Below are 57,671 nucleotides of genomic sequence, written 5' to 3' on the forward strand. Positions count from 1 at the left end.
TTGTAGAGCGAGCAGTGATCGGCCAGCATCTCGCCGAGCGCGATCCGCTGGCCCGTGGTGGGCCGCATGAGGAACTTGTACGCACGGATCATCCACCCCCCCCCAACGGTCAGTCCGGTCAACATAGCTGACGCCACTGACAACGCAGAACACTCCGGCGCTCCGCGCCTCCGCGCCTCCGCGCCAAGGATCGCATTCCCGCCCGGCCTGAAGGCCGAGATTCCCTGCGAAGATCAGGGATGGTCTCCGACAAGACGAAGCGGGACGCGAGTTCCGCCTGGACGCGCTCGTACCGGACGCTCAGCGGTACCCAGAAGGTCGAGCGGGTGGACCGCCCGGTGCGCTGAAGGGTCTGGTTTCGGCCAGCGCGGGCTATGTTGACGGTGCATGACGTCGCTACGGCGGGTGGCGTGTTCCCTGGATCCAATGGGGACACACCGCCCGTCGGCGTAACGCGCGACGTTACGTCCGTGTCTCAAACACTGGAACGGACAGAATTACTTCTTCCCGTTTCCCCGATTTGCCCCATGAGTGATTGGGCCTGATCAGCGCTCCTCAAGGTGTGACATGCGCACGTAACCTCCCGGCGGCGGGTGAGGAAATCCCTCATCCACGCTTCAGCGAGGAGTACTCGTGCGCACTCTTGCCCGTATATCGCCGCGTATACGTCACCGTGCGATCGGCATCGCCGTCCTGGCCGGAACCCTGGCCCTGGCACCGCTCTCCGCTCCCTCCGGCGCGGCCGCCGCCAAGGTGTCCACCGCCTCCGCCTCGGCGGAGAAGTGCGCGAGCACCGACGCCACCGCGCGCCAGGCCCGTCCTTCGGGCACCAAGCACGCCTCCGACCCCAACGAACTCACCGCGGCCCAGGCCAAGGCCATGGACACGCAGCTCAAGGCGAGACTCGCGGACCGCCGGGCCAGCGGCGCCACGCTCGCCGCCGGAGCGACCATCCCGGTCTACTTCCACGTCATCCACTCCGGCGCCACCGGCAAGCTCACCGCCGGCGACATCAGCAGCCAGATGAGCGTGCTGAACGCGGCGTACGGCGGCCAGGGCACGGGCAACACCAACTCCGGCTTCCAGTTCTCGCTGGCCGGCACCGACTACACGGACAACGCCACCTGGTACAACCTCTCCTCGGGCTCTACCGCCGAGAAGGACATGAAGACCGCGCTGCGCAAGGGCGGCAAGAACGCGCTCAACGTCTACACCGCCAACCTCGGCGGCGGGCTGCTCGGCTGGGCGACCTTCCCCAGCTCGTACAAATCCAGCCCGAACATGGACGGCGTGGTCATCCTCGACACCTCGCTGCCGGGCGGCTCGACCACCAACTACAACCAGGGCGACACCGCCACCCACGAGGTCGGCCACTGGATGGGGCTCTACCACACGTTCCAGGGCGGCTGTAACGGCAACGGCGACTACGTCTCCGACACGCCGGCCGAGCAGAGCCCCGCGTTCGCGTGCCCGACCGGGCGCGACACCTGCACCAACAAGACCGGGGTCGACCCGATCCACAACTTCATGGACTACACCTACGACTCGTGCATGTACCAGTTCACCGCGGGCCAGGTGCAGCGGATGAGCGACAGCTGGACCGCCTACCGCGCCTGATCCCGGCGTACGGACGAGAGGCCCCGCACACCGTCGTGGTGTGCGGGGCTCCGGCCGTCTACAGAGTGGCGAGGAAGCCGAGGGCGACCTTCCACGTCAGATCGGCCGACGCCGCGTCGTAGTCCGGCAGGTCCGGGTCCGTGAAGAGGTGGCCCGCACCGGGGTACCGGTAGATCTCCACATCGGCGCCGGTCCGCTGCATCTGCAGATACCAGGAGTTCAGCCAGTCGCCCGTCTCGAACGGGTCGGGGTCGGCGACATGGAGCTGTACGGGCAGCTCGTCGACCTCCGCGTTCTCCGCGATGTCCGACGTGCCGTGGAGGAGCAGCAGCCCGCGCGCCTTCTCGTCACCGAGTGCCAGGGTCTGAGCGGTGGCGGCGCCGAGGGAGAAGCCGGCGTAGACGAGACCGCGCTCGGAATAGGGGGCTGCGGCCAGCACGGCGCGCTTGAGCAACTCGTCCTTGCCCAGCTCGTCCTTGAAGGCCATGCCTTCCTCGACGGTCTCGAACGTGTGCCCGTCGAAGAGATCGGGCACGTGCACCTCGTGTCCTGCGCCGCGCAGCCGGGCGGCAGCCGCGTGCACCGCGGGGCGCAGACCGTACGTCGAGTGGAAAAGCATGATGTTCATGGGAGTCATGGTGCCAGCTGCGGTCGATGGCATGGCGAACGACGGGACGGAGAACATACTGCGTCCGCCGGTCACGGCCGGTGGCGGAGGCGGCACCCCGGACCGGACGCGGCTGAGGGACACGGGCCCGGAGCACCGGCCGGAAGCACAGGCCGCGGGGGCGCCCGGGTCAGCGCAGGCTGCGTACGTCCAGCTGCCGCAGCACCCGGTCGACCACCTCCGGATCCGTCCCCGACTCACTGCGCGCGGACAGCACCGCGTGCCGGGCGGCGGACATCATCTCGCGCTGCACCCGGTTGACCGCCCGCAACCGCTCGGCGCGCTTCGCGTACGCCTCCCGCCGGTCCTCGTCGACCATGTCGGGGCTGATCCGCGCCCCCACGTCGTGCGCCATCCTGTGCAGCCGCTCCACAACCTCCTCCGTGAACTCCTCGACCTCCTGGATCTCCTGGAGCCGGTGCCTCGCAGCCTTCGCGGCACGGAACGCGAGGTCCCGTTCCAGCGCGGCCTCCGCGTCCGCGTCGGCGCGGACGCGGAGCTTGCGTACCAGCCACGGCAGGGTGAGCCCCTGGACGACCAGGGTCGCCATGATCACGACGAAGGCGATGAAGACGATCTCGTCGCGGCCGGGGAACGGTTTCCCGTCGTCCGTCTCCAGCGGGATCGCGAGGGCCAGCGCGACGGAGGCCACCCCGCGCATCCCGGCCCACCACATCACGACGGTCTCGCGCCAGCTGGTGGGGATCTCCTCGCTGTAGTCCCGGCGAGTGTGCAGCCGCTTGGCCAGCCAGGTGGCGGGCAGCAGCCACAGCAGCCGTACGCCGACGACGACCACGACCACCACCAGGCCCCAGCCGACCATCTCCCAGGCGCGCCCGTGCGACGTGCCGAAGACGTTGTGCAGTTCGAGACCGATCAGACCGAAGGCGACGCCGGTGACGAGAGTGTCGACGATCTCCCAGAAGCTGCGGCCGGCGAGCCGGCCCAGCACGTCGTCCGCGTCGGCGGTGTGCTCGGCGAGGAACAGCGCGGTGGTGAGCACGGCGAGCACGCCCGACCCCATGAGCTCCTCCGCGAGCACATAGCTCACGAACGGCACCAGCAGCGTCAGCCCGACCTGGAGCGTCGCATCGCCGAGCAGACCCATGAGTTTGATGGTCAGCCAGCCCACCGCGAGACCGACCGCCACGGCGACCACGGCGGAGAGGATCAGCAGCCCGAAGGCCTCCGGCAGCGAGAAGGTGCCACTCACCGCGGCGGCGATCGCCACGTGGTAGAGCACGATCGCGGTCACGTCGTTGAACAGTCCCTCGCCCTCCAGGATGGAGACGAGCCTGCGCGGCAGCCCGAGCGATCCCGCGACGGCGGTCGCTGCGACCGGGTCGGGCGGGGCGACGAGCGCGCCGAGGGCCACGGCGGCGGCGAGGGGCAGGCCGGGGACGATCGCGTTGGCGACGGCGGCGACGGCTGCCGTCGTCACAAAGACCAGTGCCACGGCCAGCAGGAAGATCGGTCGTTTATTGGCGGCGAACTGCCGCCAGGAGGTGCGCTGCACGGAGGCGTAGAGCAGCGGCGGCAGCAGCGCGGGAAGAATGATCTCCGGCGGGATGTTCACATTCGGTACGAAGCTGAGGAACGCCATGCCGACTCCGGCGAGCGTCATCAGCACCGGTGCGGGCAACCCGAGACGTTCCCCCAGTGGCACCGTGACCACGGCTCCGAGCAACAGCAGGAGAAGCAGTGCCAGTTGGTCCACGTTGTGCCTTCCGGAGCGTGTCGAGCGGAACCCGGTGGTCGGTCGATCAGTGGCTCCAGCGTGCCACGCAATGCCCGCAAAGCGGACAACACCCCCTCCCTCTCGCCTTCTTGACCATCCGGCGCACCACCGACCCTGAAGTTCTCGATCACGGGCCGCATCGACGTACGGGACGGGCACGGGCGCCCGCTGCACCGGCGGGACTCCGGTCCCGGCCGGATCTGAGAGGCCGCGCGGCGGCACGGCGGTGATCACTCCGCACGACGCGTAGCCCGGGGCGGGTCCGCGCGACGTGCCGTCGAACGAGACCTGGACGCGCCGAGGTCTGCCGGGCGGGCGGAGACGTGCGCGAGGGTGTCGTTCAGGTCCGCACGACCGGAGCGGCGCCCGGTGTGGTCTACAGGCTGCGGCGCATCGCCCGGTGGGGGATCCCCGCATCCGGGAACTCGGGGCCGTACGCCACGTACCCGAGCCGCTCGTAGAAGCCGAGCGCATGGGTCTGGGCATGCAGGTCCACAGCGGCCAGACCGAGACCCCGGGCCTCTTCCTCGATGGCCCGGACCAGCGCCGCGCCGACCCCGAGACCGCGCGCCCGGCTGGTCACCGCGAGCCGTCCGAGCGAGCCGACGGTGAGGTCGCCACCGATCTTGGCGGCCACGCCCACACCGTGCAGCAACCGTCCCGTGCCGAGCGGCGCACCGTCCGCCGCGACGGCGATCACATGCAGCGCGTCCGCGTCGTAGGAGTCGTACTCGATCTCCTCGGGTACGTTCTGCTCGCCGACGAAGACCTCCTTGCGGACCTGGAAGCAGGCCGCGAGGTCGCTCTCGTCGACGGCTGTGCGCGTGGTGTACGGGGCCGGGGTTCCGGTGGTCACTGACTCTCCGCCGCAATCCTGTCGAGGGCCTGCTGCAGATCATCCGGGTAGCTGCTGGCGAACTCCACCCAGCTGCCGTCCGACGGGTGCTCGAAGCCGAGCCGGACCGCGTGCAGCCACTGCCGTGTCAGCCCGAGGCGCTTGGCCACCGTCGGGTCGGCGCCGTACGTCAGGTCACCGACGCAGGGGTGGCGGTGGGCGGACATGTGCACCCGGATCTGGTGCGTACGGCCCGTCTCCAGCTTGATGTCGAGGAGGCTCGCGGACCGGTACGCCTCGATCAGGTCGTAGTGCGTCACGGAGGGCTTGCCCTCGGCCGTCACCGCCCACTTGTAGTCGTGCGTCGGATGGCGCCCGATGGGGGCGTCGATGGTGCCGCTCATCGGGTCCGGGTGGCCCTGAACCAGCGCGTGGTACTTCTTCTCGACGACCCGGTCGCGGAACTGGCCCTTCAGCAGCGTGTAGGCCCGCTCGGACTTGGCGACGACCATCAGGCCCGAGGTGCCGACGTCAAGGCGATGGACAATGCCCTGGCGCTCGGCGGCGCCCGAGGTCGAGATCCGGTAACCGGCCGCGGCGAGACCGCCGATGACCGTCGTGCCGGTCCAGCCGGGACTCGGGTGGGCTGCGACCCCGACCGGCTTCACGATCACGACGATGTCGTCGTCGTCGTGCACGATCTCCATGCCCTCGACGGGCTCGGCGACGATCTGCACCGGAGCGGGTGCCTGCGGCATCTCCACTTCCAGCCAGGCACCGCCCTGGACCCGCTCGGACTTCCCGACCACAGCGCCGTCCACCTGCACCTTCCCGGCAGCGGCCAGCTCGGCGGCCTTGGTGCGGGAGAAGCCGAGCATGCGGGAAATGGCGGCGTCGACACGCTCGCCTTCCAGACCGTCGGGAACGGGCAGGGTGCGGACCTCGGGATACGTACTCACCAGTCGAGTATGCCTTGCCGCCGCTAGTCCTTGTGCACAGTGCCGTCGGGGTCCAGGCCCTTGAAGGAAAGGATCACGATCAGGATGCCACCGCAGACGATGGCGGAGTCCGCGAGATTGAAGACGGCGAAGTGCGCGGGGGCGATGAAGTCCACCACCGCGCCCTTGAAGAGGCCGGGTGAGCGGAAGATCCGGTCGGTGAGGTTGCCGAGCGCACCGCCGAGCAGCAGACCGAGCGCGATCGCCCACGGCAGGCTGTAGAGCTTGCGGGCGAGGCGGGCGATGACCACGATCACCGTCGCCGCGATGACGGTGAAGATCACCGTGAACGCCTCGCCGATACCGAAGGCGGCGCCCGCGTTCCGGATCGCGTCGAAGCGCAGCCACTCGCCGAAGATCTCGATCGGCTGCTGGTGCTCCAGCTTCGCGACCACGATCATCTTGCTGATCAGGTCGAGCAGGTAGGCGAAGACGGCCACGACGAAGAGCACCATGATCTTCCGCTGGCCCTTGCCGGGGGTCTCGGCCCGGTCCGTGTCCGCGCCCGCGCCCGCGGGCTCACCCCGCACCTCGCTCTCGGGGCCCCCGGTCCCCCCAGCGTCGGGGATGTCCGGCGTACCGATGATGCGCTCCGCCTCTGCCACGTGAGTCCCTCAACCTAGGTTCCTGACCGAAGACGAGAGTACGACACACCTCCTTGAATCAGCCGCGACGCTCCTGCTTCTGTTTGTCCTCGACACAGAGCGTCGCCCGGGGGAACGCCTGCATCCGTGCCTTGCCGATCGGATTGCCGCAGATCTCGCACAGTCCGTAGGTCCCCGTGTCGAGCCGGGCCAGCGCCCGCTCGGTCTGCTCCAGCATCTCCGTGGCGTTGGCAGCGAGCGCCATCTCGTGCTCACGGGTGATGTTCTTCGTGCCGGTGTCCGCCTCGTCGTCACCGGCCCCGTCACCGGAGTCGCGCATCAGCCCGGCGAGCGCCGCACCCGACGCCTCCAGCTCGCTGCGGAGCCGCATGACCTCGCTGGTCAGCTCGGCCCGCGCCTCGGCAACCTCCTCCGGCGTCCAGGGGTCCTCGCCCGGCCGTACGGCCAGATCCCCGGGCGCCGTCGCGGCGGCGACCCGGGCGGGCGGCACCGGCGCCGCGTCCTTCCCGGACGCGCGGGTCCGAGCTGCGCTCTTCTTGGCTACCACCGTGTGGGCTCCCGTCTGCTCGGCGGCCTCGGCCGCCCCCGTGGCCGCCGCAGCGGCCTTCTTCGAAGCCTTCTTGACCGCGTTCTTCCTCGCCGCGGCCTTCGTGCCAGGTGCCGCGCGGCCGCCGGTGTCACCGTCGGCCGTCCGCTCTCCGTCCGCCTCGTGCGCGGCCGTCTTCCGCGCCGCGGACTTCTTCGCCGCGGTCTTCCTCACCGCAGCCTTTCTCGCCGCGGTCTTCTTCGCCGCGGCCTTCACCGGAACCGGCGCCAGGACGGTCTCCGTGCCCGTGTCTCCGTTCGTCTCCTCGGCCGCCGCACCCGTGGATCTCGCTGACGCCGACTTCTGTACGGCGGTCTTCTTCGCCACCATGGCCGCGGCCCCTTCACATATTGTGATCTTGCACGCGAATCGTGCTGGGACGATAAATCGACCCCAGCCCCGCGGCAACGGGGCACGCCGCCGAATCGCCTCTCCCCGTGTCGGATCAGCGCGCGCCTGAAACCGTTGTTCCCAGCTCCCCGCCCGGTAATCCGCCCTCCGCTCCCCCGCCGGGACTCCGCCCGCCCGGTCTCGCCATTCGGGTCACGCCCGCCCCCCATGTGCCGGTCGGTCTAAACCGGTCGGCCGTCGCCCGTAAGGGCCCGTACACTGGGGCCAGCGAGAGGCGTGGATGGGACGAGTAGCGTCGTACGCAGCCAGGAGCGACCCGGGGACGGTGGAAGCCCGGGGGCGAGCGCGTCGTGAAGATCACCCGGAGCCGTCGGAAGAACGCCGCGAGGCAAGTAGAACCGGCATCGCGACCCAATGAGGGGGCCACGGGCGCACACCCGGGGCCAAGGAGGGTGGTACCGCGGGAGCCGCACGGTTCTCGTCCCTCCGACGGAAGTGGAAAACGTCCGCCGGAGGAATCTCGCCCATGACATCGCCGCAGTACCGCCAGGTACCCGCCCAGGTCGACCTTCCCGCGCTGGAGCACGCCGTGCTCGACTTCTGGCGCGAGAGCAAGGTCTTCGCCAAGAGCCTCGAACAATCCGAGGGCCGCCCCGAGTGGGTCTTCTACGAGGGCCCGCCGACCGCCAACGGCATGCCCGGCGCCCACCACATCGAGGCCCGCGTCTTCAAGGACGTCTTCCCCCGCTTCCGCACCATGCAGGGCTACCACGTGGGCCGCAAGGCCGGCTGGGACTGCCACGGACTGCCGGTCGAGCTCGCGGTCGAGAAGGAACTGGGCTTCAACGGCAAGAAGGACATCGAGGCGTACGGCATCGCCGAGTTCAATGCCAAGTGCCGCGAGTCCGTCACCCGCCACACCGACGCGTTCACCGCGCTCACGACCCGGATGGGCTACTGGGTCGACCTGGACGACGCGTACCGCACGATGGACCCGTCGTACGTCGACTCCGTCTGGTGGTCCCTCAAGGAGATCTTCAACAAGGACCTGCTGGTCCAGGACCACCGCGTCGCACCGTGGTGTCCGCGCTGCGGCACCGGCCTCTCGGACCACGAGCTGGCCCAGGGGTACGAGACGGTCGTCGACCCCTCGGTCTTCGTACGCTTCCCGCTCACCTCCGGCCCGCTGGCCGGCGAGGCCGCGCTGCTGGTCTGGACGACCACCCCGTGGACCCTGGTCTCCAACACCGCTGTCGCCGCGCACCCCGACGTCACGTACGTCGTCGCGAGCAACGGCGAGGAGAAGCTCGTCGTCGCCCAGCCCCTCCTGGAGAAGGCACTCGGCGAGGGCTGGGAGGTCACCGGCCAGTCCTTCACCGGCCGCGAGATGGAGCGCTGGACGTACGAGCGCCCCTTCGCCCTCGTCGACTTCCCGAGCGACAGCGCCCCGGCGCACTACGTCGTCAACGCCGAGTACGTGACGACCGAGGACGGTACGGGTCTGGTCCACCAGTCCCCCGCCTTCGGTGAGGACGACCTCAAGGTCTGCCGCGCCTACGGCCTGCCGGTCGTGAACCCGGTCCGCCCCGACGGCACCTTCGAGCAGAACCTGCCGCTGGTCGGCGGCCTCTTCTTCAAGAAGGCCGACGAGGCGCTGACCGAGGACCTGGCCGCCCGCGGCAAGCTCTTCCGCCACGTCCCCTACGAGCACAGCTACCCGCACTGCTGGCGCTGCCACACCGCGCTGCTCTACTACGCGCAGCCGTCCTGGTACATCCGTACGACCGCCATCAAGGACCGGCTCCTCGAAGAGAACGAGAAGACCAACTGGTACCCCGACTCGGTCAAGAACGGCCGCTTCGGCGACTGGCTGAACAACAACGTCGACTGGGCGCTGTCCCGCAACCGCTACTGGGGCACCCCGCTGCCGATCTGGCGCTGCGAGGACAACCACCTCACCTGCGTCGGCTCCCGTGCCGAGCTCACCGAGCTCACCGGAACCGACCAGTCGGACCTGGACCCGCACCGTCCGTTCATCGACGCGATCACGTTCACCTGCTCGCACGAGAACTGCCAGCTGGAGGCGTACCGCGTCCCGGAGGTCATCGACGCCTGGTACGACTCGGGCTCGATGCCGTTCGCGCAGTGGGGCTACCCGTACAAGAACAAGGAGCTGTTCGAGAGCCGCTACCCGGCGCAGTTCATCTCCGAGGCGATCGACCAGACCCGCGGCTGGTTCTACACGCTGATGGCCGTCGGCACGCTGGTCTTCGACAAGTCCTCGTACGAGAACGTCGTCTGCCTGGGCCACATCCTCGCCGAGGACGGCCGGAAGATGTCCAAGCACCTGGGCAACATCCTCCAGCCGATCCCGCTCATGGACCAGCACGGCGCGGACGCGGTGCGCTGGTTCATGGCGGCGGGCGGCTCCCCGTGGGCGGCGCGGCGCGTGGGCCACGGCACGATCCAGGAGGTCGTGCGCAAGACCCTCCTCACGTACTGGAACACGGTCGCCTTCCAGGCGCTGTACGCGCGCACGTCGAACTGGGCGCCGTCCGCGGCCGACCCGGCCCCGGCGGACCGCACAGTCCTTGACCGCTGGCTGCTCAGCGAGCTGAACGCGCTGGTGGACCAGGTCACGCAGGCACTGGAGGGGTACGACACCCAGCGCGCCGGCAAACTCCTGTCCGCGTTCGTGGACGACCTGTCCAACTGGTACGTGCGCCGCTCCCGCCGCCGTTTCTGGCAGGGCGACAAGGCGGCGCTGCGCACGCTGCACGAAGTCATCGAGACGGTCACGCGTCTGATGGCCCCGCTGACCCCGTTCATCACCGAGCGGGTCTGGCAGGACCTCGTCGTCCCGGTGACCACGGACTCCCCGGAGTCGGTGCATCTGTCCTCCTGGCCGAAGGCGGACCTGGCCGCGATCGACCCGGCGCTCTCCACGCAGATGGCGTTGGTGCGCCGCCTGGTCGAGCTCGGCCGCGCCACGCGCGCCGAATCGGGCGTCAAGACCCGCCAGCCGCTGTCCCGCGCCCTGGTCGCGGCGTCGGGCTTCGAGTCGCTCTCCGCCGAGCTGCACGCCCAGATCACCGAGGAGCTGAACGTCTCCTCGCTCGCCTCACTCTCCGCGGAAGGCGGCTCGCTGGTCGACACGACGGCGAAGGCGAACTTCCGGGCACTGGGCAAGCGGTTCGGCAAGGGCGTCCAGGCGGTGGCGAAGGCGGTCGCGAACGCCGACGCGGCGGCACTCTCCCTGGCCCTGCGCGAGGGCACGGCGTCGGTCGAGGTCGACGGCGAGACAGTCACCCTCACCCCCGACGAGGTGATCATCACCGAGACGCCGCGCGAGGGCTGGTCGGTGGCGTCCGACTCGGGCGCGACGGTCGCTCTCGACCTGGAGATCACCCCGGAACTGCGGCGTGCGGGCCTGGCCCGTGACGCAATCCGGTTGATCCAGGAGGCCCGCAAGAACAGCGGCCTGGACGTGGCGGACCGCATCGCCGTCCGCTGGACGTCCACGTCGCCCGCGACGATCGAGGCGCTGACCGAGCACGCGCCGCTCATCGCGGACGAGGTGCTGGCGCTGGACTACGCGCAGGGCGAGGCGGACGGGGCGTACGGCACTCCGTTCAAGGACGAGGCGCTGGCGCTGACGTTCCGCCTCCGCAAGACGGAGCAGTAACCCGCACCACGAGAGGCCCGGCCGGACACGTTCCGGCCGGGCCTCTCGCTGTTCCCTCGGCCGTTCCGTCCCGAAGCCGGGAGCCCGCCCCGCCCCCCATACCCAGCCTCGACGGCGTTTGAGGCGCGGGGTCCGGGTCGTAGCGCCCCAGTTCGGGAAGGGACGAGCAGCGGAACAGGCCCGCCGCACGCTCCCCCCCACCCCCGCCCACGGCAAAGGGCCGGGCCCCGGGGAAAACCCCGGGGCCCGGCCCTCAGCCTGCCGACGGCTACGCGCTCAGCGCGCGCAACCCGCTCAGTTGTCGTCCTCGTCGATCAGGAACCCGCGCATCGGCGAGGGCGCCTGCTGCATCGGCTGCGGCGCCTGCGGCCGCACCGGTGCCATCGGCTGAGTCATCGCCGGCGACATCTGCTGCTGACCGCCGTAGGAGGGCCCACCGCCCATGGACGGGTTGCCGCCCATCTGCGGACTGCCGTGACCACCGTGGTTGCTGCCCATGTTGTGACCCATGGCACCCGCACCGGCCGGAGCCAACGAGGGCGACGGCGGCAGCGAAGCGGCCGCCGGAGTCCGCGGCGGGGCCAGCGAGTCGTCGGCCTGGGTTTCCAGCTGACGCAGCTGGCTCTCCAGGTACGACTTCAGCCGGGTCCGGTACTCGCGCTCGAAGCCACGCAGGTCCTCGACCTTGCGCTCCAGCGTCGCGCGGGCCGACTCCAGCGAGCCCATCGCCACGCGGTGCTTCTCCTGCGCGTCCCGCTCGAGCGCGTCCGCCTTGGCACGCGCGTCGCGCTCCAGGCCCTCGGCACGGCTCCGCGCCTCGCCGACGATCTTGTTGGCCTCGGAACGGGCCTCCGCGATCGCCTGGTCGGCGGTCTGCTGCGCGAGCGAGAGGACACGGGCGGCACTGTCGCCACCGGGGCCCTGACCGGGCTGCTGCATCTGCGGCTGCTGCATCTGCTGCATCTGCTGCATCTGCTGCGGCGCGTGACCCATGGGACCGCCCATCGGGCCACCCATGGGACCGCCCTGCATCGGGCCGGGGCCGTGCTGGCCCTGCGGGCCGGGGCCGTGCTGCTGGGGGCCGTGACCACTGGGACCGGCGGGCAGCTGCGGAGCACCACCGGGCAGCTGGGGCGGACCCATCTGCGGGGGCTGCTGCTGGACCGGCGGACCAGATATGGCGGCGGGCACCGGTGCACCGGGACGGTCCTGCGGCTCCGGCTTGCGCATACCCTGCTGCTGCTGGTTCTGCGCAGCGGCACGCGTGGCGGCGGCCAGCTTGGCGCGCAGGTCCTCGTTCTCACGGAGCAGGCGGGTCAGCTCGGACTCGACCTCGTCGAGGAAGGCATCGACCTCGTCCTCGTCATAGCCTTCTCGGAGGCGGACGGTCGTGAACTGCTTGTTCCGCACGTCCTCGGGGGTCAGCGGCATCTCTTCTTCACCTCTACGTAGTCGTCGGCAGTCGGCAAGACCGTATCGCTCACAGCCTGGTCACGATCGAGATCAGGATGTAAACGATGATCATCAGAACGAAGAAGGACAGGTCGAGTGCCACGCCCCCGAGACGCAGCGGCGGAATGAACCGCCGCAGAAGCTTGAGCGGTGGATCGGTGACAGTGTAGGTGGCCTCGAGAAGCACCACCATCGGCTTGCCTGGCTGCCATGAACGTGCGAACTGGAAGACGTAGTCCATGACCAGCCGGAAGATCAGCACGATGAGGAAACACATCAGCGCGATATAGACAACCTGCAGTGCGACGCCCATTTCGCGCTTCCCTCTCCCCTGGCTCTCGTAGCTCCGGCCGTGCGGCCGGGTCGTTCCCGGTGTCGTGTTCTCAGCTCTGGTTGAAGAATCCGCCCTCAGCGATGCGGGCCTTGTCCTCCGCCGTGACATCGACGTTAGCAGGCGACAACAGGAACACCTTCTGCGTCACCCGTTCAATGCTCCCATGGAGCCCGAAGACGAGTCCTGCGGCAAAGTCGACAAGTCGCTTCGCGTCCGTATCATCCATCTCCGTGAGATTCATGATCACCGGAGTGCCCTCACGGAAGTGTTCCCCGATGGTACGGGCCTCGTTGTAGGTCCGGGGGTGCAACGTGGTGATGCGGTAGGGCTCCCGCTCGGACACAACCTTGGGCATGATCACCGGTGCGTTCTTCTCCATGTTCGGGCGTTCAGGTGTGATGGATGCCACGGGTGCAATCCGGGCGGGTCGCACGCTCTCCGCCGGGATCTGAACCGGCTCCCGCTGTGCGGGCGGCTGCACCACTCGTACCGGTTCATCCCGCTCACGGTCCCGCTCCGCCTGATGCGCGGGTTGGTGCCTCCGCCGGTCGCGCTCCGGCTCCGGCTCGGGTTCGAATTCGTCGTCGGGGTCGAACCCCGGACCGTCGTACCCATCGTCCTCCACGAGGCCGAGGTAGACCGCCATCTTGCGCATCGCGCCGGCCATGCTCTGAGTCCTCCGCTCTGTGGTGGATCGGCATCTGTCACCAAGTGCCCGCGATCCACTCAGGCCTGCCCGCCATCGGCGGGAATGACCATATTTTCTGCTGTGGTCCGACTTGCTTGGCGACGTTACCGGAGCCCGGGTCGGACTCCGAGTACCGCAGTACCGACGCGTACATGTGTCGCTCCGGCCGCAATCGCTTCCTCGAGGTCCGCGCTCATTCCTGCAGAGACCATGTTCGCAGCCGGATGGCTCCCGCGCAGGCGGGATGCGAATTCCATCAGCCGGTCGAATGCCGCCCGTTGCCGTCCCGCGTACGGCCCGGAGAGCGGGGCCACGGTCATCAGGCCGTCGAGCCGGAGTCCCGGCGCCGCTTCCACCGCAGCGGCCAACTCCTCGATCCCGTCCGGCGCGACGCCGCCCCGGGCCCCGCGCTCGCCGCTCTCAGCGTCGAGTGCGACCTGGATGAGGCAGCCGAGTTCGCGCCCCTCGCGCACCGCGGCGGCCGAGAGGGCCGTGACCAACTTTGCCCGGTCCACGGACTGCACAACACCGGCATAACTCGCAACAGAACGAACCTTATTCGTCTGCAGTTGTCCGACAAAGTGCCATGTGAGCGACAGATCCGCACAAGCGGCCGCCTTGGGTGCGGCGTCCTGGTCACGATTCTCCGCGACATGACGCACGCCGAGTTCATACAGGATCCGCACATCGCTCGCGGGGTAGGTCTTCGTGACCACGATGAGGGTCACTTCTTCCCTTTTGCGACCGGCGGCGATACAGGCGGAAGCAATGCGTTCCTCCACCTGCGCCAGATTCTCGGCGAGTTGAGTCCTACGATCCGTCATGCCCTATCAGTCCAACCAGACATATCCGGCGAGCCGCCCGGTGGTGCGGTCGCGGCGGTACGAGAAGTGGTCGCCCGATTCGAGGGTGCAGACCGGCGAGGTGTGCCGGTCTCGCACCCCCAGGGCCACGAGTTGGGCGTGGACTCCCGCGGTGACGTCCACGGCCGGTGTCCCCCAGCTCGTCTCGGACCACGATGCGGGAACGGCTTCGGCGACATCGGACCGCATCTCCGCCGGAACTTCGTAACACCGTCCGCAGACGGCCGGTCCGGTGTGCGCGGTGATCCGGGAGGTGTCCGCGCCGAGCCCGACCATGGCCTCGACGACGGCGGGGACGACTCCGGCGACCAGGCCGGGGCGGCCCGCGTGTGCCGCCGCCGCGATTCCGGCGACCGGGTCCGCGAGAAGTACGGGGGTGCAGTCTGCCGTGAGAACGGCGAGTGGGAGTCCGCGTCGCGCGGTCACCACCGCGTCCACCGCGGGGACCTGCGCGCTCTCTCCCCAGGGTCCGTCGACGATGGCCACGTCCCGCCCGTGCACCTGGTTCATCCAGACGACCTGTGCCGGATCGAGACCGAGACCCCGGGCGGCCGCCTCCCGGTTGGCGAGAACGGCTGCGGGTTCGTCGCCGACCGCGCCGCCGAGGTTGAGTTCCCCGTACGGAGCGGCGCTCACCCCGCCCCACCTGTCGGTGAAGGCGAAGTGAGCGCGATACCCCGATGACTCCGGGGTCACTGCGTGGTGCTGAGTTATCACTTCAAGAAGTCCGGGACATCCAGCTCTTCGGCCTGGGAGTCCTGGTAGGGGCGGGCCGGCGGGACGTGCGGCGTCGAGACCGGCGACATCGGGGTCTCCTTCGCCACCGGTACGGATTCGGCCGGGGCCTGGAGCTCCTCGCGCGGCGTGACGGAACCGAGCCCACCCGTCTGGCGCACCGGCTCGGCGGCCCGCACCGGCGGCGCCGGCTCCTCTCGCTTCCCGGCACCCGCACCCAGGACGTTCTCGCGACGGGCGGGCGGCTGCCCGCCGTCGAAGCCCGCTGCGATCACGGTGACCCGGACCTCGTCTCCCAGGGCGTCGTCGATGACCGCACCGAAGATGATGTTCGCCTCGGGGTGTGCCGCCTCGCTCACCAGCTGGGCCGCCTCGTTGATCTCGAAGAGGCCGAGGTCGCTGCCGCCGGAGATGGAGAGCAGGACACCGCGGGCGCCGTCGATGGACGCTTCCAGAAGCGGCGAGGAGATCGCCATCTCCGCGGCGGCCACCGCGCGGTCGTCGCCGCGGGCCGAGCCGATGCCCATGAGCGCGGATCCGGCCTCGGACATGACCGACTTGACGTCGGCGAAGTCGAGGTTGATCAGACCCGGGGTGGTGATGAGGTCGGTGATGCCCTGGACACCCGAGAGCAGTACCTGGTCTGCCGACTTGAACGCGTCGAGCACGCTGACCTGGCGGTCCGAGATGGACAGCAGTCGGTCGTTGGGAATGACGATGAGGGTGTCGACCTCTTCGCGGAGCTCGGCGATGCCGTCCTCCGCCTGGTTCGCGCGACGCCGGCCCTCGAAGGTGAACGGGCGGGTGACCACGCCGATCGTCAGGGCGCCGAGCGAGCGCGCGATGTTGGCGACGACGGGTGCGCCGCCGGTGCCGGTGCCGCCGCCTTCTCCGGCGGTGACGAAGACCATGTCGGCCCCCTTGAGGACCTCCTCGATCTCCTCACGGTGGTCCTCTGCCGCCTTGCGACCGACGGCCGGGTTCGCCCCGGCGCCGAGGCCACGGGTGAGTTCACGGCCGACGTCGAGCTTGACGTCGGCGTCGCTCATCAACAGTGCTTGCGCATCAGTGTTGATCGCGATGAACTCGACGCCCTTGAGACCGACCTCGATCATTCGGTTGATGGCATTGACACCACCGCCGCCGACACCGATGACCTTGATGACTGCGAGGTAGTTCTGCGGTGCTGCCACGTCGAAGGCCTCTCGCCTCGATTTACGTGTCGTCGCTTCGCGGTAGTCCCGCCGCGACGACGGATGCCGATTGGGACGGTCCGACGCCGACCCAAACCCTAACGTTGAAGTTTAGGGTTACCAGTGTGTCTGCTTCTTGGACTCTTCCGAACAGGACACTAAGTCGACAAGTGGCGCGCGTTCAACGAACACGCCGAACCTCCCGTTTTTCTTTTCACCCTATGTGATCACCCGTAGCGCTGACCAACCAGGGTGCTGGCCAGGCCAAATGTGCGTCAACCACCCGAGACTGCGGGAGCGGTGGGTGCACTCACGTCGAAGTGTCCCGCTTTGGGAGCCGCTTTCATGAGAGCGGTGAGAACTCTTGCCTTCACCGCCCCCTCCTCGCTGCTGCCCCAGACCACCGTACGGCCGCCGGTCAGTTGCAGGGAGATCGAGTCGTACGAGGTGACCCGTACGACCTGGGTGTCCTTGGCGACTGCGCGGGGAAGTCCGCCCGCGACCCGGACCGCTTCCCGCACCAGCCGGCCACTGCCGAAGCGGCGCAGGCTGGCTGACTGATCGGGCGTCAATTCCAGCAGCGGTACGCGCCCGGGCGCTTTGTCCACCGTGGCGAAGCGGACACCTTTTGCGTCCACTTCAATGAACTTTGCGCCCTTTTTCACCAACAGGACCGGCTGCCGTTCGGTCACTTTAAGTCCGATTTCGTGCGGCCATGACCGTACGACATCCACCGAGTCGATACGAGGCAACTTCTGGCGCAACCGGGCGGCCATGGCGTCCGTGTCCACCGAGATCAGCGGGGCGCCGATCGGCACCGCCGCGGCGGACTCCACTTCCGCGGGAGTCAGCACGTCGACACCGGTGGTCCTGACCTGTTCCGCCCGGAACCAGGACGATCCGTAGAGCGCCCAGACGACGCCCGAGGCGAGCAGCAGGACGGCGACGGCGATCACGAGCAGCAGTCTGCGGCTGGGCCGTCTGCGCCCGGTGGGGCGCGGCGGGCGGGCCGGGTTGCCCGTCCGCTGCCCTGCACCGCGCTGGGCGGTCGTCGGTCCGGCCACGCTCGCTCCTTATGCCGAGCCCAGGGGCACCGCCCCCGGACCCGCCCGCCTCACGCGTTGCGGCGTGCGGCAATCGCCTCGTACACCATGCCGACGAGCAGATCGTCGGCGTCCCGGCGGCCGAACTCGGCGGCGGCGCGGGACATCTCGAACAACCGGTGCGGATCCGCAAGCACCGGCAGGACGTTGCCCTGCACCCACTCGGGGGTGAGCGCCGCGTCGTCCACCAGCAGACCGCCGCCGGCGTTGACCACCGGCTGGGCGTTGAGCCGCTGTTCGCCGTTGCCGATGGGCAGCGGGACGTAGGCGGCGGGGAGCCCGACGGCGGAGAGTTCGGCGACGGTCATCGCGCCCGCGCGGCAGAGCATCATGTCGGCAGCGGCGTACGCGAGATCCATCCGGTCCACGTACGGTACCGGGATGTAGGGCGGCATCCCGGGCATGTTGTCGATGCGCGGCAATTCGTTCTTCGGACCGACCACATGCAGGATCTGGATCCCGGAACGCTGCAGCAGCGGGGCGACCCGCTGGACCACCTCGTTGAGATGGCGGGCGCCCTGCGAGCCGCCGGAGACCAGCAGCGTGGGCAGGTTGGGGTCGAGAGCGAAGGAGGCGCGCGCCTCCGGGCGGACCCGGGCCCGGTCCAGGGTGGCAATGGTGCGGCGCAGCGGGATGCCGATGTAGCGGGCACCGCGCAGCTTGCTGTCAGGGGTGGAGACGGCGACCCCGTGCGCGTACCGCGAACCGATCTTGTTGGCCAGCCCCGGCCGCGCGTTGGCCTCGTGGACCACGATCGGCACCCCGGCCCGCTTGGCGGCGAGGTAGCCGGGCAGGGCGACATAGCCGCCGAAGCCGACCACGCAGTCCGCCTTGGTGCGTTCCAGGACCTGCTCGGCGGCCTTGATGGTGCCGCGCAGCCGTCCCGGGACGGTGATCAGTTCGGGGGTGGGTTTGCGGGGCAGCGGCACGGCCGGGATCAGCGCCAGTTCGTACCCCCGCTCGGGTACGAGCCTGGTCTCGAGTCCGCGCTCCGTGCCGAGGGCAGTGATTCCCACGCTCGGGTCCTGCCTGCGCAGGGCATCCGCGAGGGCAAGCGCGGGCTCGATGTGGCCGGCGGTCCCCCCACCGGCGAGTACGACATGCACCGAAATTCACCGCTCTCCGGACGGACGCTTCTTGCCGCGCCGTCTCATCGTCTTCCATCTCACCCCAGGCCTCCGCATGGCCAGGGCCGCCTTCGCAGCGGGCTCCTCACGCGCGAACGCGATCAGGAGCCCCACCGCGAACATGGTCGGCAGCAGGGCCGATCCCCCGTAGGAGAACAGCGGGAGCGGGACCCCGGCGATCGGCAGCAGGCCGAGCACCGCACCGATGTTGATCACGGCCTGAACCGTGATCCAGGTGGTCACACCTCCCGCGGCGTACCTCACGAAGGGGTCCTCCGTGCGTCCGGCCACGCGGATACCCGCATAGCCTAGAGCCGCGAAGAGGGCGAGCACCGACAGCGTCCCCGCCAACCCCAGTTCCTCCCCGGTGATGGCGAAGATGAAGTCGGTGTGCGGTTCAGGCAGTTGGCCCCATTTTTCCACACTTGCACCCAGCCCGGATCCGAACCATCCACCGGATGCCAGAGCATAGATGCCATGCACGGCCTGCCAGCACGAGCCGTCGGGTCCGGGTTCGCTCACGCCCATGCAACTGAGCCGGGACATCCGGTTCGGACTGGTCTTGATCAGCAGGAAGGCCAGCGCGCCCGCGACGGCGAGCACCCCGCCGAACAGCCGGGTGGGCGCCCCCGCCAGCCAGAGCAGGCCGAACAGGATTGCGGTGAGAATGATCGCAGTTCCCATGTCGCCGCCGAGCATGATCAGCCCGAGGAGCATGAAGGCGACCGGGACGAGCGGCACCAGCATGTGTTTCCACTGCGTCAGCAGCCGCTTGTCCTGTTTGCGGGCGAGCAGGTCGGCGCCCCAGAGGATCAGGGCGAGCTTGCCGAACTCACTGGGCTGGAGCTGGAAGGGGCCGCCCAGGTAGAGCCAGTTCTGGTTACCGTTGACCGACATCCCTATCCCCGGCACCTGGACCAGCACCATCAGGAAGACCGTACCCATGAGCAGCGGGTAGGCGAGCGCCCGGTGGAGCTTGACGGGCATCCGGGAAGCCGCGATCAGCAGTCCGGAGCCGATGAGGGCGGCGAGGAACTGCTTGCGGAAGAAGTACGTGCCGGGCTTCGACAGCTCGAGCGCCTTGATTATCGAGGCGGAGTAGACCATCACCAGCCCGAGCACGGTGATCAGCAGCCCGGCGCCGAGGATCAGGTAGTACGCGGTCAGCGGGCGGTCCCAGGCACGGCGTACCTGCTCGTACAGCCGCCGCACACCGCCGCGGCGGGGGACGCGGGCGCCGGAGCCGCTGCGGCCCCTGGAGCGCGGTACGACGGGCTGCCGGGTGCCCGCCGGCCTGCCGCGCCTGGCGAGCCCGCCGGGCGCCGGTGGGGCGAGCACCCGGCTGGTCCCCGCGGCCCCCCGTGGGCGGCCCTTGCCGTGCGCGGCGGAGCTCTCGTCGGCCGGCATTGTCGCTGTCCCCTCCACTGCTCGTGCCCGGGGCTGCTGCCGAGGGCCAGGGCGTGCGGCGGAGCCGCCCGAACCCGGTTGCCCGGGACAGTACGGCGCGGCGGCCGGGCCCGTCAGGCGCTCTCGTCGGCGAGTGCGCGGACCGCGTCCGCGAATGCCTCGCCCCGCTTGTTGTAATTGGCGAACATGTCCATCGAAGCGCAGGCCGGGGCCATCAGTACGGTGTCTCCCGGCCGGGCGAGCCGTGCCGCCTCGCGGACCGCCTCGGACATCGCCCCAGTGTCGGTCCGGTCGAGGTCGACGACCGGGACCTCGGGGGCGTGTCGCGCGAGGGCTTCGCGGATCAGCGCCCGGTCGCGGCCGATCAGTACGACGCCCCGCAGCCGCTTGGCGGCGCCGGTCACCAGCTCGTCGAACGTGGCGCCCTTGGCGAGCCCGCCGGCGATCCAGACGATCGGGTCATAGGCCGCGAGGGAGGCCTCCGCGGCATGGGTGTTGGTGGCCTTGGAGTCGTCGATGTACGCCACCGATGCGACGTCCGCGACGTGTTCGATGCGGTGCGCGTCGGGACGGAAGGCCCGCAGGCCGTCCCGTACCGCCCTGGGTTCGACGCCGAAGGCGCGGGCCAGTGCCGCGGCCGCCAGGGCGTTGGCGATGTTGTGCGGGGCGGCCGGGTTGATGTCCGCGACCTCGGCGAGCTCCTGGGCCTGCTTCTGCCGGTTGGCCACGAAGGCGCGGTCGACGAGGATGCCGTCGACGACGCCCAGCTGGGACGGGCCCGGGGTGCCGAGGGTGAAGCCGATGGCGCGGCAGCCCTCCTCGACGTCCGCCCCGCGGACCAGGTCCTCGGTGGCCGGGTCGGCCGCGTTGTAGACGCAGGCGATCCGGTTGCCCTCGTAGATCCGGCCCTTGTCCGCGACGTACGCCTCCATGGAGCCGTGCCAGTCGAGGTGGTCCGGGGCCAGGTTGAGAACGGCCGCGGAGTGGGCGCGCAGCGAGGGCGCCCAGTGCAACTGGTAGCTGGAGAGCTCGACGGCGAGTACGTCGTAGGTCTCCTCGCCGAGGACGGCGTCGAGGAGGGAGACGCCGATGTTGCCGACGGCGGCGGTGCGCAGCCCGGCCGCCTCCAGGATCGAGGCGAGCATCCGGACGGTCGTGGTCTTGCCGTTGGTGCCGGTGACCGCGAGCCAGGGCGCCGCATCGGGACCGCGCAGCCGCCAGGCGAGCTCGACGTCGCCCCAGACCGGGACGCCCGCCTCGGCGGCTGCTGCGAAGAGCGGCTTGTCCGGCTTCCAGCCGGGGGTGGTGACGATGAGCTCGGTGGACTCGGGCAGGGTCGCCCCGTCGCCGAGGCGCACGGTGATCCCTTGCGCCTCCAGCTCTGCGGCCTGCGCACGGGAACGCTCGTCGTCCCCGTCGTTGACCACCGTGACAACGGCGCCGAGGCCGTGCAGAACACGGGCAGCGGGGATCCCGCTGACACCGAGTCCGGCGACGGTGACGTGCTTGCCCTGCCAGTCCTGGTTGCTCACTTGGCGGCTGCCCACCCTGCGTAGAAGAGACCGAGTCCGACGATCACGCACATACCCTGGATGATCCAGAAGCGGACCACGACAAGGACTTCGGACCAGCCCTTGAGTTCGAAGTGATGCTGGAGCGGCGCCATCCGGAAGACCCGCTTGCCGGTCATCTTGAAGGAGCCGACCTGGATGACCACGGACATGGTGATCATCACGAAGAGGCCGCCGAGGATGGCCATCAGGAACTCGGTGCGGGAACAGATCGCGAGACCGGCGAGCGCACCGCCGAGTGCCAGCGAACCGGTGTCGCCCATGAAGATCTTGGCGGGCGAGGTGTTCCACCACAGGAAGCCGAAGCAGGAGCCCATCAGTGCGGAGGCGACGACCGCGAGGTCGAGCGGGTCGCGTACCTCGAAGCAGGCATTGGGGTTGGTCAGGGAGACCGCGTTGGCGCAGGACTCCTGGAACTGCCACAGCCCGATGAACGTGTACGCGCCGAAGACCATCACCGACGCGCCGGTGGCCAGGCCGTCCAGACCGTCCGTCAGGTTCACACCGTTCGACATGGCGAGAATCATGAACAGCGCCCAGACGACGAACAGCACCGGACCGATCGACCAGCCGAAGTCCGTGACGAACGACAGCTTGGTGGAGGCCGGGGTGTTGCCACGGCCGTCGGCGAACTGGAGCGACAGCACCGCGAAGGCGATACCGACTATCAGCTGGCCGGCCATCTTCGCCTTGGCCCGCAGACCGAGCGAACGCTGCTTGACGATCTTGATGTAGTCGTCGAGGAACCCGACGAGGCCCATCCCGGTCATCAGGAAGAGGACCAGCAGACCGGAGAAGCGCATCTCCTCGCCGGTGATCACCTTCGCCAGGAAGTACGCCATCAGCGTGGCCAGGATGAAGGCGATGCCGCCCATGGTGGGCGTGCCCTTCTTGCTGCCGTGAGTGCGCGGGCCGTCGTCACGGATGAACTGCCCGTATCCCTTGCGGGCCAGGAGCTTGATGAGCAGCGGGGTACCGACCAGGGTCAGGAAGAGCCCGATGGCCCCCGCGAAGAGGATCTGCCTCATCGGCCGGTGACCTCGCCCTCGGTCGAGTTCTCCAGCAGTGCCTGGGCGACCCGTTCCAGGCCGGCCGACCGGGACGCCTTCACCAGCACGACGTCTCCCGCGCGCAGTTCACTGCGCAACAGGTCGACGGCCGCCTGTGCGTCGGACACGTGCACCGACTCCTCACCCCACGAACCCTCGTTGTATGCGCCCAGTTGCAGCCAGGAGGCTTCTCTGCCCCCGACCGCGACGAGCTTGCTGACGTTGAGCCGGACGGCGAGCCGTCCGACCGCGTCGTGCTCGGCGAGCGAGGCGTCGCCGAGCTCGGCCATGGGGCCGAGCACCGCCCACGTACGCCGCCCCTTCCCCATGGCGGCCAGCGCGCGCAGCGCTGCTCGCATGGATTCGGGGTTCGCGTTGTAGGCGTCATTGACGAACGTCACGCCGTCCGGACGCTCGGTGACCTCCATACGCCAGCGGGAGAGGGTGCCCGCCTCGGAGAGCGCAAGGGCGATCTCGTCTACGGGCAGGCCCAACTCATGGGCGACGGCGGCCGCGGCGAGCGCGTTCGACACGTGATGCTCACCGTACAGGCGCATGGTCACATCGCTGCACCCGGTGGGTGTGTGGAGCGTGAAAGCGGGGCGGCCGTCGTCGGTGAGACGGACCTTCTCTCCCCGTACGTCCGCATCCGCGGCTTCACCGAAGAGCAGAACACGGGCCTTCGTACGGGAGGACATGGCGAGGACGAGCGGGTCGTCGGCGTTGAGGACGGCGACTCCGTCCTCCGGGAGCGCCTCGACCATCTCGCCCTTGGCGATCGCGATCTGCTCGCGGCCGCCGAACTCACCGATGTGCGCGGTGCCGACGTTGAGGACGAGGCCGATCCGCGGCGGAACCAGGCCGGTGAGGTAGCGGATGTCGCCGATGTAGCGGGCACCCATTTCGAGGACCAGGTGCTCGGTCTTCTCGGTGGCGCGCAGGGCGGTGAGCGGCAGGCCGATCTCGTTGTTGAGGTTGCCCGCGGGGAAGACGGTGGGGCCCTTGCGCTCCAGGAGCTGGGCGATCAGGTCCTTGGTGGAGGTCTTGCCCGCGGAGCCGGTGAGGGCGACGACAGCGGTGCCGAGGCGTTCGACGACGGTCCGGGCGAGGGTGCCGAGCGCGGCCATGACGTCGTCGACGACGATCGCCGGAACACCGACGGGGCGGGCGGCGAGCACGGCTGCCGCGCCCGCCTCGACGGCGCGCTGCGCGTAGTCGTGGCCGTCGACCCGCTCGCCGGCGAAGGCGACGAACAGACTGCCTTGCTGCACCTCTCGGGAGTCGATGACGACAGGCCCGCTGACGGTCACTGCCGGATCCGGTATGTCGTACGACTGCCCGCCGACGATTTCGGCGATCTCGGCGAGGGTAAGGGCGATCACTTGGTCATCCCTGACTGTTGTTCTCGTGGGTGTGGGCGAGCTCCGGGGCGTTCTCGGCGCTCTTGTGCCCCAGGGACCGTGCGATGGCCGCGCGCAGCACCGTACGGTCGTCGAAGGGGCGTACCACTCCGTGGATGTCCTGGCCCTGTTCGTGCCCCTTGCCGGCGATCAGCACGGTGTCGCCGGGCCGGGCGCGGGCGACCGCGGCGGCGACGGCGGCGGCCCGGTCGGCGTCGACCAGGACGTCACCGCGCTCGTGTGCGGGCACCTCGGCGGCGCCCGAGAGCATCGCGGCGAGGATGGCCAGGGGGTCCTCGGAGCGGGGGTTGTCGGAGGTCAGTACGGCGGTGTCGGCGAGGCGGGCCGCGGCGGCGCCCATCGGGCCGCGTTTCGTCGTGTCGCGGTCGCCGCCGCAGCCGAGCACGACGTGCAGCTTGCCCTTGGTCACCGTGCGCAGCGAGCGCAGGACCGACTCGACGGCGTCGGTCTTGTGCGCGTAGTCGACGACCGCGAGGTACGGCTGGCCGGCGTCCACACGCTCCAGCCGGCCCGGGACGCCGGGGACAGCGGCGACGCCGTCGGCCGCGGTCTGGGGGTCGACGCCCGCGACGGCGAGGGTGACGATCGCGGCGAGGGTGTTGGCGACGTTGAACGGGCCGGGCAACGGGGCCCTGGCCGTGATCCGTTCCTCCTTGGGACCGACGGCCGTGAACGCGGAACCCAGCGGTCCGACCGTGACGTCCTCGGCGCGCCAGTCGGCGTCCGGGTGGCCCTCGGCGGAGAAGGTGACGACCGGGACGGTTGCCTCCGTGACCAGCCTGCGGCCGTACTCGTCGTCGAAGTTGACGACGCCCTGCCGGCTCCGCTCCGGGGTGAACAGCTTCGCCTTGGCCTGGAAGTAGTCCTCCATCCCGGAGTGGAACTCCATGTGCTCCGGGCTGAGGTTGTTGAAGACGGCGACGTCGAAGACGCAGCCGTCGACGCGGCCGAGTACCAGGGCGTGGCTGGAGACCTCCATGGTGACCGCGTCGACGCCGCGCTCGCGCATGACGGCGAAAAGGGCCTGGAGATCGGTGGCTTCGGGGGTGGTGCGCTCCGACTTGATGCGCTCGTCACCGATCCGCGTCTCGACGGTGCCGATCAGGCCGGTGCTGCGTCCGGCGCCACGGAAGCCGCCCTCGACGAGGTACGCGGTGGTGGTCTTCCCGGACGTACCGGTGATCCCGATCTGGAGGAGGTCGGCGCCGGGCCGCCCGTAGATACCGGCGGCGAGTTCGCCCATCCGGCCGCGCGGGTTCTCGGTCACCAGCACCGGCAGCCCGGTCGCGGCGGCGCGCCCGGCGCCCGCCGGGTCGGTGAGAACCGCTGCCGCGCCGAGGCCGGCCGCCTGGGCGGCGAAGTCGGCGCCGTGCAGCCGGGCGCCGGGCAGCGCCGCGTACACATCGCCGGGCCGTACCGCCCGCGAGTCGTGGGTGATGCCGGTGACCTCACCGGATCCCGGCGGCTCGACTCCCAGCCGGGCCGCCAGTTCACCGAGGGGGGTCGGCCGCAGCCGATCCGGGCGGGGCGCTCCCGGGTAGGTCACAGGGGCGTCCTTCGGAGGGGTTTGGGACTGTTCAGCGTGGGGCACGGCGGTGAGCGTACCGGGCGCACCCGGCGTCTCGCTAAGTGAGGGGGCAGGGTTGCGGTGGTTCCCGTTCCGGTTCCCGGGTTCGGGGGTGATGGTTGTCACTGGCTGGTTTCCCCGAGTTCACTCGCCGGGATTGAAGGACACGGGCAGCCGGGCTGACTCGCTGCCGGACGGTGGGGTCTGGAGCGTCTTCAGCGCGAACTCCATGACCTGCTTGTAGATGGGACCGCAGATCTGACCGCCGAAGTAGCTCCCCTTGGTGGGGTTCTGGATCGCGCAGTAGACGGTGATCTGCGGGTCGTCGGCGGGCGCGAAGCCCGCGAAGGACGCGGTGTAGCCGTGGTAGCCGCCTCGGACCGGGTCGACCCGGTTGGCCGTGCCGGTCTTGCCCGCGACCCGGTATCCGGGGATGCGGGCCTTGGTGCCGGTGCCCTCCTCGTCACCGACCACCGACTCCAGCATGCCCGCGAGTGTTTTCGCGGTCTTCTTGCTGATCACCCGGGTCTGTTCGGGGGCGGCGGCGGGCGTGAAGCGGCCGTCCGCGCCCTTGGTTCCGCGGATCAGGGTGGGCTGGATCCGGACGCCGCCGTTGGCGATCGTCGAGTAGACCGAGGCGGCCTGCATCGCGTTGAGTGAGAGTCCCTGGCCGAACGGGATCGTGTACTGCTGGGAGGTCGACCAGTCCTGCGGCTTGGCGAGGATGCCGGGGGTCTCGCCCGGGTAGTTCAGCCCGGTCGGGCGGCCGATGCCGAATTTGCGCAGATACGAGTAGAGGACCTTGTTGGCCTGCGGCTGGGTCCTGCCGAGCTGCCCGGTGGCCAGGATGGTGCCGATGTTGCTGGACTTGGCGAGTACGCCGTTGAGCGTCAGGTACCAGGTGGCGTGGTCGATGTCGTCCTTGAAGAGCCGGTCGCCGCGGTGCAGCCGGTTGGGGACGGTGACATGGGTGCCGGGGGTGGCCACTCCCTCCTCCAGCACGGCGGCCATGGACATGACCTTGCTGGTGGAGCCCGGTTCGTAGACGTCCTGCAGCGCCGCGTTGCCCAGCGACGCCGCGTCGGCCTGCGAGAGGTCGTTGGGGTCGAATCCCGGGGCGTTGGCCATGGCGAGGACCTCGCTGGTCTTCGCGTTCTGCACGATCACATAGCCGCGGTCCGCCCTGGACTTCTTCACCTGGTCCGAGATGGCCTGCTGCGCGGCCCACTGGATGTCCCGGTCGATGGTCAGCTCGATGTCGGAACCCGCGACCGCCGGGACCTCGCTGGTGCCCGCGGTGGGCACCCGGCGGCCGCCGGACTGAGCGTACTTGATCTTGCCGTCCTCGCCCGCGAGCTCCTTGTCCAGCTGTGACTCGAGGCCGCCCGCACCCTTGCCCTCGGCGTTGACGTAACCCAGTATCCCGGCGGCCAGCGCGCCATTGGGGTAGACCCGCTTGGTGGTCGCCTCCTGGAAGACACCGGCCAGCACATTGGCCCCGGTGCCGCCGTTCGCCCTGTCCTTCTGCACCTTCTCGGCGAAAACGGACTTGAGGTCCTTGATCTGCTTCCAGACCTGCGGGGTCTGGCGGCGGGCCAGCACCACGTACCGGCTCTTCGGCTTCGACAGCTTCTTCGCCAGCTCCTCTGCCTCGACGCCGAGGATGGGCGCGAGGAGGGCCGCGGCCTGCTCCGGTGCGTCCGGGGCCTTGCTGTCCTCGGGTGTGAACATCTTGGGGTCGGCGGTGATGTTGTACGCGTCGACGCTGGTGGCCAGGGCGATCCCGCTGCGGTCGGTGATCTCACCGCGCTCGGCGGCCACCGTGTACTCGAGGTAGCGGTTCTTGTCGGCCTTGGCCGCGTACGCACTGGCATCGACGGCCTGCACCTGCAGGAGCCGCACGACGAACGCCAGCATGACGAGTGTCAGCGCCAGGCTGACCAGCCGGAGCCGGGGGCGCGGGCTGCCCAGCCGCAGCGGGCGCGCCGATCCCTTGCGCGGAGTACGGCGACCCTTTGCGCGGGGTGCGGCTGCGGCGGACGACGGGCGGCGGGCGGCGGGCCGGGGGCGGCCGGAGCCGGCTCCGGCGCTGCGGGGACGCGCGGGGCCGGGGACCCGGCGGCGCGGTGGTTCCTTCGAGGGCACTGCGTCACCTGCCGGGGCTCGTCGAGGACTGGTTTGCCGGGGTGCGCGGCTGCGCGGAGGTGCTGGGCTTCGTCGCGGGCGGGGCTGCCGAGGTGCTGGACTTCGTCACGGGCGGGGCCGAAGGCGAGCCGGTGACCGGCGTTGTGGACATGGACGAGGCGGCGGCGGACGGCGGGGGTGCCGCCTGCCGGGTCTGCCGGGGGGCTGCGGGGGTCGGCAGGGCGGAGGCCTCGGACGGGACACCGCGGACCGTGCCGCCGGGTTCGAGGAAGGCGGGGCTGCCGCCGGGCACCATGCCCAGTTCGCGGGCGCGGCGCTCCAGTGCGTCGGGCTTCGAGTACCCGTCGACGTCGTGCTGGAGCGCCTGCTGCTCGTCGGTGAGCTCGGTGGTCCGCTTCTTCAGTTCGCTCAGCCTGAACGAACCTTCGTTGAGCGCGGAGTTCAGCAGCAGCAGGGTGATCAGTCCGCCGCCGAGGAGCAGCACGACCAGCAGGACGAAGGGCGTACGCGCCGCGTTGCTGGGCCCGGAGGGCATCAGCCGGGCGAGGCGCGCGGCCCGCCCCTTCAGCTGTCGGGCCGATCCGCTCACCGCGCCACCTCGGGCTCTCCCGGTGCCGTGCCGGCCGGACCGGCCGCACTCACCGCTCCTCCTCGCGGATCCGCTGGGCGCCGCGCAACCGGGCGGGGGCGGCTCGCCGGTTCTCGGCGACCTCCTCCTCCGTGGGCAGTTCCGCGCCGCGGGTCAGCAGCTTGAGCCGGGGCTGGTAACGCTCGGGGACGACGGGCAGGCCGGGCGGCGCCGTGTTGGCGGCGCCCGCCGCGAACACCTGCTTGACCAGGCGGTCCTCCAGCGAATGGTACGAGAGAACGGCGATCCTGCCGCCGACGGCGAGGGACTGCACCGCGGCCGGGATCGCCCGCTCCAGGACGGCGAGCTCGCCGTTGACCTCGATGCGCAGCGCCTGGAAGGTGCGCTTGGCCGGGTTGCCGCCGGTGCGCTTGGCGGCCTGCGGCAGCGAGTCCCGGATCAGTTCGACGAGCCGGGCGCTGTTGCTGAACGGCTCCTTCTCGCGCTCGCGCACGATCGCGGAGACGATCCGCTTGGCCTGCTTCTCTTCGCCGTAAGCACGCAGGATCCGGACGAGTTCGCCAGGCGGATAGGTGTTGAGCACCTCGGCCGCGCCGATGCCGGTCGTCTGGTCCATCCGCATGTCGAGCGGGGCGTCCTGGGCGTACGCGAATCCGCGGTCGGCCTCGTCCAGCTGCATGGAGGAGACACCGAGGTCGAACAAAATGCCCTGGACCTTGGGGATGCCGAGCCGGGCGAGCACCTCGGGCAGTTCGTCGTAGACGGCGTGCACCAGGGTGGCCCGGTCGCCGTACGGGGCGAGCCGCTCGCCGGAGAGCCGCAGCGCTTCCTTGTCCCGGTCCAGCGCGATCAGCCGGGCGGACGGGAAAGCGGCGAGCAGCGCCTCGCTGTGGCCACCGAGGCCGAGGGTGCAGTCGACGACCACGGGCTGCTGCGGGCCCGGCGCTTCCAGAGCCGGGGCCAACAGGTCCAGGCATCGCTGGAGCATCACCGGGACGTGTCGGGTCTGGCTCATGCGCCCTCTCAGGCTCAGGTCCCGTGTGGCGGCTCGTACGGCCTGGTCCCCGCCCGCTCGGAAGGGGAGGTCCACCGGCGCCGGGGAAGTGGCGTCAGCCGACCAGCGAGCGGGAGAGGGCCGGGCCGTACGTACGCCGCGCACACAGCGGAAATCTTCGGAATGTGCAGGGTGTCGGTATCCTCCGGTTACTTTAGTCCACCCTGCCATTCGATCGATTCCCGATCAATCAACGGGGCAGCGCGTCGCCCCGCCCTCCCTATCACCCGGTCGAGCTATTCGTTGTGAGGCTTGTGGGTTGCCTCACAACAAGCCTCGTTGACGTTCTTTGTCCGCTCTCACAGCACGCCGGAGCGAACTGTGCGAGCTAACGTCATATCCATGTCGACTTCCGCGCACCCCCACGCCGAGCTCTCCGCATCCGCTGCCGGTCAGGCCCGCACCGGCGGGACCGTCACCGACCGCCTGGTCGAGGCGAACATCCGTTACGCGGCCGAGTTCGACGACCCCGGCATGGACGCGCGGCCGGTGCTGAAGGTCGCCGTGGTCGCCTGCATGGACGCCCGGCTCGACCTGCACGACGCGCTCGGCCTCGCGCTCGGCGACTGCCACACCATCCGCAACGCGGGCGGCGTGGTCACCGACGACGTGATCCGCTCGCTCACCATCAGCCAGCGAGCCCTCGGCACCCGCAGCGTCATACTCATTCACCACACCAACTGCGGCCTCGAATCGATCACCGAGGAGTTCCGGCAGGAGCTGGAGGCGGAGGTCGGCCAGCGCCCGGTCTGGGCCGTGGAGGCGTACAAGGACGCGGATCAGGACGTGCGGCAGTCCATGCAGCGCGTCCGCACCTCGCCGTTCCTGCTGCACACCGACGACGTCCGCGGCTTCGTCTTCGACGTGACCAGCGGCTTGCTCCGCGAGATCCTTCCCGTCGCCTGACCCTGATTGCACGTCCGGCGGGCACCGAAAAGGGCCTGAAGCCTGACATTTCGCATCCACTTGTCCACAGGCGAGTGACACGAAGCGGTCACGCCAACAAGAATGCGGGTGTGACACCCACCAGGCCTGTACCGGAGGGTGTCCGTACATCGGGGTGGGCCGGGCCAACTGGAGCGCATCGGCCCGTGAATGGGGTACCCCCTGCTCCTTGAGAGCGCGGGGCAGGGCCGAGGAGGGCCGGGTGACGACCTATGACGATCGAGCGAGCCTCACAGATCTGACCGCCACAGCGGAGCGGGTGCGCAGGTCGGTGGAGAGTGTGATCGAAGGCAAGCCTGAGGTCGTACGGCTTTCGCTGACCGTGCTGCTCGCGGAGGGGCATCTCCTCATCGAGGACGTCCCTGGGGTCGGCAAGACGATGCTGGCCAAGGCGCTCGCGCGGTCGATCGACTGCTCGGTGCGGCGCATCCAGTTCACACCTGACCTGCTGCCTTCGGACATCACCGGCGTGTCGGTCTTCGACCAGCAGCGGCGCGACTTCGAATTCAAGCCGGGCGCGATCTTCGCCCAGATCGTGATCGGCGACGAGATCAACCGCGCCTCGCCGAAGACCCAGTCCGCTCTGCTGGAGTCGATGGAGGAGCGCCAGGTCACCATCGACGGGCACAGTTACGGACTGCCGGACCCGTTCATGGTGGTGGCCACCCAGAACCCGGTCGAGATGGAGGGCACCTATCCGCTGCCCGAGGCCCAGCGCGACCGGTTCATGGCCCGCGTGTCGATCGGCTACCCCAGCGCGGAGGCCGAACTGCAGATGCTCGATGTGCACGGCGGGATCTCGCCGCTCGACGATCTGCAACCGGTGGCGCACGCCCACGACATCGTGAAGCTGATCGAGGCCGTGCGGACGGTCCATGTCGCCGATTCGGTGCAGCGGTACGCGGTGGAGCTGGTCAGCGCCACCCGCACCCACCCGGATCTCAGACTCGGCGCCTCGCCGCGCGCCACCCTGCATCTGGTGCGAGCCGCCAAGGCGTCCGCGGCGCTGACCGGGCGGGACTACTGTCTGCCGGACGATGTGCAGGCGCTGGCCGTCCCGGTGCTCGCGCACCGGTTGCTGCCCACCGCACAGGCCCAGCTGAACCGCCGCACCGCGGAGCAGGTCGTGCTGGAGATCCTCCAGCAGACTCCGGTGCCGACCGCGGCCGGCGGTACGTCGGTCCCGGCGCCGCAGCACCAGCCGGGGCGGCCGGTGTACGGCCGGCAGCAGCCGCCCGGCGCGCGGCGGGCGTGATGACGGCCGGGGGGTCCGCCTCGATGGAGGACGGAGACGGCAAAGGCGGTCTGCGGGCCGCGCTGGGCGGGCTGACCACGCGTGGGCGGTCCTTCCTCGCTGCCGGAATCGCGGCTGCTGTCTGCGCGTATGTGCTCGGCCAGGGTGATCTGCTGCGGGTCGGGCTGCTGCTCACCGTGCTCCCGCTGGTCTGTGCGACGGTGCTCCTCCGCACCCGCTACCAGGTCGCGGGCACCCGGCGGCTCTCCCCGTCCCGAGTGCCCGCGGGCACCGAGGCACGGGTGCATCTGCGGATGGAGAACGTGTCCCGGCTGCCCACCGGGCTGCTGATGCTGCAGGACCGGGTGCCCTATGTGCTCGGGCCGCGCCCCCGGTTCGTCCTGGACCGGGTGGAGGCGGGCGGCCGGCGTGAGGTGTCCTACCGGGTCCGGTCGGATCTGCGCGGGCGGTATCCGCTCGGGCCGCTGCAGCTTCGGCTGAGCGATCCGTTCGGGATGTGCGAGCTGACCCGTTCGTTCAGCGCGTACGACACCCTGGTCGTCGTCCCGCGGACCCAGCCGCTGCCGCCGGTGCGGCTGTCGGGTGAGGCGTCCGGGTACGGCGAGGGGCGGCAGCGCTCACTCGCCCTGGCCGGTGAGGACGACGTGATTCCGCGCGGCTACCGGCACGGCGACGATTTGCGCCGGGTCCATTGGCGCTCCACCGCGCGCTACGGCGAGCTGATGGTGCGCCGCGAGGAGCAGCCCCAGCGGGCCAGGTGCACGGTGCTGCTGGACACCCGGCGGATCGCTTATCAGGGGACCGGGCCCGACTCGCCCTTCGAGTGGGCGGTGTCGGGGGCGGCGTCCGCGCTGGTGCACATGCTGGAGCGGGGCTTCGCGGTGCGGCTGCTGACCGACGACGGCAGTTCGGTGCCGGGCGAGGGCGAGGGCGGCTTCGCCGGATCGACCCAGGAGTCCGCCGACTCCGCGGGACTCATGATGGACACCCTCGCGGTTGTCGACCACTCCGACGGGGGCGGTCTGTCGCGCGCGTACGACGTACTGCGCGGCGGCAACGAGGGGCTGCTGGTCGCGTTCCTCGGCGATGTGGACGACGAGCAGACGGCGGTGGCTGCCCGCATGCGGCAGCGCAGCGGCGGCGCCGTCGCGTTCGTCCTGAACAGTGCCGCCTGGATGCACGGCAGCGCGTCCGACGCGGAGCTCGCGGCGTCCGAGGAGCGCCTGCGACGGCTGCGCGAGTCGGGCTGGACAGCGGTCGCGGTGGGGCCGGGGGCGGATCTCGCCCGGCTGTGGCAGCAGGCGGGACAGCAGAGCTCCGTGGCGCAGTCCGCGCTGTCGGGCAGCACGACAGGTTTCACCGGTGGATGGTCATGAGGGGACAGTCATGAGCGGTCGCGGTCGGCTGGCGCTGTGTGCCTTTGCGGCGACGCTGTTGGCGGCGGGTTCGATGCTGCCGCTGGTCCACCCGACCGGATGGATCCTGCCGGCCACGGTCCTGCTGGCGATCCAGAGCGGGGTGGGCGCGCTCGCCCGCCGGGTGCCGCTGCCGCGGCTGCTGATCGTCACGGCACAGTTCCTGGTCACCCTGGTGCTGCTGACCGCGATGTTCGCACGGGAGCAGGCCATGGTCGGCTTTCTGCCGGGCCCCGAGGCCGTACGGCACCTGGCGGACCTGCTGCGGGCGGGCGCGGACGATGTCGGGCAGTACGCCATCCCGGCGCCCGCGACGGCAGGCATCCGGCTGATGCTGGTCGGCGGTGTACTGCTGATCGGTCTGGCCGTGGACACCCTCGCGGTGACGTTTCGCAGCGCGGCCCCGGCCGGGCTACCGCTCCTGGCGCTCTACTCGGTCGCCGCGGGACTGTCCGGCGGCGGCGGCGCGGGCTGGCTCTGGTTCCTGCTCGCCGCCTGCGGCTATCTGCTGCTCCTGCTGGCCGAGGGCCGGGACCGGATCTCCCAGTGGGGACGGGTCTTCGGTGGCGCGGGACGGTCACCGAGCGGTGCGGCGGCCGGCCTCGACGTGTCGGGCGGCCGAGCGCTCGCCCCGGTCCGCACCGGGCGGCGGATCGGTGCGCTGGCGCTGGGCATCGCACTGGCCGTACCGGCGGCCCTGCCCGCTCTCGACGGCGGGTTCCTCGCGGGGACCGGCAGCGGGAACGGCAAGGGCGGTGGCGGCGGCACGATCTCCGCAGTGAACCCGCTGGTCTCGCTGCAGAACAATCTGAACCAGCCGGAGAACCGGGAGGTGATGTCGTACAGCACCAATTCCCGGAACCCGCAGGACTTCTATCTGCGGATCCTGGCCCTGGACCAGTTCAACGGGAGCGAGTGGCGGGCCTCCCGGCGCAGCCTGAAGGACGTGCCGAAGCGGATCCCGGGGCCGGACGGCCTGAGTCCGGATGTCGCCGTCACAGAGATCCGGTCGAACATCTCCTCCTCCCGCTCCTACCAGCAGAGCTATCTGCCGCTCCCCTACCCCGCAACCGAGGTGAAGATCGGCGGGCACTGGCGGTACGAACCCGCGGGGCGCACCCTCGTCGGCGACCGCGGCCAGACGACCAGCGGCGCGCGTTACGAGGTGTCGAGCCTGGTCGTGCAGCCGACCGCGGACCAGCTCGCCGCGGCTCCCGACGCGCCCTCCGAGGTTCTGCGGGAGTACACCAAGGTGCCGGGCTCGCTGCCGGAGGTGGTCAAGAAGACGGCGGACCGGCTGACGAAGGGCGCCGCCAACAACTACGAGCGAGCGGTGAAGCTGCAGAACTACTTCGCCTCCGAGGGCGGCTTCAGCTACGACACCACGGTGACCTCCGGCACCGGCTCGGTCGCGATCGGCCGGTTCCTGAAGGAGAAGAGGGGCTTCTGCGTCCACTTCTCGTTCACGATGGCCGCGATGGCGAGGACGCTGGGCATTCCGGCCCGCGTCGCGGTGGGCTTCACTCCCGGCACGGTGCAGTCGAACGGTGCGGTGTCGGTGGGGCTGCGCGATGCGCACGCCTGGCCCGAGCTGTATTTCGAGGGCGTCGGATGGACCCGGTTCGAACCGACCCCGACGCGTGGCAACGCGCCCGGCTATACCCGGCCGGACGCTCCTGCGGGCAGCGCGGCCGACCCGAGCCTGCCGGAGCAGGGCGCCTCGGCGGCGCCGTCCGCCGCACCGTCCGCCTCGCAGGGCTGCCCGGTGCAGCTGCGCAAGCAGGGCGACTGCGACAACCCGGCGGCATCGGCCGCCGCGGGTCCCACGGACTCGGGGACCCCGACGAGCACCGTTGTCTGGGTGGCTCTGGCCGTGCTGGTGGTCGTCACGCTGCCATTGCTGCCGATGCTGTGGCGGGTACGGGTGCGTAAGCGGAGGCTGGCGTCGTCCGCCGGACGCACGTCGGCCGATGTGACGGCCAGAACGCTGGCGGCCTGGCTGGAGATCATCGATTCGGCGTGGGACCACGGCGTCGAGCCGGACGAATCACAGACCCCGCGGAAGACGGCGGCCCGGGTGGTCCGGCTGGGACGGCTCGACACAGAGGCGGCGGCCGCGGTGCACCGGGTGGCGGGGGCGGTGGAGCAGGTGCTCTACGCCCCGCAGCCCCCGGCGGGCGCCGGGTTCGCCGAGGACGTGGAGACGGTCCGGAACAGCTTGCGGATCTCCGCCGACCGCTTCACCCGGGTCCGGGCGGTCGTGGCACCGCGATCGGCCATTCGGGTGATGGACGCGCTCTCGGAACGCGGATCGGCTGTCGCCGGCAGGTGGGCTGCGCGGTGGGGCGGTTGGCCGCGATGGCCGTCCCGGCAGCAGAGCTGAGGCATGGCGCGCGGCCTCCGGCTGCGCCGTGTCCTGGAGCCCCCGTAACCTCAAGGGCCTCAAGGGCATGAGGGTGATCCCTTCGACGGGCTCGATAGAGCAAGCCCATCCGGCGGCCGCGGGCCGTCCGGCGTTCGAGGGCACCCCGTGAGCGGTCACGGCACTGGTGCGGACATGAGTGAGGGGGCGGCCGCAGAAATGCGGCCGCCCCCTCACTCATCGGTGTTCCGAAGCGTTACTGGCCCTGCTCGTCGCGGCGTCGCTGCCACCGCTGCTCGATCCGGTTCATCACCGTTCGGCGTTGCTTGGGCTGTCGGCGCCCGCTCCCGCCGCCGGCTGCCTGTTGCTCGCCGGGCTTGGGCGCCTTGCGCCACCCAGTGACCGCAAGGACCGCGCAGCCCAGCATGACGAGGAATCCCACCACGCTGATCCAGATCTGCTGGGCGACCATTCCGGCCATGAGGAGCGCGATACCCACCAGGAAGCCTGCGACCGCCTGGTACACCCGTCGTCGGGTGTATGTACGCAGCCCGCTTCCCTCGAGCGCTGTCGCGAACTTGGGATCTTCGGCGTACAGCGCTCGCTCCATCTGCTCGAGCATTCGCTGCTCGTGCTCCGAGAGCGGCACGGAGTCCTCCTCGTCGTCGGCCGCGGGGGGCGGCCGGTATGCGGCCCTTCCAGGATAGGCAGGGAATCACCCCCGTGAAACCCGCCCGCATCGCCAATCAGCCAGTCCGGGCCACCACGGCGGCTCAGCTGCTGAGGCGTAGATTCCCCAACCTCCGATCCGTCATGCCGGATGGTGTCCCCCGATCATACGTGGCGCGGCCCCCGATCGGGCGTCCTGGGGCGTACTCCGTCTGCGGCTGCGTTGCTGATCAGCCGCGCTGCGGCCGCCCCTCAGGCGCCCTTGGTGCCCAGAACGTGCAGCTGGGTCGCGACCGACTGGAAGGCCGGCAGTTCCGCGACGGCGCTCTCCAGCTTGAGCAGTGCCTCCATCGCACCGGGTTCGGTGTCCACCAGGACGCCCGGTACGAGGTCGGCGAAGACCCGTACACCGTGGACCGCGCCGACCTCGACGCCCGTTGCGGAGACCAGCTCGGTGAGCTGCTCCGCGGTGTACCGCCGGGGCACCGGGTCGCCCTCGCCCCAGCGGCCCGCCGGGTCGGTGAGCGCCCGCCGGGCCTCGGTGAAGTGCCCGGCGAGCGCCCGGGCCAGGACGGCGCCGCCGAGTCCGGCGGCGAGCAGGCTGAGTGCACCGGACGGGCGGAGCGCGTCGACCGCGTTCCGTACGCCCTCGGCGGGGTCGTCGACGTACTCCAGGACTCCGTGGCAGAACACCGCGTCGTACCCACCGCGCTCGACCACCTCGAACAGGCCGAGGATGTCGCCCTGGACGCCGCGGACACGGTCGGCGACCCCGGCCTCGGCGGCGCGGCGCTCCAGCGCGAAGAGCGCGTTGGGGCTGGGGTCGACGACGGTGACCTTGTGGCCGAGCCGGGCGACCGGCACGGCGAAGTTGCCGGTGCCGCCGCCGGTGTCCAGGACGTCCAGGGCGCCCCGGCCGGTCGCCTTGACCTGGCGGTCGAGGGCGTCCTTCAGGACCTCCCAGACCACGGCGGTACGGAGGGAGGCGCGGGGGCGCAGCTGGTCCGACACGGCAGATGACTCCTCGGCACGGTGCCGCCGCTGACGGCGGAGCGTGAACAGTGCAGGTGATACAGGTGTTGTCCACCCTATTGCCTCGGGCCACCGCCGCTGTCATCCCGCGTCGGACCGCTCCTTCCGGGTCTGTGGGAGCGTCGGCTGGAGCACCAGCAGCCGCTCGACGAGGCGCAGGAACATGGCCGCGTCGCGCAGCAGATCGTCGGCGTCACGGCTGCTGGCCGCCCCCGGTATGCCCGCTTCCGCGCGGGCCCGGCGGCGGGCCCCGGAGGCGAACAGGGCGCTCCATTCGGTGAGCTCCGGGGCGATCTCCGGGAGGACCTCCCAGGCGCTGCGGATCCTTTCCCGCCGCCGCCTGGTGGTCTCGGGCCGTCCCCGTGCGGCGAGCACGGCGGCAGCAGTGCGCAGGGCCGCGAGGTGGGCGGTGGCATAGCGCTCGTTCGGCACGGTGAGCATGGCGGCCTCGTCGAGGCCGATGCGGGCCTGGGTGAGCAGATCGAGGGCTGCGGGCGGCGCCGTGGCGCGGCGCAGCACGGGGTGGACGTCGTTCGCCGGACCGCTCGATGGGGAGGACGGGGCGGGGCCGGTCGGTGAGGGGGCAGGGCCGCCTGCGCGGCGCCGAGAGGCGGCTGCTGCGGACGAGTTGGCCATGACGAACCTCCTGTCGTCGTGTGACGGCTCCGTGGCCGTGTGTATCCATCGTGAGGGTCACCACTGACAATCGACCCCGTTCGGCCCCTGACCTGCACTTTTGCCTCGATCGCAAGTTCGGGCTATTTTTTTGCACTGACCAGTCAGTCTAAAAAAGGAGAGTCTGTGGACAGCCCGCACGGGGCAGCTGTCACCGCCGAGGACTTCGGGCTCAAAGGACCGCGCGGCTGGGCCTTCCGAAGCGTGCGGATCGACGCCGGGCCCGGCGCACTGGTCGCGATCGAGGGCCCGTCCGGCTCCGGCCGCACCTGTCTGCTGCTCGCCCTCACCGGCCGGATGCGCCCCTCCGAGGGCCGTGCAGAGATCGGCGGTCTGCGCCTGCCGCGCCAGATGGCCGCCGTACGCAGGATCAGCGCCCTCGGCCCGGTCCCCGGGGTCAGCGAGCTCGACCAGGCCCTCACCGTCTCCGAGCACCTGCGCGAGCGGGCCCTCCTGCAGCGCCGCTTCGACGGCTCGCTGCGTGCCCTGCTCCGCCCGCGCGCCGAGCGCGCCGCCACGGCCCGGGCCCGGATCGACGCCGCGCTGGACGCCGCCGGACTCGACCCCACGACGCTGCCCAAGGCCGAGCGGACCTCCGTACGCGATCTGGAGCGGCTGGAGGCGCTGCGGCTGTCCGTCGCCCTCGCGCTGATCGGCCACCCGCGGCTGCTCGCCGTGGACGACACCGACCTCAAGCTCTCCGACGCCGAACGCGCAGAGGCCTGGAAGATGCTGCGCTCCGTCGCCGCCGGCGGGACGACCGTGATCGCCGTCTGCAGCGAGGCTCCCGAGGGCGCGATCACCGTGCGTACGGACGGCGCCGTGGCCACGGACACCACCGACACCGCAGAGACCACCGACGCCCCTGCGGCGACGGCGACCGAGGAGGGGACGGCCGATGCGATCGCCGAGACTTGCCGCGCTTGAGCTGAAGCGTTTCGGCAGGGGGAAGCTGCCCCGCGCCGCACTCGTCGCGCTCGTGCTGCTGCCCCTGCTCTACGGCGCCCTGTACCTGTGGTCCTTCTGGGACCCGTACAGCCGCCTCGACAAGATCCCCGTCGCCCTGGTCAACAACGACAAGGGCGCCACCGCGGCCGGCAAGCGTATCGAGGCCGGTGACGAGATCACCGCTGAGCTGCTCGACTCCAAGGTCTTCGAGTGGCACGAGGTGAGCTCCGCCGAGGCCGGCCGGGGCGTCGAGGACGGTACGTACTACCTCTCGCTGACCATGCCATCGGATTTCAGCAAGCGGATCGCGTCCAGTTCGGGTGACTCCCCCGAGACCGGCGCTCTCCAGGTCCAGACGAACGACGCCAACAACTACATCGTCGGGCAGATCTCCCGGACGGTGTTCTCCGAGGTCCGCACCGCCGCCTCGACCAACGCCTCGCGTGAATTCCTGGACCAGATCTTCATCTCCTTCTCCGACCTCCACGACGCGACGGCCGAGGCGGCCAAGGGCGCCGACGATCTCAAGGGCGGGATCAGCAAGGCCAAGAAGGGCTCGAAGGACCTCGCGGACGGGCTGAAGGGCGCCAAGGCGGGCAGCGGGCACCTGGAGAGCGGGATCGTCAAGCTGAGCAAGGGTGCGGGAGACCTCGAAACCGGCTCCCGGCAGGTCGCCGAGGGCACCCAGCTCCTCGCCGACAAGGTCAACGGCGTGGCTGCCGACGTCCGCCCGTTCCTGAAGGACAACGGCAAGTCGATCGGTGACACCGCCCGGCTGGTCGCCGATTCCTCGCAGACCGTACGGGACAACCTCGACGTGCTGGTGAAGGAGGCACCCACCGCGGCGACCGCCGCTCACAAGGCCTCCGACGATCTGGCCGACGTCTACCGCACCCGCTGCACGGAGCAGCTGCCCGCCGATCCCACCGCCTGTCCCCCGCTGAAGCGCGCCACGACCGCGGCCGCCGATGTCGCGAAAGTCGCCGACGATGTGAATGTCCTGGTGAAGGACCAGACCGGAGACCTGAAGAAGCTGCGCGGACAGCTCACCACACTGCAGAAGCAGGCCGACGCCCTCGCCGAGCGCTCCCCGCACCTGGACGAGGACCTGAAGTCCGCCGTCACGAAGATCAACGCGCTCAACACCGGCGCCCACAAGGTCGCCGTCGGCGCGAACGAACTGCACACGGGTCTCACCACGGCAAGGACCGGATCCGCCGATCTGAACACCGCCGTCGGCAGGCTGAGGACGGGCGCAACCGACCTGGACGGTGGGTTGATCCGGCTGAACGACGGTTCCGCCGCACTCGCCCAGGGGCTGAACGACGGGATCGGCAAGATCCCGGACTACGACAAGCAGGACCGCGACCGGCGCACCGACGTCATGGCCGATCCGGTCAAGCTCGCCTCCCAGTCGATGCACCAAGCCGCCAACTACGGCACCGGATTCGCGCCCTACTTCATTCCGCTCTCCCTCTGGGTCGGCGCGATGGTGGCGTACATGCTGATCCAGCCGCTCAACCGGCGGGCACTCGCCGCAGGGGCCTCCGCCTGGCGCATTGCCTTCGCCGGGTGGCTGCCGGTGGCCGCGATCGGTCTGCTGCAGGTGGCCGCCCTGATGTCCGTACTGCACTGGGGGCTGGGGCTGCAGATGGCCCATGCCGCCGGGACGATCGGCTTCCTCGCCCTCGTGACCTGCTGCTTCGGTGCGATCGTGCAGTGGCTGAACGCCCGGTTCGGTGCGGCGGGACGAATCCTCGTGCTCGCGGTGCTGATGCTGCAGCTGACCTCGGCCGGGGGCACGTACCCCGTCCAGACCAGCCCCGGCTTCTTCGGTGCGATCCACCCGTACCTGCCGATGAGTTACATCGTCGAGAGCCTGCGCCGGCTGATCACGGGCGGCGGGCTGGGCCCGGTCTGGCAGGACTGCGTCGTGCTGCTGGCGTTCACTGCGGGGGCGCTGGCCCTGACCGCGGTATCCGCCCGGCGCAAGCAGGTGTGGACGCTGGACCGGCTGCACCCGGAGCTGAGCCTGTGAGCGCGCCCGGACCTGTGAGAATCGAGCGCATGGAAAGCAGTAGCAGCACGCGCCGCCAGGCCACCCGGCAGAAGCTCTACGAGGCGGCCGTCACTCTCATCGCCGAGAAGGGCTTCTCGGCGACCACGGTCGACGAGATCGCCGAGCGCGCCGGGGTCGCCAAAGGCACGGTCTACTACAACTTCAAGAGCAAGACCGAGCTCTTCGAGGAGCTGCTGCGGCACGGCGTCGGGCTGCTGACCGCTTCGCTGCGGTCCGCGGCCGAGGAGACGGCGGAGCGCGGCGGTACCCGGGTCGATGCCCTGGACGCGATGATCAGGGCCGGTCTGACCTTCATCGACCGCTATCCGGCCTTCACCCAGCTGTACGTCGCCGAGTTGTGGCGCACCAACCGTGCCTGGCAGGCGACCCTCCTGGTGGTACGTCAGGAGGCGGTCGCCGTGGTCGAGGACGTGCTGCGCGAGGGCGTCGGCAACGGTGAGCTCAGCCAGGAGATCGACATCCCGCTGACGGCGGCCGCGCTGGTCGGCATGGTCCTGGTGGCGGCCCTGGACTGGAAGGCGTTCCAGCCGGAGCGGCCCATGGACGATGTGCACTCGGCACTGTCGCTGCTGCTGCACGGCCGGGTCAGCGGGCACTGACACACCCTCCCCGGGGCGACATCCGCACACGCAAAAGCGCCGGTCTGGCGAGGCTCGATCCCCCGAGCCTCGCCCGACCGGCGCTTCCTGTACTGCCGAAGAGCCTTCCCCCACGGTCTGCGGCCCTCCGTTGCGCACCCCCGCGCCCCCGTCCGGAAGGAGTGCGGCACCCGTTCCGCCGCCCCGTGTCGGCGGTACCGGCGCTGCGCCCCTTCCGTGCTCCCCACTCTTCCGTCTGCGCAGGTGGGAGCCCATCCGCGTACCTACTCATCTCGCCGCCTAGGTACGGATACTCAGAGCTGTGCGCCGGACCCCACCCGGAGCGGCACACTCCTGGTTACGATCGCGTCCGTGTCCGTACTCCCCCTGGTGTTCACAAGTGGCTGGGCGAGCGGGATCAACGCCTACGCGGTGGTCCTGTTGCTCGGCATCTTCGGCGCGACCGGAGTCAGCGACGAGGTGCCGTCGTCGCTGCAGCGCACCGATGTGCTCGTGGTGGCCGCCGTGCTCTTCCTGTGCGAGGCGGTCGCGGACAGGATCCCGTACATGGACTCGGTCTGGGACTCGGTGCACACCGTCGTCAGGCCGGTCGCCGGGGCCGTCGTGGCGGCGCTGCTGGCCGGAGAGAGCGGTTCGCTGCCGGAGCTCGCGGCCGGGGCCGTCGGCGGTTCCACGGCGCTGATGAGCCATCTGGTGAAGGCGGGCACCAGGATGGCGGTGAACACCTCCCCCGAGCCGTTCAGCAATATCGCCGTGAGTACGGCCGAGGACCTCGGCGTCGCCGGGATCATCACGTTCGCGATATTCCATCCGGTGGCGGCGGCGGTCATCGCCGCGACCCTGCTCCTCCTCGGCCTGGTGGTACTGATCTTCCTGGCCTCCCGCATCCGCCGGTTCCTGCGCCGCAGAGCGCAGCGGCGCGAGGAGAAACACCTGGCCGGGACGGGTACGGAGCCTCGTTCGCACTGGCCTTCCGGCTGAGCTGTCGGTACCGGCCGCTAACGGCCTGCCCCACGATAGGGAGTGGAGCAGCGAGCGGCGTCGTGCGGCTTCGATGGCAAGGCGGAGGAGGAAGTCGACGCGAAGGGGGCCCCTCCCATGCCCTTAAGGCCATGGGGGAGTCGGTGACTGACGACAACGCCGCAAGCGGAGTCGCAGGGCGTCGGGCGCCCACTCCCTATCGTGGGGCAGGCCGTAAGGTCACTGCCATGGCACGTATTGCGGTGATCGGCGCCGGGATGGGCGCGATGGCGGCGGCCGCCCGGCTGGCCGTGGCAGGCAACCAGGTGACGGTGTACGAGCGGTCGGAGACGTTCGGCGGCTCGGTCGGCCGATATGCCCGCGACGGCTTCATGTTCGACACCGGCCCCTCGCTGCTGCATCTGCCGGCCGTCTACCGCGACCTGTTCGTAAAGACCGGCAAGGAGCCGCTGGAGCGGTGCGTCACGATGACGCAGGTCGATCCGGCGAGCCACCATCTCTTCGCCGACGGCACGGCGGTCTCGCTGCCGAACGCCTCGCGCGCCGGGGTGGTCGCCGCCCTGGACAGTGCGCTGGGGGCCCGCGCGGGCGGCAGCTGGGGCGAGTTCCTGGACCGGGCCCGCGATGCCTGGGACCGGTCCCGGCGGCCGCTGCTCGAGGAGCCGTTGCGCCCCGACTGGGAGGTGCTGGGCCGCGATCCGTACCCGGCACTCCGGCAGCGCCGACTGCTGCGCTCGGCCCGTCTGGCGGGCACGGTCGCGGAGGTCGGCGCCTGGGAGCTGACGGACCCACGGCTGGCCGCTCTCCTCGACGGATACGCGTTGTCGTACGGCCTCGATCCGCTGCGCGCACCGGCGAGCGCGGCCCTTCTGCCGTACATGGAGGAGACGTTCGGCAGCTGGTACGTGGCGGGCGGAATCCGGGCGCTGGCGCAGGCGGTGTACGAGCGGTGCCTGGCCCGGAAGGTGACGTTCGTCTTCGGCGCCGAGGTGGCCCGGGTCGTGGAGAGGGACGGCCGGGCAGCGGGCGTCGAGCTGGCCACGGGCACGGTCACGGAGGCCGACCATGTGGTGCTGGGGGCCTGGCCGCACCCGGGTCTGATACCGGGTCAGGGGATCTGGCAGAGCAATGATGTGACGGCTCAGCCACGACCGGGCGGCGGGACGGCGGTGCCGGGCCGGTTCCAGGTCCTGCTGTCACTGCGCGGCGCCCGGCCCGCGGACGCGGTGCACCGGACGGTGGTGCACGGCGCGGACGGAGCGGCGGAGCGCGAGGCGGTGTTCGGCGGCCGGCTCGCCGCAGGTCCCACGGTGACGGTGATCCGCCCCGACGACCCCACGACCCGCCCCGACGACGCGCACGAGGCAGTGACGCTCACGGCGACGGTCGCCCCGCACGGCGCGGTGGACTGGACGGACGGTGCGCTGCGCGAGCGGTACGCCGCCACGCTGATCGAGGCGGTCGGCGCAGCCGTTCCCGGGATACGGGAGCGGGTGCTCCACGCCGAGGTGCGGACGCCCGCGGAGAGCGCGGCCGACACCGGCGCCGAGGGCGGTTCGGTGCCCGCGCCCGCGCTGGCCGGGGCCGGGGGCGCGTATCTGCATCCAAGCAACCGCACCCGGTTGCCCGGGCTCTACCTCGCGGGCGGCTGGTCGCACCCGGGCGGCGGCCTCGCGCACGCCGGGATGTCGGGGGCGCTCGTCGCCGGGCTCATCGTGGAGGGGGACGGCTTCCGCGGCTCTCAGTGAGGGGCCCGATGCCCCCGAGGGGGCGGGTGCCGGGCACGTCCGGTCGCCGCTCCGTTCCTCCAGCAGCCGTCGGGTTCGGCGGCCTTCACCCGACGGCGCGGCTCGCCCCGTCAGTAGCGGTACTGGTCGTTGTAGCCGGTGTCGTGGCCGTTCGGGAACGGCGCGGGCTGCTCCGGCGTCAGCGGCGGGTACTGCTCGCCCTCGCGCTGCTGCGGCACCCAGACGCCGCCCGGCGGCGTCTCGGAGGCGTACTGCTGGGCGTAGGGGTCTGCCGTGAACTGCTGCTGACCGCCATGGCCGTCATGGCCCGCGTACGGGTCCTGCGCCCCGTACTGCGGGGAGCCGGTGGTGGTGCCGATGTACGGGTCGGAGTACGCGGCGTACTGCTGCCGGCCCGTGCCGTAGTCGTACTGCCCGGCGTAGGGGTCCTGGCTCGCGTACGTGCCCTGCCCGCCGTAGCTGTCCTGGCCGGCGTACGAGTCCTGCGCGGCCGCGGTGAACGCGGAGGAGTCCGGGTACGGGTCGTAGGAGGCGTACTGGGGCTGTGACTGCTGCGCGGGCTGGGGGTCGGTGTAGATGCCGTACTGCCCGGTGTCGTCGGGCAGCGGCTCCGGCTCGTAGACCGCGGCCCCGCTCGCGGGAGCGGGGCTGTTCGCCCCGTCCTGGTCCGAGCGGTCGTACTCCATCTCCAGATCCGACACCTCCAGCGTCGGCTCCCGGCGGGTGTCCCGGCCGCCCCCCGACCGGCGGCGACGGCTCTCGCCCGGCCTGCCCCCTATGGCCCAGCCGGTCGAGAAGCCGCGCCGGAACGAGAGCGTGACGTACGTCTGGCCGGTGGCGAACGCGATCGCGCCGACGGCGATGACGAACACGGACGGGATCAGTACGCCGACAACCACACAGGCGAAGCCGCCGAAGGCGAGCAGGCGCCAGCGAAGGCGCGCCTTGTACTGCAGCAACACCTCGCCGAGCAGCCACAACGCCACGATGCCGAACGCGATGTAGAGGACCGTCCAGCCCATGTCCGCCCCCTCCTACGGCCACCGCCCCGGGTCGTGGCGGATACGGCCGGTCAGGACTGCTTGTGCAGTCCGAGATTCTCGTAGATTTCGAGCGTCGCCGTCGAGTTGTTGAGCGTGATGAAGTGCAGTCCGGGCACACCCTCGGAGCGCAGCCTCGCGCAGAACTCCGTCGCGAACTCAATCCCAATGGAGCGTACAGCGGCGGGATCGTCCTTGACGGCGAGGATGCGTTCTTTCAGCGACGACGGCAGCGACGCGTTGCTGAGCTGCGGAAACCGCTCCAGCTGCTTGACGCTGGTGAGCGGCATGACCTCGGGGATGATCGGCGTGTCGCAACCCGCAGCAACCACTCGGTCACGCATACGCAGATAGTCGTCCGGATTGAAGAACATCTGCGTGATCGCATAGTCGGCGCCGGCGCGGCACTTGTCCACGAAATGCTGGATGTCGGTGTCCCAGTCGGTCGAGCGCGGGTGCATCTCGGGAAATGCGGCGACGCCGACACAGAAATCGCCGGATTCCTTGATGAGCCGGACGAGATCGGCCGCGTACCGCACACCCTGCGGGTGCTCGACCCACTCGCCCATCGGGTCGCCCGGCGGGTCGCCGCGCACGGCGAGGATGTTCCTGATTCCGGCATCCGCGTACTGCCCGATCATGTTGCGGAGTTCGGCGACGGAGTGGTCGACGGCGGTCAGATGGGCGACCGGGGTGAGCGTGGAATCGGCAGCGATCTGCTGGGTGGCCCGCACCGTTCCGGCCCGGGTGGAACCGCCGGCGCCGTACGTCACGGAGACGAAGCTCGGCCCCACTGCCTCGACACGGCGCAGGGCATTCCAGAGATTCCGCTCGCCCTTCTCGGTTTTGGGTGCCCAGAACTCGAACGAATACGACGTCTTGCCGGTCGCGAGAAGCTCACGCACAGTGCGTGCGTGATCTGTCCTGGTAGAAGGAGTGCCAAGGGCCATACTGAAGGTTAACCAGGACTCGAGGGTGCCTCGACCAGACCAGCGGTAATTGCCCGAATTGACTGGTGGTTTGTCCAGCCCTCGGACACTCTTCGCGCAGTCTCCGGGCGGACCCGGCCGTACATGGATGCCCTGCGGCATTCCTGACGTCCTTGTCAGACGTCGGCGCGTGCTCTGATCCGCTTCGCGAGCCCGGCGGCGGCCGCGGCCGGGTCGTCGGCCTCGGTGATGGCCCGTACGACCACGACCCTGCGCGCCCCCGCGTCCAGCACCTGGTCGAGGTTGTCCGCGTCGATCCCGCCGATGGCGAACCACGGGCGCGTCCGGCCGAGCGAGGCGGCGTACCGCACGAGGTCGAGGCCCGGGGCGTGCCGACCGGGCTTGGTCGGGGTGGGCCAGCAGGGTCCGGTGCAGAAGTAGTCCACGCCGGGCTCGGCGACGGCCGCGTCGACCTCGGACTCGGCATGTGTGGAGCGGCCGATCACCACGTCCCCGCCGATGATGGCCCGGGCGGCGGGCACGGGCAGGTCCCCCTGGCCGAGGTGGAGCACATCCGAGCCGATGGCATGGGCGACATCGGCCCGGTCGTTCACCGCGAGGAGCGTGCCGTGGCGCCTGCAGGCGTCGGCGAAGACAGCGAGGTGTTCGAGCTCCTCGGCCGCTTCCATGCCCTTGTCGCGCAGCTGGACGATGTCGACGCCGGAGGAGAGCACGGCGTCGAGGAACTCGGGGAGGTCACCCTCGCGCCTGCGGGCGTCCGTGCACAGATAGAGCCGGGCGTCGCTCAGCAGCGCGCGAGGAGTGGGCATGGTGCGGTTCCCCCTTGGGACGGAGCGGTACTGCTGGTGGTGCGGAGCGGCTCGACGCGGGGGGACGGGCCGCGCAGAGGCGCACGGCCCGTACCCCGCGTACGGTCGTCCCGGTCAGACGGCGAGCGCCTGGGCGCGGCGCTTCACCTCCGTGCCGCGATTCTCGCTCAGCGCCTGTGCGGGGGTACCCGGCAGGGTCGGGTCAGGGGTGAAGAGCCATTCCAACATCTCTTCGTCGGAGAAGCCGTCGTCCCTCAGGAGCGTCAGGGTGCCGGTGAGGCCCTTGACCACCTTGTTGCCGTCGATGAAGGCAGCAGGCACCTGGAGCGCCCGGTTCTCACCACGTCGTACGGCGATGAGCTGGCCTTCCTTGACCAGCTGCCGCACGCGCGTCACCTCGACATCGAACATTTCTGCGATATCGGGGAGGTGGAGCCAGGCAGGGACGAGAGCATCGATCTTTGCGTCAATCTCGGTCACAGGACAAGCCTGCCATCCCGCACTGACAGCCGATACCCGGACTCATCCCTTCAGGGCCTCGCGAACCACGTCCGCGACGCGGCAACGGGACTCCTGGCCGCTGGTGATCCAGCCGTGGGCGGACTCCAGGACACGCGAGTAGCAGGCCCCGGCGTCGGCAGTGCCCCGGCACTTCTCGGCCGAGGCTCCGCCCACGGCGGTGACCACGCCGCCCGTGCGGGCGAGGTTGCCGGTCGAGTCCACGGTGTCGTCCGTCACGGCGTCCGTGCGCCACACACGCGCGGAGCCCGTCCGGGAGGTGTCGATCAGCACACGGCGCTGGGTGACGGCGGCCCTCAGGTCGTAGTTGTTGTGGTCGCCGTAGACCGGGATGTCCATGTCGACGTCGATGGGGCAGGACCAGGCGTGCCGCTGTGCGCTGGTACGCCCGCCCGTCCTGGTCGTCACCGTGGTGGCGCCGTGGTCGCGCTGGTGCATCGTCTGCTGCTGCCCGGCCCTGGAGACCGTGTCCGTGTCGGTGTACGCGAATTCCTGCTCGACGGTGGTGGTGATCCGGCCCTTCGAGGTCGGACGTAGCCCTCGGTGATGTCCTTGGCGACGTGCCAGCTGATGCCGTCGTCGTCGGGCTCGGCCGTGCTGGTGCGGAAGACCTCCGCGCCGCCGACGAACACCGCGGCGAGACGGTCGTACTGACGCCCCTTCACGCTGCCCGACCAGTCGAGGACGACCTTGTTCCAGGGGCCCTCGCACCGGGCGGGCGGGCGGGCGGGCGGGGTGAGCGTGGTGGTGTACGGAGATTGCCCACCGGCCCCTTCAGGGGAAGGCCGTTACTGACGTACCGTCGATTTCAGCGGCACGGAGGGATCGGCCGCCCGCACCTCATCGAGCCGCGCCCCCGCCTCGATGAGCTTGCGCCCCTGGGCCAGGTCGCGCGGCCGGCCGACGGCGAGGACGGCGACCAGCACGCCGTCCCGCAGCCAGAGCACCGACCAGGCGGGGCCGTCCGGGTCGCCGCGCCACAGCAGAGTGTCGGCGCCCCCGTGATGGCCCGCGTACTGCACGAACCGGTCGAACTGCTCGGACCAGAAGTACGGCACGGGGTCGTACGTGACCGGCTGCGGTGCCCCGCGGGAGCCGGCGCCGATGATGTTGGCGGCGGCGGCCCGCGGCCCCTGGACTGCGTTGTCCCAGTGGTGGACGAGGAGGCGCGTGCCATATCGCGCGGAGGGGAAGGAGGCGCAGTCCCCGACGGCGTACACATCGGGCAGCGAGGTTCGCAGCGCTTCGTCGGCGGTCACCGATCCGTCCGGTCCGAGCGCGATGCCGGAGCCGGCCAGCCAGGCGGTGGCGGGCCGGGCGCCGATCCCGACGACCACCGCTCCGGCCGCGAGTGCGCGGCCGTCGGCGAGGACCACCCGGCCGGGCTCGATGCGGGCCACCGGGGCACCGGTGAGGAGTTCCGCGCCGCTCTCCCCGTACCAGCGGGCCATCGGAGCGGCGACCTCGGCGGGCAGGACGCCCGCGAGCGGCCGGTCGGCGGCCTCGACAACGGTGACCTCGCAGCCCGCGGCGCGGGCCGCGGTGGCGAACTCCGCGCCGATCCACCCGGCGCCGACGACCACGACGCTGTGCTGCTCACCGAGGACCGGCCGCAGCCGTGCGGCGTCGTCGAGGGTGCGCAGCAGATGGACACCGCGCACACCCTCGGAGCCCGGCAGCTCGACCGGTTCGGCGCCGGTGGCGATGACCAGGACGTCGTACGGGACGGGGCCTGTCGGGGTGTCCAGTTCGTGCGCCTCGGACCGGAGACCGGTCACGTCGCGGCCCAGTTGCAGCTCGATGTCGAGCGCCTCGAAGTCGATGTCGAAGGCGGAGCCCTCAGCCTCGCCGAGCAGCACCGCCTTGGACAGCGGCGGCCGGTCGTAGGGCTGGTGGGGTTCGGCGCCGATCAGGGTGACCGGGCCGGTGAAGCCCTGTTCCCGCAGGGCCACCGCGGTCTGCACACCTGCCATGCCCGCACCGACGATGACGATGCGGCGCTCGGTCCGCCGGTCCGGCTGCTCAGTCTGCTGCTCGCTCACCTGTCCACCTTAAACACCTGACGGTCCGTCAGCTAGACAGCTCCTCGACCACGCTCGTCCCGCTGCCCTCCTGCGACTCCCACTCCCACCGCTCGTCCAGCCGCACGCGGCCGTCGGCGAGGTCGACGACGGTCGAGAGGCAGTGTCCGGAGGATGTCGTTCCGTCCTGCTTCAACTGGACGTACCGGAAGTCGAGTCGATCGGCGGTCCTGGTGCCGACGAGATGGCCCCGGACCACGTCGCCGCCCGCGTACTCGGCCCAGATCCGGCCGTCCTCCTCGTGGTACGTGAAGCGGGTACGGGTGCCCACCTGGCCCGGCGCCTGGTCGGCGACCGGCGAGAGGACGAGTTTGTCGAGCGAACGGGCCATGGTGGCTGCTCCCTTACAGGGTCCGGGGGACGGGGTCAGTGCCGTGACCGGCCATGTTTGCCGGACGGGGCAAAGCCTGCCGGGAGGGGCACTAGGGTGGCCACCGTAAGACACTCGCGGGAGCCCGGACGCACCGGGCTGAGAGGGAGGCTGGGCGGCCTCCGACCGTACGAACCTGATCCGGGTCATGCCGGCGAAGGGAGGGGCTGGACGCCCATGCGTTCTTCCGGGAACACATCCGTATCCGCACAAGGATCCGACGTCCTCGTCATCGGGGGCGGGATCATCGGTCTGGTGACTGCCTGGCGGGCTGCGCAGCGCGGTCTGCGCACCGCGGTCGTCGACCCCGAGCCGGGCGGCGGGGCCGCCCAGGTCGCGGCCGGGATGCTCGCCGCCGTCACCGAACTCCACTACGGCGAGCAGATGCTGCTCGGCCTCAATACCGCGTCCGCCGCGCGCTACCCGGCCTTCGCGGCCGAACTGGAGGCGGCGAGCGGCCAGGACATCGGCTTCCGCGCCTGCGGCACCCTTGCGGTCGCCCTGGACTCCGACGACCGCGCCCATCTGCGGGAGCTGCACGTGCTTCAGCAGCGTTCGGGGCTGGAGTCGGAATGGCTCACCGGCCGTGAGTGCCGTCGGCTGGAGCCCATGCTGGCGCCGGGCGTGCGCGGCGGTCTGCGGGTCGACGGCGACCACCAGGTCGATCCGCGCCGGCTGGCCGCCGCTCTGCTGACGGCCTGCGAACGGGCTGGGGTGGTCTTCCACCGCGACTGGGTGGAACGCCTCGGGGTGGCACGGGACCGGGCCACCGGAGCCGTACTCGCGGCCGGTACGGAGCTGGCCGCCGACCAGGTCGTACTCGCCTCGGGCAGCCTCAGCGGGCGGCTCGCCGGGCTGCCGGACGATGTCGTTCCCCCGGTGCGGCCCGTGAAGGGACAGGTGCTCCGGCTGACCGTGCCCGCCGCTTACGCACCGTTCCTCACCCGCACCGTGCGGGCCGTGGTCCGGGGCAGCCATGTCTATCTCGTCCCGCGCGAGAACGGCGAGCTCGTCGTCGGCGCGACCAGCGAGGAGATGGGCTGGGACACCACCGTCACGGCGGGCGGGGTGTACGAGCTGCTGCGCGACGCCCACGAGCTGGTGCCCGGCATCACCGAACTGCCGCTCACCGAGACCCGAGCCGGCCTTCGCCCCGCGTCCCCCGACAACGCCCCACTGCTCGGCCCCACCGCCGTGCCCGGCCTCCACCTCGCCACCGGCCATCACCGCAACGGCGTACTGCTCACCCCCGTCACAGGTGACGCGATGGCCGAGCTGCTGACCACCGGCGAGCTGCCCGCCGTGGCCCGCCCCTTCGCCCCCGGACGATTCGCACCCGCCGCCGTACCGCCCTCCGCCTCCGTACGTCAGGAGCAGCCCGCATGACCGACTCCCTTCCGCTCACCGTCTCCGTGAACGGCGATCCCCGTTCGATCGCCGCGGGCACCAGCCTGGAGACCCTTGTGGCGACTCTCACGGCGGCGTCCTCCGGGGTCGCCGCGGCCCTCAACGAGACCGTCGTCCCGCGCAGCCGCTGGTCGGCCGCCGCCCTCGCCGACGGCGACCGGATCGAAGTCCTCACCGCGGTCCAGGGAGGCTGACCATGTCCGACGATCTCTTCACCCTCGGCGGCACCACGTTCGGCTCCCGGCTGATCATGGGAACGGGCGGGGCGCCCAGTCTCGACGTGCTCGAACGCTCCCTGACGGCGTCCGGCACCGAGCTGACCACCGTCGCGATGCGCCGCCTCGACCCGACCGTGCAGGGCTCGGTCCTCTCCGTCCTCGAACGCCTCTCGATCCGCGTCCTGCCGAACACGGCGGGCTGCTTCACCGCGGGCGAGGCCGTGCTGACCGCCCGGCTGGCCCGCGAGGCGCTGGGCACCGACTGGATCAAGCTGGAGGTCGTGGCCGACGAGCGGACTCTGCTGCCCGACCCGGTCGAGCTGCTGGACGCCGCGGAGACCCTGGCGGACGACGGGTTCACCGTCCTGCCGTACACCAGCGACGACCCGGTGCTCGCCCGGAAACTGGAGGACGTGGGATGCGCGGCGATCATGCCGCTCGGCTCCCCCATCGGCTCCGGGCTCGGCATCCGCAATCCGCACAACTTCCAGCTGATCGTCGAGCAGGCCCGGGTGCCGGTCATTCTCGACGCGGGCGCCGGGACCGCCTCGGACGCGGCCCTCGCGATGGAGCTGGGGTGCGCGGCGGTGATGCTGGCGTCGGCGGTGACCCGGGCGCAGGAGCCCGAGCTGATGGCGGCGGCGATGCGGCACGCGGTGGACGGCGGACGGCTGGCGTACCGCGCGGGCCGGATCCCGCGTCGCCACTTCGCCGAGGCCTCCTCACCAGTGGAGGGGCGGGCGGTGCTGGACCCGGAGCGGCCGGCGTTCTGAGCGCGCGTCCGCCGGGTCCGTACGCTGCTGAAGCGCATGTCCCTGTCACGGCTCGGCTGCAGTACGGACCCGGGATCGCCCCGGCCCGTCGGTCGTGTCCGCGGTGGCTCGTAGACTCGGCTGCGTGGATAAGACCCTCCAGGACCCGCTTGTCGGGCAGCTCCTCGACGGCCGTTACCGCGTCGATGCCCGCATCGCCGTGGGCGGGATGGCCACGGTCTACCGGGCCATGGACACCCGGCTCGACCGGGTGCTCGCCCTCAAGGTGATGCACCCGGCGCTCGCGACCGACGCCTCGTTCGTCGAGCGCTTCATCCGTGAGGCCAAGTCGGTGGCCAGGCTCGCCCACCCCAATGCGGTCGCGGTCTTCGACCAGGGCGCCCAGGGGGCGTACGTCTACCTGGCGATGGAGTACGTCGCGGGCTGCACGCTGCGCGACATCCTGCGCGAGCGCGGCGCCCTGCAGCCGCGCGCCGCCCTGGACATCCTGGAGCCGGTCCTCGCCGCACTCGGTGCCGCGCACCGGGCGGGGTTCGTGCACCGCGACATGAAGCCGGAGAACGTCCTGATAGGGGACGACGGCCGGGTGAAGGTCGCGGATTTCGGTCTCGTACGGGCTGTGGGCACCGTCACGAACACCACCGGATCCGTCCTGGGCACCGTCTCCTACCTCGCCCCCGAGCAGATCGAGCACGGCACGGCGGACACCCGCGCCGATGTGTACGCCTGCGGTGTCGTGCTGTACGAGATGCTGACGGGCGCCAAGCCGCACAGCGGCGACTCCCCCGCCCAGGTCATCTACCAGCACCTCAACGAGGACGTCCCGGCCCCCTCGGCCGTCGTCCCCGGGCTCGCGGTCGAACTGGACCGCCTGGTCGCGAGCGCCACCGCCCGTGACCCCGAGGTCCGCCCGTTCGACGCGGTGGCCCTGCTGGCCGAGGCCCGCACCGCGCGCGCCGCGCTCACCGATGAACAACTGGACGCCGTACCGCCGCAGTCCCTCGCCGAGGCGCACGACGGCGCCGAGGACCGCACGAGTGTGATCCCCCGCGCCGAGGACCGCACGAGTGTGATCCCCCGGGTACTCCCGGACGGTCAGGGCACCGCCCACCACACCAGCCGGCTCGAGTTGCCCCCGCCGCTGCCGCCCGAGCAGGACCGGCAGGCCCGACGCGGGCCGCGGCGCGGAATGCTTGCCGCGATCGTCGCCGTGCTGCTGGTGCTCGGGGCCGGTGCCGGTGTCTGGTACATCAACTCGGGACAGTTCACCCGGGTCCCCTCCCTGCTCGGCCAGACCGAGAAGGAGGCCGGGCAGCGGCTCTCCGACTCCGGGCTGGAGCTGAAGAGCGTCAAGCGGGCCTACAGCGACAGCGTCGCGCGCGGCAAGGTCATCGACAGCGATCCGAGGTCCGGCGCCCGGATCCGGGGCAACGGCTCGGTGACGATCACCGTGTCGCGCGGCCCGGAGATCGTGAAGGTGCCCGCCGTCGAGGGCATCGCGCTGGCCGAGGCCAGGCAGGCTCTGAAGAAGAGCGGGCTGGTGCCCGGCATGGTCACCAGGGAGTTCAGCACGGAGTTCGACCGGGGCGACGTGATCCGTACGGATCCCGGAGCGGGCGCCGAGCGCCACCCCGACTCCGCGGTCGCCCTGGTCGTCAGCAAGGGCAGCCCGGTCGATGTCCCCGATGTCACCGGACTGTCGGTCCAGGACGCCACCGCCGCACTGGACGAGGAAGGGCTGAAGGCCAAGGTGCTGCCCGGCCGCGTCAACTCTCCCGAGGCCGAGGGCGACATCGCGCACCAGTCCCCGGGCCAGGGTGCCCAGGTCGCCGAGGGCGACACCATCACGCTCACGGTCTCCAAGGGCCCGCGGATGATTGACGTACCGGACGTCACGGGCAAAAACGTCGACGAGGCGACGAGGCTACTGAAGGCGGCGGGCTTCGAGGTCAAGGTCGACCGCCCGTTCCTCTCCTTCAGCGACAAGATCGCCAGTCAGTCCGTGGACGGCGGCAAGCAGGCCCCCGAGGGCAGCACCATCACCATCAAGACCAAGGGGCTCTAGATCCATATGCGCAACCCCGTCGGCGGCCATGTCCCCGTGGCCGGCGGCCTCGCGAAAGTCGGCCTGCCCTACGCCCGCGAGATGGGGGCGGAAGCCGTCCAGGTCTTCGTCGCCAATCCGCGCGGCTGGGCCACGCCCACCGGGAACCCGGCGCAGGACGAACAGTTCCGCGCCGAGTGTGCCGCCGAGTCGATACCGGTCTACGTCCACGCCCCGTACCTGATCAATTTCGGCTCGCACACCGAGGCCACCGTGGAGAAGTCCGTGGACTCGCTACGCCACTCCCTGCGCCGGGCCCGTGAGATCGGCGCCCTGGGCGTCGTGGTGCACACCGGTTCGGCGACCGGCGGCCGGCCACGCGCGGAGGCCCTGGCGCAGGTACGGACGCACATGAGGCCGATCCTCGACGAACTGACCCATGACGACGACCCGTATCTGCTGCTGGAGTCGACCGCCGGACAGGGATTCTCGCTCTGCTCGCGGGCCTGGGACTTCGGCCCGTATTTCGAGGCGCTCGACGCCCACCCCAAGCTCGGTATCTGTCTCGACACCTGCCACATCTACGCGGCGGGGCACGATCTGGCGGGCCCCGCGGGCATGAAGCAGACCCTGGACCTGCTGGTGGACACGGTGGGCGAGGGGCGGCTGAAGCTGATACACGCCAATGACTCCAAGGACGTGGTGGGAGCCAACAAGGACCGGCACGAGAACATCGGCGCCGGACACATCGGCGAGGAGCCGTTCCGGGAGCTGTTCGCCCATCCGGCGACGGCGGGAGTGCCGCTGATCATCGAGACGCCGGGCGGCAAGGAAGGCCATGCGGCGGATGTGGCGCGACTGAAGGGGCTGCGCGACTGCGGCTGACGGCGAAACCCAGTGTGGGAATACCCCTCGGGGGTATATGGTTCCTGTTGTCGACAGGAACCGCTACCGGCATTGGGGGATCGCCATGCAGCACGACACGCGTGACGGAGAGCACCAGCAGCACCACGAGCACCACGGGCAGGGCCACGACGGCAGCAGCCACGCCAACCACTCGGCCCACGCCGGCCACACTGCACACACCCCCGGCCGGGTCGACTGGGCCATGGCCGCGCGCGCCACACTGCACTGCCTCACCGGATGCGCCATCGGCGAGATCCTCGGCATGGTGATCGGCACGGCGCTCGGCTGGGGCAACACGGGGACGATGGCCCTCGCGATCGTCCTGGCGTTCTTCTTCGGCTACACGCTGACACTGCGCTCGATCCTGAAGGCCGGCGTCGACTTCCGTACGGCGTTCCGGGTCGCCCTGGCCGCCGACACCCTCTCCATCGCGGTGATGGAACTGATCGACAACGGCGTGATCGTCCTGTGGCCGGGCGCCATGGACGCACAGCTCGCCGACGCGCTGTTCTGGGGAACGCTCACACTGTCGCTGGCCGTCGCCTTCATCGTCACCACACCGGTCAACAAGTGGATGATCGGCCGCGGCAAGGGCCACGCGGTGGTGCACCAGTACCACCACTGAGGACGGCCCCGCACCGGGACCGTCAGGTCAGAGCTCGGGGCCTTCCCCGGGCTCTTCCTGGTAGGAGTAGCGCTGCTCGCGCCACGGGTCGCCGACGTTGTGGTAGCCGCGCTCCTCCCAGAAGCCCCGGCGATCGGCCGTCATGTACTCGACGCCCCGGACCCACTTGGGCCCCTTCCAGGCGTACAGGTGCGGTACGACAAGGCGCAGCGGGAAGCCGTGCTCCGCGGTGAGCAGCTCACCGCCCTTGTGGGTGGCGAAAAGCGTGCGGTCCGAGGTGAAGTCGGCGAGCCGCAGGTTCGAGCTGAATCCGTACTCCGCCCAGACCATCACATGCGTGACCTGGGGCGCGGGTGGCGCGAGCTCCAGAATCGTACGGGCGAGGACCCCGCCCCATTCGGCCCCGAGCATGCTGAATTTCGTGACGCAGTGCAGATCGGCGACGACCGAGGAGAACGGCAGGGCCGAGAACGCCTGGTGGTTCCAGCAGTGCTTCTCGCCGTCCGCGGTGGCCCCGAAGACCCGGAACTCCCAGCGATCGGGCTTGAACTTGGGAACGGGCCCGTAGTGGGTAACCGGCCAACCGCGCTGCAGTCGCTGACCCGGCGGAAGCTCGGACTGCTCTGATTCGCGGTATTCCCGGCTTTCCGGCTGACCCATGCCTCCATGGTGACAGACAGGCAGGGGTGGTCATGACCAGGGTAGCGACTATTCGGGCAACTCATACTAAGCATGCACTTACTGGACGACCGGGGGGTGCGGTGCGAGGATGCGGCCAACGTGCCCAGTTCACCGGTTGGAAGGAGCCTCTGCGATGCAGGGCGACCCCGAGGTCCTCGAGTTCCTGAACGAACAGCTGACCGCCGAATTGACTGCCATCAATCAGTACTTCCTGCACGCAAAGATGCAGGACAACTTCGGCTGGACGAAGCTCGCGAAGTACACCCGGTCCGAGTCGTTCGACGAGATGAAGCACGCCGAGACCCTGACGGACCGCATCCTCTTCCTCGATGGACTCCCCAACTACCAGCGGCTCTTTCATGTACGCGTGGGCCAGACGGTCACCGAGATGTTCCAGGCCGACCGCCAGGTCGAGGTGGAGGCGATCGACCGGCTCAAGCGCGGTGTCGAGTTGATGCGCGGGAAGGGCGACATCACGTCCGCAAATATCTTTGAATCGATCCTGGAGGACGAGGAGCATCACATCGACTACCTCGACACCCAGCTGGAACTGATCGAGAAGCTCGGCGAGCCGCTCTACATCGCGCAGCAGATCGAGCAGCCTGACAGCTGAGTCCGGGACAGTCGCCTCCGGGACGGCAGGTCCCGGAGAGCCGGGTTCAGGCCGCGTCGGGGAGCCGGATGCCCGGGACCGGACCGGGACCCATGCCCGGGATCCGTCCGGGGGCGACGCCCGGACCGATACGGGGGGCCGCACCCGGTGCGGTCGAGAGGGTCTGCCCGGGGGCGTCACCGGGGACCTGCTTCTGGTCCAGCAGCTCCCGGCGCGCGCACGCACCGCGGCCGAGCATCGCCTGAATCCGGCGGACACAGCCACCGCAGTCGGTGCCCGCCTTACAGGCGTTGGCTATCTGGCGGGGGGTGCACGCCCCGGCGTCCGCATGTTCCTTGACCTGCTGCTCCGTAATGCCGAAACACGAGCAGACGTACATGCGGTTCACCTCCCGGCAGGATGGGTCATGGATGCCACCCCGCTGAACGGTGAGGCTTACCTAACCTTACCCGGCGCCCAGTACCGGTAAAAGTCCCGGAATGCCCTGTGGGGCACGGATCACATCGATCCGTGCCCCACAGTCGTACGCGCGCTACCTGCCGTGAC

General features: G+C 70.4%; 52 protein-coding genes, 1 pseudogene and 1 riboswitch. Of the genes and pseudogenes, 18 read left to right on the top strand and 35 right to left on the bottom strand.

Annotated features, from left to right (window positions below; genetic code table 11):
• Positions 1-633 precede the first annotated feature (633 nt).
• A complete protein-coding gene (locus AB0N06_RS14360; RefSeq protein ID WP_366134994.1) occupies positions 634-1,617 on the top strand; it encodes a zinc metalloprotease in 984 nt (327 codons plus the stop codon).
• Positions 1,618-1,675: 58 nt separating this feature from the next.
• On the opposite strand, the gene AB0N06_RS14365 is transcribed toward AB0N06_RS14360, so the two are convergent.
• The 6 genes from AB0N06_RS14365 to AB0N06_RS14390 form a co-directional block, all read right to left on the bottom strand.
• Positions 1,676-2,254, bottom strand: a complete 579-nt coding sequence (locus AB0N06_RS14365) for a dienelactone hydrolase family protein (protein WP_366134995.1) — start codon at positions 2,252-2,254, stop codon at positions 1,676-1,678.
• Positions 2,255-2,414: 160 nt separating this feature from the next.
• Positions 2,415-4,001, bottom strand: coding sequence for a Na+/H+ antiporter (locus tag AB0N06_RS14370; protein ID WP_366134996.1), 1,587 nt, complete (start codon positions 3,999-4,001; stop codon positions 2,415-2,417).
• A gap of 397 nt (positions 4,002-4,398) precedes the next feature.
• A complete protein-coding gene (locus tag AB0N06_RS14375) occupies positions 4,399-4,878 on the bottom strand; it encodes a GNAT family N-acetyltransferase (RefSeq protein ID WP_366134997.1) in 480 nt (159 codons plus the stop codon).
• Positions 4,875-5,816: an RluA family pseudouridine synthase gene (locus AB0N06_RS14380; protein WP_358858018.1), complete on the bottom strand. Its 942-nt coding sequence runs from the start codon at positions 5,814-5,816 to the stop codon at positions 4,875-4,877. Before AB0N06_RS14380 ends, AB0N06_RS14375 begins: the two co-directional genes overlap by 4 nt.
• 23 nt (positions 5,817-5,839) lie before the next feature.
• Positions 5,840-6,460 (bottom strand): signal peptidase II, encoded by a 621-nt coding sequence (gene lspA / locus AB0N06_RS14385; protein WP_366134998.1) that lies wholly within the window; start codon positions 6,458-6,460, stop codon positions 5,840-5,842.
• Positions 6,461-6,518: 58 nt separating this feature from the next.
• Positions 6,519-7,376 carry a TraR/DksA C4-type zinc finger protein gene (locus tag AB0N06_RS14390; RefSeq protein WP_366134999.1) on the bottom strand — a complete coding sequence of 286 codons (858 nt, stop codon included), beginning with the start codon at positions 7,374-7,376 and terminating at the stop codon, positions 6,519-6,521.
• A gap of 547 nt (positions 7,377-7,923) precedes the next feature.
• Between AB0N06_RS14390 and ileS the strand changes: the two genes are divergently transcribed.
• The gene (gene ileS / locus AB0N06_RS14395; protein ID WP_366135000.1) at positions 7,924-11,082 is read left to right on the top strand and encodes an isoleucine--tRNA ligase; all 3,159 of its coding nucleotides are present in this window, start codon (positions 7,924-7,926) and stop codon (positions 11,080-11,082) included.
• Positions 11,083-11,376: 294 nt separating this feature from the next.
• Here ileS and AB0N06_RS14400 read toward each other — a convergent pair whose 3' ends face one another.
• From AB0N06_RS14400 to rsmH, 16 genes are all read right to left on the bottom strand, one after another.
• Entirely contained in the window at positions 11,377-12,513 is a 1,137-nt protein-coding gene (locus AB0N06_RS14400; protein ID WP_366135001.1) for a DivIVA domain-containing protein, read from the bottom strand.
• A 49-nt stretch (positions 12,514-12,562) separates the two neighbouring features.
• A complete protein-coding gene (locus AB0N06_RS14405; protein ID WP_037697102.1) occupies positions 12,563-12,847 on the bottom strand; it encodes a YggT family protein in 285 nt (94 codons plus the stop codon).
• Between the two features lie 70 nt (positions 12,848-12,917).
• The gene (gene sepF, locus AB0N06_RS14410; protein ID WP_366135002.1) at positions 12,918-13,535 is read right to left on the bottom strand and encodes a cell division protein SepF; all 618 of its coding nucleotides are present in this window, start codon (positions 13,533-13,535) and stop codon (positions 12,918-12,920) included.
• A gap of 125 nt (positions 13,536-13,660) precedes the next feature.
• Positions 13,661-14,380 carry a YggS family pyridoxal phosphate-dependent enzyme gene (locus AB0N06_RS14415; RefSeq protein WP_366135003.1) on the bottom strand — a complete coding sequence of 240 codons (720 nt, stop codon included), beginning with the start codon at positions 14,378-14,380 and terminating at the stop codon, positions 13,661-13,663.
• 6 nt (positions 14,381-14,386) lie between these two features.
• A complete protein-coding gene (gene pgeF, locus AB0N06_RS14420) occupies positions 14,387-15,136 on the bottom strand; it encodes a peptidoglycan editing factor PgeF (RefSeq protein WP_366135004.1) in 750 nt (249 codons plus the stop codon).
• Complete coding sequence (ftsZ, locus tag AB0N06_RS14425) at positions 15,133-16,347, bottom strand: cell division protein FtsZ (protein ID WP_366135005.1); 1,215 nt, start codon at positions 16,345-16,347, stop codon at positions 15,133-15,135. Before ftsZ ends, pgeF begins: the two co-directional genes overlap by 4 nt.
• Positions 16,348-16,622: 275 nt before the next feature.
• Positions 16,623-17,411 (bottom strand): FtsQ-type POTRA domain-containing protein, encoded by a 789-nt coding sequence (locus AB0N06_RS14430; protein ID WP_366135006.1) that lies wholly within the window; start codon positions 17,409-17,411, stop codon positions 16,623-16,625.
• A gap of 50 nt (positions 17,412-17,461) precedes the next feature.
• Complete coding sequence (murG, locus tag AB0N06_RS14435; protein WP_366135007.1) at positions 17,462-18,556, bottom strand: undecaprenyldiphospho-muramoylpentapeptide beta-N-acetylglucosaminyltransferase; 1,095 nt, start codon at positions 18,554-18,556, stop codon at positions 17,462-17,464.
• A gap of 6 nt (positions 18,557-18,562) precedes the next feature.
• The gene (ftsW, locus tag AB0N06_RS14440) at positions 18,563-19,984 is read right to left on the bottom strand and encodes a putative lipid II flippase FtsW (protein WP_366135008.1); all 1,422 of its coding nucleotides are present in this window, start codon (positions 19,982-19,984) and stop codon (positions 18,563-18,565) included.
• A gap of 113 nt (positions 19,985-20,097) precedes the next feature.
• Positions 20,098-21,516: a UDP-N-acetylmuramoyl-L-alanine--D-glutamate ligase gene (gene murD, locus AB0N06_RS14445; RefSeq protein WP_366135009.1), complete on the bottom strand. Its 1,419-nt coding sequence runs from the start codon at positions 21,514-21,516 to the stop codon at positions 20,098-20,100.
• A complete protein-coding gene (gene mraY / locus AB0N06_RS14450) occupies positions 21,513-22,583 on the bottom strand; it encodes a phospho-N-acetylmuramoyl-pentapeptide-transferase (RefSeq protein WP_366135010.1) in 1,071 nt (356 codons plus the stop codon). Before mraY ends, murD begins: the two co-directional genes overlap by 4 nt.
• Complete coding sequence (gene murF / locus AB0N06_RS14455) at positions 22,580-23,986, bottom strand: UDP-N-acetylmuramoyl-tripeptide--D-alanyl-D-alanine ligase (protein WP_366135011.1); 1,407 nt, start codon at positions 23,984-23,986, stop codon at positions 22,580-22,582. Before murF ends, mraY begins: the two co-directional genes overlap by 4 nt.
• 4 nt (positions 23,987-23,990) lie before the next feature.
• Positions 23,991-25,571 carry a UDP-N-acetylmuramoyl-L-alanyl-D-glutamate--2,6-diaminopimelate ligase gene (locus AB0N06_RS14460; RefSeq protein ID WP_366135012.1) on the bottom strand — a complete coding sequence of 527 codons (1,581 nt, stop codon included), beginning with the start codon at positions 25,569-25,571 and terminating at the stop codon, positions 23,991-23,993.
• Positions 25,572-25,736: 165 nt separating this feature from the next.
• Positions 25,737-27,737, bottom strand: coding sequence for a penicillin-binding protein 2 (locus AB0N06_RS14465; protein WP_366135013.1), 2,001 nt, complete (start codon positions 27,735-27,737; stop codon positions 25,737-25,739).
• 4 nt (positions 27,738-27,741) lie between these two features.
• Positions 27,742-28,326 (bottom strand): septum formation initiator, encoded by a 585-nt coding sequence (locus tag AB0N06_RS14470; RefSeq protein WP_366135014.1) that lies wholly within the window; start codon positions 28,324-28,326, stop codon positions 27,742-27,744.
• Between the two features lie 49 nt (positions 28,327-28,375).
• Positions 28,376-29,341 (bottom strand): 16S rRNA (cytosine(1402)-N(4))-methyltransferase RsmH, encoded by a 966-nt coding sequence (gene rsmH / locus AB0N06_RS14475; RefSeq protein ID WP_358858034.1) that lies wholly within the window; start codon positions 29,339-29,341, stop codon positions 28,376-28,378.
• A gap of 381 nt (positions 29,342-29,722) precedes the next feature.
• On the opposite strand from rsmH, the gene AB0N06_RS14480 reads away from it, so the two are divergent.
• The 4 genes from AB0N06_RS14480 (at position 29,723) to AB0N06_RS14495 (ending at position 35,378) form a co-directional block, all read left to right on the top strand.
• On the top strand, positions 29,723-30,286 hold the full coding sequence (locus AB0N06_RS14480; RefSeq protein ID WP_366135015.1) for a carbonic anhydrase: 564 nt from the start codon (positions 29,723-29,725) through the stop codon (positions 30,284-30,286).
• Between the two features lie 241 nt (positions 30,287-30,527).
• Positions 30,528-31,580 (top strand): MoxR family ATPase, encoded by a 1,053-nt coding sequence (locus AB0N06_RS14485; protein ID WP_366135016.1) that lies wholly within the window; start codon positions 30,528-30,530, stop codon positions 31,578-31,580.
• Positions 31,581-31,603: 23 nt separating this feature from the next.
• Entirely contained in the window at positions 31,604-32,956 is a 1,353-nt protein-coding gene (locus AB0N06_RS14490) for a DUF58 domain-containing protein (protein WP_366135017.1), read from the top strand.
• Between the two features lie 10 nt (positions 32,957-32,966).
• Positions 32,967-35,378, top strand: coding sequence for a DUF3488 and transglutaminase-like domain-containing protein (locus AB0N06_RS14495; RefSeq protein ID WP_366135018.1), 2,412 nt, complete (start codon positions 32,967-32,969; stop codon positions 35,376-35,378).
• Positions 35,379-35,613: 235 nt separating this feature from the next.
• On the opposite strand, the gene AB0N06_RS14500 is transcribed toward AB0N06_RS14495, so the two are convergent.
• From AB0N06_RS14500 to AB0N06_RS14510, 3 genes are all read right to left on the bottom strand, one after another.
• Positions 35,614-36,006: a DUF3040 domain-containing protein gene (locus AB0N06_RS14500; protein ID WP_366135019.1), complete on the bottom strand. Its 393-nt coding sequence runs from the start codon at positions 36,004-36,006 to the stop codon at positions 35,614-35,616.
• Positions 36,007-36,278: 272 nt separating this feature from the next.
• A complete protein-coding gene (locus tag AB0N06_RS14505) occupies positions 36,279-37,037 on the bottom strand; it encodes a methyltransferase (RefSeq protein ID WP_366135020.1) in 759 nt (252 codons plus the stop codon).
• 102 nt (positions 37,038-37,139) lie between these two features.
• Positions 37,140-37,694 carry an SAV_6107 family HEPN domain-containing protein gene (locus AB0N06_RS14510; protein WP_366135021.1) on the bottom strand — a complete coding sequence of 185 codons (555 nt, stop codon included), beginning with the start codon at positions 37,692-37,694 and terminating at the stop codon, positions 37,140-37,142.
• Positions 37,695-37,859: 165 nt separating this feature from the next.
• On the opposite strand from AB0N06_RS14510, the gene AB0N06_RS14515 reads away from it, so the two are divergent.
• The 5 genes from AB0N06_RS14515 (at position 37,860) to AB0N06_RS14535 (ending at position 44,089) form a co-directional block, all read left to right on the top strand.
• Positions 37,860-38,660, top strand: coding sequence for an ATP-binding cassette domain-containing protein (locus AB0N06_RS14515; protein WP_366135022.1), 801 nt, complete (start codon positions 37,860-37,862; stop codon positions 38,658-38,660).
• Entirely contained in the window at positions 38,632-40,719 is a 2,088-nt protein-coding gene (locus AB0N06_RS14520) for a YhgE/Pip domain-containing protein (RefSeq protein ID WP_366135023.1), read from the top strand. Before AB0N06_RS14515 ends, AB0N06_RS14520 begins: the two co-directional genes overlap by 29 nt.
• Before the next feature lie 29 nt (positions 40,720-40,748).
• Positions 40,749-41,360, top strand: coding sequence for a TetR/AcrR family transcriptional regulator (locus tag AB0N06_RS14525; protein WP_366135024.1), 612 nt, complete (start codon positions 40,749-40,751; stop codon positions 41,358-41,360).
• Positions 41,361-41,711: 351 nt separating this feature from the next.
• Positions 41,712-42,341 (top strand): DUF4126 domain-containing protein, encoded by a 630-nt coding sequence (locus tag AB0N06_RS14530; RefSeq protein WP_366135025.1) that lies wholly within the window; start codon positions 41,712-41,714, stop codon positions 42,339-42,341.
• 227 nt (positions 42,342-42,568) lie between these two features.
• On the top strand, positions 42,569-44,089 hold the full coding sequence (locus AB0N06_RS14535; protein ID WP_366135026.1) for an NAD(P)/FAD-dependent oxidoreductase: 1,521 nt from the start codon (positions 42,569-42,571) through the stop codon (positions 44,087-44,089).
• A 110-nt stretch (positions 44,090-44,199) separates the two neighbouring features.
• On the opposite strand, the gene AB0N06_RS14540 is transcribed toward AB0N06_RS14535, so the two are convergent.
• The 8 genes and pseudogenes from AB0N06_RS14540 to AB0N06_RS14575 form a co-directional block, all read right to left on the bottom strand.
• The gene (locus AB0N06_RS14540) at positions 44,200-45,111 is read right to left on the bottom strand and encodes a hypothetical protein (RefSeq protein ID WP_366135027.1); all 912 of its coding nucleotides are present in this window, start codon (positions 45,109-45,111) and stop codon (positions 44,200-44,202) included.
• 50 nt (positions 45,112-45,161) lie between these two features.
• The gene (metF, locus tag AB0N06_RS14545) at positions 45,162-46,079 is read right to left on the bottom strand and encodes a methylenetetrahydrofolate reductase [NAD(P)H] (protein ID WP_366135078.1); all 918 of its coding nucleotides are present in this window, start codon (positions 46,077-46,079) and stop codon (positions 45,162-45,164) included.
• A gap of 155 nt (positions 46,080-46,234) precedes the next feature.
• Entirely contained in the window at positions 46,235-46,888 is a 654-nt protein-coding gene (gene thiE / locus AB0N06_RS14550; RefSeq protein ID WP_366135028.1) for a thiamine phosphate synthase, read from the bottom strand.
• A 114-nt stretch (positions 46,889-47,002) separates the two neighbouring features.
• On the bottom strand, positions 47,003-47,368 hold the full coding sequence (locus AB0N06_RS14555) for an Rv2175c family DNA-binding protein (RefSeq protein ID WP_366135029.1): 366 nt from the start codon (positions 47,366-47,368) through the stop codon (positions 47,003-47,005).
• A 42-nt stretch (positions 47,369-47,410) separates the two neighbouring features.
• Entirely contained in the window at positions 47,411-47,845 is a 435-nt protein-coding gene (locus AB0N06_RS14560; RefSeq protein WP_366135030.1) for a hypothetical protein, read from the bottom strand.
• Positions 47,846-47,949: 104 nt separating this feature from the next.
• Positions 47,950-48,105: pseudogene (locus tag AB0N06_RS14565) on the bottom strand (peptide-N4-asparagine amidase); the annotation flags it as partial.
• Positions 48,106-48,195: 90 nt separating this feature from the next.
• Positions 48,196-49,449 (bottom strand): FAD-dependent oxidoreductase, encoded by a 1,254-nt coding sequence (locus tag AB0N06_RS14570; RefSeq protein WP_366135031.1) that lies wholly within the window; start codon positions 49,447-49,449, stop codon positions 48,196-48,198.
• Between the two features lie 28 nt (positions 49,450-49,477).
• Positions 49,478-49,819 (bottom strand): hypothetical protein, encoded by a 342-nt coding sequence (locus AB0N06_RS14575; RefSeq protein WP_366135032.1) that lies wholly within the window; start codon positions 49,817-49,819, stop codon positions 49,478-49,480.
• A 106-nt stretch (positions 49,820-49,925) separates the two neighbouring features.
• Positions 49,926-50,038: riboswitch (TPP riboswitch) on the top strand.
• Between AB0N06_RS14575 and thiO the strand changes: the two genes are divergently transcribed.
• From thiO to AB0N06_RS14605, 6 genes are all read left to right on the top strand, one after another.
• Entirely contained in the window at positions 50,036-51,244 is a 1,209-nt protein-coding gene (gene thiO, locus AB0N06_RS14580) for a glycine oxidase ThiO (RefSeq protein WP_366135033.1), read from the top strand. Its footprint overlaps the riboswitch before it by 3 nt.
• A complete protein-coding gene (thiS, locus tag AB0N06_RS14585) occupies positions 51,241-51,459 on the top strand; it encodes a sulfur carrier protein ThiS (RefSeq protein ID WP_366135034.1) in 219 nt (72 codons plus the stop codon). The genes thiO and thiS overlap by 4 nt, the downstream gene beginning before the upstream one ends.
• Positions 51,460-51,461: 2 nt before the next feature.
• Positions 51,462-52,256, top strand: coding sequence for a thiazole synthase (locus tag AB0N06_RS14590; protein ID WP_366135035.1), 795 nt, complete (start codon positions 51,462-51,464; stop codon positions 52,254-52,256).
• A 124-nt stretch (positions 52,257-52,380) separates the two neighbouring features.
• On the top strand, positions 52,381-54,321 hold the full coding sequence (gene pknB / locus AB0N06_RS14595; protein ID WP_366135036.1) for a Stk1 family PASTA domain-containing Ser/Thr kinase: 1,941 nt from the start codon (positions 52,381-52,383) through the stop codon (positions 54,319-54,321).
• A gap of 6 nt (positions 54,322-54,327) precedes the next feature.
• The gene (locus AB0N06_RS14600; protein WP_366135037.1) at positions 54,328-55,185 is read left to right on the top strand and encodes a deoxyribonuclease IV; all 858 of its coding nucleotides are present in this window, start codon (positions 54,328-54,330) and stop codon (positions 55,183-55,185) included.
• 85 nt (positions 55,186-55,270) lie between these two features.
• Positions 55,271-55,831: a DUF4396 domain-containing protein gene (locus tag AB0N06_RS14605; protein ID WP_366135038.1), complete on the top strand. Its 561-nt coding sequence runs from the start codon at positions 55,271-55,273 to the stop codon at positions 55,829-55,831.
• Between the two features lie 27 nt (positions 55,832-55,858).
• On the opposite strand, the gene AB0N06_RS14610 is transcribed toward AB0N06_RS14605, so the two are convergent.
• On the bottom strand, positions 55,859-56,491 hold the full coding sequence (locus AB0N06_RS14610; protein ID WP_366135039.1) for a sulfite oxidase-like oxidoreductase: 633 nt from the start codon (positions 56,489-56,491) through the stop codon (positions 55,859-55,861).
• A 154-nt stretch (positions 56,492-56,645) separates the two neighbouring features.
• Between AB0N06_RS14610 and bfr the strand changes: the two genes are divergently transcribed.
• Positions 56,646-57,125, top strand: coding sequence for a bacterioferritin (gene bfr / locus AB0N06_RS14615; RefSeq protein WP_366135040.1), 480 nt, complete (start codon positions 56,646-56,648; stop codon positions 57,123-57,125).
• A gap of 46 nt (positions 57,126-57,171) precedes the next feature.
• Here the strand turns inward: bfr and AB0N06_RS14620 are convergent, their stop codons facing one another.
• Positions 57,172-57,504, bottom strand: coding sequence for a (2Fe-2S)-binding protein (locus tag AB0N06_RS14620; RefSeq protein WP_366135079.1), 333 nt, complete (start codon positions 57,502-57,504; stop codon positions 57,172-57,174).
• Positions 57,505-57,671 lie beyond the last annotated feature (167 nt).

Source organism: Streptomyces sp. NPDC051020 (genome assembly GCF_040683105.1).
Taxonomy (GTDB): domain Bacteria; phylum Actinomycetota; class Actinomycetes; order Streptomycetales; family Streptomycetaceae; genus Streptomyces.

Excerpts from the sequence above, each read along its gene's own strand:
- AB0N06_RS14365 (WP_366134995.1), bottom strand. The coding sequence starts at position 2,254 with ATGACTCCCATGAACATCATGCTTTTCCACTCGACGTACGGTCTGCGC.
- AB0N06_RS14390 (WP_366134999.1), bottom strand. The coding sequence starts at position 7,376 with ATGGTGGCGAAGAAGACCGCCGTACAGAAGTCGGCGTCAGCGAGATCC.
- ileS (WP_366135000.1), top strand. The coding sequence starts at position 7,924 with ATGACATCGCCGCAGTACCGCCAGGTACCCGCCCAGGTCGACCTTCCC.
- AB0N06_RS14400 (WP_366135001.1), bottom strand. The coding sequence starts at position 12,513 with ATGCCGCTGACCCCCGAGGACGTGCGGAACAAGCAGTTCACGACCGTC.
- AB0N06_RS14405 (WP_037697102.1), bottom strand. The coding sequence starts at position 12,847 with ATGGGCGTCGCACTGCAGGTTGTCTATATCGCGCTGATGTGTTTCCTC.
- sepF (WP_366135002.1), bottom strand. The coding sequence starts at position 13,535 with ATGGCCGGCGCGATGCGCAAGATGGCGGTCTACCTCGGCCTCGTGGAG.
- AB0N06_RS14415 (WP_366135003.1), bottom strand. The coding sequence starts at position 14,380 with ATGACGGATCGTAGGACTCAACTCGCCGAGAATCTGGCGCAGGTGGAG.
- ftsW (WP_366135008.1), bottom strand. The coding sequence starts at position 19,984 with ATGCCGGCCGACGAGAGCTCCGCCGCGCACGGCAAGGGCCGCCCACGG.
- mraY (WP_366135010.1), bottom strand. The coding sequence starts at position 22,583 with ATGAGGCAGATCCTCTTCGCGGGGGCCATCGGGCTCTTCCTGACCCTG.
- rsmH (WP_358858034.1), bottom strand. The coding sequence starts at position 29,341 with ATGAGCCAGACCCGACACGTCCCGGTGATGCTCCAGCGATGCCTGGAC.
- AB0N06_RS14480 (WP_366135015.1), top strand. The coding sequence starts at position 29,723 with ATGTCGACTTCCGCGCACCCCCACGCCGAGCTCTCCGCATCCGCTGCC.
- AB0N06_RS14490 (WP_366135017.1), top strand. The coding sequence starts at position 31,604 with ATGGAGGACGGAGACGGCAAAGGCGGTCTGCGGGCCGCGCTGGGCGGG.
- AB0N06_RS14495 (WP_366135018.1), top strand. The coding sequence starts at position 32,967 with ATGAGCGGTCGCGGTCGGCTGGCGCTGTGTGCCTTTGCGGCGACGCTG.
- AB0N06_RS14510 (WP_366135021.1), bottom strand. The coding sequence starts at position 37,694 with ATGGCCAACTCGTCCGCAGCAGCCGCCTCTCGGCGCCGCGCAGGCGGC.
- AB0N06_RS14520 (WP_366135023.1), top strand. The coding sequence starts at position 38,632 with ATGCGATCGCCGAGACTTGCCGCGCTTGAGCTGAAGCGTTTCGGCAGG.
- AB0N06_RS14525 (WP_366135024.1), top strand. The coding sequence starts at position 40,749 with ATGGAAAGCAGTAGCAGCACGCGCCGCCAGGCCACCCGGCAGAAGCTC.
- AB0N06_RS14535 (WP_366135026.1), top strand. The coding sequence starts at position 42,569 with ATGGCACGTATTGCGGTGATCGGCGCCGGGATGGGCGCGATGGCGGCG.
- AB0N06_RS14540 (WP_366135027.1), bottom strand. The coding sequence starts at position 45,111 with ATGGGCTGGACGGTCCTCTACATCGCGTTCGGCATCGTGGCGTTGTGG.
- metF (WP_366135078.1), bottom strand. The coding sequence starts at position 46,079 with ATGGCCCTTGGCACTCCTTCTACCAGGACAGATCACGCACGCACTGTG.
- thiE (WP_366135028.1), bottom strand. The coding sequence starts at position 46,888 with ATGCCCACTCCTCGCGCGCTGCTGAGCGACGCCCGGCTCTATCTGTGC.
- AB0N06_RS14560 (WP_366135030.1), bottom strand. The coding sequence starts at position 47,845 with ATGCACCAGCGCGACCACGGCGCCACCACGGTGACGACCAGGACGGGC.
- AB0N06_RS14575 (WP_366135032.1), bottom strand. The coding sequence starts at position 49,819 with ATGGCCCGTTCGCTCGACAAACTCGTCCTCTCGCCGGTCGCCGACCAG.
- thiO (WP_366135033.1), top strand. The coding sequence starts at position 50,036 with ATGCGTTCTTCCGGGAACACATCCGTATCCGCACAAGGATCCGACGTC.
- thiS (WP_366135034.1), top strand. The coding sequence starts at position 51,241 with ATGACCGACTCCCTTCCGCTCACCGTCTCCGTGAACGGCGATCCCCGT.
- AB0N06_RS14590 (WP_366135035.1), top strand. The coding sequence starts at position 51,462 with ATGTCCGACGATCTCTTCACCCTCGGCGGCACCACGTTCGGCTCCCGG.
- AB0N06_RS14600 (WP_366135037.1), top strand. The coding sequence starts at position 54,328 with ATGCGCAACCCCGTCGGCGGCCATGTCCCCGTGGCCGGCGGCCTCGCG.
- AB0N06_RS14605 (WP_366135038.1), top strand. The coding sequence starts at position 55,271 with ATGCAGCACGACACGCGTGACGGAGAGCACCAGCAGCACCACGAGCAC.
- AB0N06_RS14610 (WP_366135039.1), bottom strand. The coding sequence starts at position 56,491 with ATGGGTCAGCCGGAAAGCCGGGAATACCGCGAATCAGAGCAGTCCGAG.
- bfr (WP_366135040.1), top strand. The coding sequence starts at position 56,646 with ATGCAGGGCGACCCCGAGGTCCTCGAGTTCCTGAACGAACAGCTGACC.
- AB0N06_RS14620 (WP_366135079.1), bottom strand. The coding sequence starts at position 57,504 with ATGTACGTCTGCTCGTGTTTCGGCATTACGGAGCAGCAGGTCAAGGAA.